Annotated in this window: 51 protein-coding genes and 1 pseudogene; 25 read left to right on the forward strand and 27 right to left on the reverse strand. The window is 63.1% G+C overall.

Annotated features, from left to right (window positions below; all coding sequences use genetic code 11):
* Positions 1-162 precede the first annotated feature (162 nt).
* A complete protein-coding gene (locus AWB67_RS25660) occupies positions 163-903 on the reverse strand; it encodes a response regulator (protein WP_087659026.1) in 741 nt (246 codons plus the stop codon).
* 259 nt (positions 904-1,162) lie between these two features.
* Between AWB67_RS25660 and AWB67_RS25665 the strand changes: the two genes are divergently transcribed.
* The 3 genes from AWB67_RS25665 to AWB67_RS25675 are packed head-to-tail and all read left to right on the forward strand — an operon-like array spanning position 1,163 to position 4,121.
* On the forward strand, positions 1,163-1,900 hold the full coding sequence (locus AWB67_RS25665; protein WP_087659027.1) for a response regulator: 738 nt from the start codon (positions 1,163-1,165) through the stop codon (positions 1,898-1,900).
* Positions 1,897-3,225, forward strand: coding sequence for an ATP-binding protein (locus AWB67_RS25670; RefSeq protein ID WP_235025314.1), 1,329 nt, complete (start codon positions 1,897-1,899; stop codon positions 3,223-3,225). The genes AWB67_RS25665 and AWB67_RS25670 overlap by 4 nt, the downstream gene beginning before the upstream one ends.
* Entirely contained in the window at positions 3,222-4,121 is a 900-nt protein-coding gene (locus tag AWB67_RS25675) for a tyrosine-protein phosphatase (protein ID WP_087659028.1), read from the forward strand. The genes AWB67_RS25670 and AWB67_RS25675 overlap by 4 nt, the downstream gene beginning before the upstream one ends.
* A gap of 137 nt (positions 4,122-4,258) precedes the next feature.
* Here the strand turns inward: AWB67_RS25675 and AWB67_RS25680 are convergent, their stop codons facing one another.
* Positions 4,259-4,789, reverse strand: coding sequence for a hypothetical protein (locus AWB67_RS25680; RefSeq protein WP_087659029.1), 531 nt, complete (start codon positions 4,787-4,789; stop codon positions 4,259-4,261).
* Between the two features lie 10 nt (positions 4,790-4,799).
* Positions 4,800-5,252: a hypothetical protein gene (locus AWB67_RS25685; protein WP_087659030.1), complete on the reverse strand. Its 453-nt coding sequence runs from the start codon at positions 5,250-5,252 to the stop codon at positions 4,800-4,802.
* Positions 5,253-5,432: 180 nt separating this feature from the next.
* On the opposite strand from AWB67_RS25685, the gene AWB67_RS25690 reads away from it, so the two are divergent.
* Complete coding sequence (locus AWB67_RS25690) at positions 5,433-5,654, forward strand: FmdB family zinc ribbon protein (protein WP_087659031.1); 222 nt, start codon at positions 5,433-5,435, stop codon at positions 5,652-5,654.
* An 8-nt stretch (positions 5,655-5,662) separates the two neighbouring features.
* On the opposite strand, the gene AWB67_RS25695 is transcribed toward AWB67_RS25690, so the two are convergent.
* The 4 genes from AWB67_RS25695 to AWB67_RS25710 form a co-directional block, all read right to left on the reverse strand.
* A complete protein-coding gene (locus tag AWB67_RS25695) occupies positions 5,663-6,568 on the reverse strand; it encodes an ABC transporter permease (protein ID WP_087659032.1) in 906 nt (301 codons plus the stop codon).
* A 1-nt stretch (position 6,569) separates the two neighbouring features.
* Positions 6,570-7,484, reverse strand: coding sequence for an ABC transporter permease (locus tag AWB67_RS25700; protein WP_087659033.1), 915 nt, complete (start codon positions 7,482-7,484; stop codon positions 6,570-6,572).
* A 68-nt stretch (positions 7,485-7,552) separates the two neighbouring features.
* Positions 7,553-8,851: an ABC transporter substrate-binding protein gene (locus AWB67_RS25705; RefSeq protein ID WP_087659034.1), complete on the reverse strand. Its 1,299-nt coding sequence runs from the start codon at positions 8,849-8,851 to the stop codon at positions 7,553-7,555.
* Between the two features lie 40 nt (positions 8,852-8,891).
* Positions 8,892-9,950, reverse strand: a complete 1,059-nt coding sequence (locus tag AWB67_RS25710; protein ID WP_087659035.1) for an ABC transporter ATP-binding protein — start codon at positions 9,948-9,950, stop codon at positions 8,892-8,894.
* 283 nt (positions 9,951-10,233) lie between these two features.
* On the opposite strand from AWB67_RS25710, the gene AWB67_RS25715 reads away from it, so the two are divergent.
* From AWB67_RS25715 to AWB67_RS25725, 3 genes are read left to right on the forward strand one after another with little or no spacing between them, the layout of a single operon-like run.
* Positions 10,234-11,187: a polysaccharide deacetylase family protein gene (locus tag AWB67_RS25715; protein WP_087659036.1), complete on the forward strand. Its 954-nt coding sequence runs from the start codon at positions 10,234-10,236 to the stop codon at positions 11,185-11,187.
* Positions 11,184-11,879 (forward strand): GntR family transcriptional regulator, encoded by a 696-nt coding sequence (locus AWB67_RS25720; protein ID WP_087659037.1) that lies wholly within the window; start codon positions 11,184-11,186, stop codon positions 11,877-11,879. Before AWB67_RS25715 ends, AWB67_RS25720 begins: the two co-directional genes overlap by 4 nt.
* Before the next feature lie 8 nt (positions 11,880-11,887).
* A complete protein-coding gene (locus AWB67_RS25725; protein WP_087659038.1) occupies positions 11,888-12,478 on the forward strand; it encodes a flavin reductase family protein in 591 nt (196 codons plus the stop codon).
* A gap of 38 nt (positions 12,479-12,516) precedes the next feature.
* On the opposite strand, the gene AWB67_RS25730 is transcribed toward AWB67_RS25725, so the two are convergent.
* The 6 genes from AWB67_RS25730 to AWB67_RS25760 form a co-directional block, all read right to left on the reverse strand.
* Positions 12,517-13,236: a hypothetical protein gene (locus AWB67_RS25730; protein WP_087659039.1), complete on the reverse strand. Its 720-nt coding sequence runs from the start codon at positions 13,234-13,236 to the stop codon at positions 12,517-12,519.
* Between the two features lie 427 nt (positions 13,237-13,663).
* Positions 13,664-15,040, reverse strand: coding sequence for a sensor domain-containing diguanylate cyclase (locus AWB67_RS25740; RefSeq protein ID WP_235025316.1), 1,377 nt, complete (start codon positions 15,038-15,040; stop codon positions 13,664-13,666).
* 235 nt (positions 15,041-15,275) lie between these two features.
* Positions 15,276-15,479 carry a cold-shock protein gene (locus AWB67_RS25745; RefSeq protein ID WP_087659040.1) on the reverse strand — a complete coding sequence of 68 codons (204 nt, stop codon included), beginning with the start codon at positions 15,477-15,479 and terminating at the stop codon, positions 15,276-15,278.
* Between the two features lie 94 nt (positions 15,480-15,573).
* Positions 15,574-15,840, reverse strand: coding sequence for a DUF1488 family protein (locus AWB67_RS25750; protein ID WP_087659041.1), 267 nt, complete (start codon positions 15,838-15,840; stop codon positions 15,574-15,576).
* The gene (locus AWB67_RS25755) at positions 15,841-16,032 is read right to left on the reverse strand and encodes a hypothetical protein (protein ID WP_087659042.1); all 192 of its coding nucleotides are present in this window, start codon (positions 16,030-16,032) and stop codon (positions 15,841-15,843) included.
* 235 nt (positions 16,033-16,267) lie between these two features.
* Positions 16,268-17,308, reverse strand: a complete 1,041-nt coding sequence (locus AWB67_RS25760) for a zinc-dependent alcohol dehydrogenase family protein (protein ID WP_087659043.1) — start codon at positions 17,306-17,308, stop codon at positions 16,268-16,270.
* Positions 17,309-17,846: 538 nt separating this feature from the next.
* Here AWB67_RS25760 and AWB67_RS25765 point away from each other — a divergent pair.
* The 5 genes from AWB67_RS25765 (at position 17,847) to AWB67_RS25785 (ending at position 23,036) form a co-directional block, all read left to right on the forward strand.
* Positions 17,847-19,148, forward strand: coding sequence for a gallate dioxygenase (locus AWB67_RS25765; protein ID WP_087659044.1), 1,302 nt, complete (start codon positions 17,847-17,849; stop codon positions 19,146-19,148).
* A gap of 48 nt (positions 19,149-19,196) precedes the next feature.
* Complete coding sequence (locus AWB67_RS25770) at positions 19,197-20,546, forward strand: MFS transporter (RefSeq protein ID WP_087659045.1); 1,350 nt, start codon at positions 19,197-19,199, stop codon at positions 20,544-20,546.
* Between the two features lie 67 nt (positions 20,547-20,613).
* Positions 20,614-21,639 (forward strand): amidohydrolase family protein, encoded by a 1,026-nt coding sequence (locus tag AWB67_RS25775; protein WP_087659046.1) that lies wholly within the window; start codon positions 20,614-20,616, stop codon positions 21,637-21,639.
* 2 nt (positions 21,640-21,641) lie between these two features.
* Positions 21,642-22,325, forward strand: coding sequence for a 4-carboxy-4-hydroxy-2-oxoadipate aldolase/oxaloacetate decarboxylase (gene ligK, locus AWB67_RS25780; RefSeq protein WP_087659075.1), 684 nt, complete (start codon positions 21,642-21,644; stop codon positions 22,323-22,325).
* A gap of 21 nt (positions 22,326-22,346) precedes the next feature.
* On the forward strand, positions 22,347-23,036 hold the full coding sequence (locus AWB67_RS25785) for a substrate-binding domain-containing protein (protein WP_087659047.1): 690 nt from the start codon (positions 22,347-22,349) through the stop codon (positions 23,034-23,036).
* A 13-nt stretch (positions 23,037-23,049) separates the two neighbouring features.
* On the opposite strand, the gene AWB67_RS25790 is transcribed toward AWB67_RS25785, so the two are convergent.
* Positions 23,050-23,901 carry a shikimate dehydrogenase family protein gene (locus AWB67_RS25790; RefSeq protein WP_087659048.1) on the reverse strand — a complete coding sequence of 284 codons (852 nt, stop codon included), beginning with the start codon at positions 23,899-23,901 and terminating at the stop codon, positions 23,050-23,052.
* A gap of 148 nt (positions 23,902-24,049) precedes the next feature.
* Here AWB67_RS25790 and AWB67_RS25795 point away from each other — a divergent pair, with 148 nt between their 5' ends.
* Together AWB67_RS25795 and AWB67_RS25800 are read left to right on the forward strand one after the other, a co-directional pair.
* Complete coding sequence (locus AWB67_RS25795; RefSeq protein ID WP_087659049.1) at positions 24,050-24,757, forward strand: PadR family transcriptional regulator; 708 nt, start codon at positions 24,050-24,052, stop codon at positions 24,755-24,757.
* A 7-nt stretch (positions 24,758-24,764) separates the two neighbouring features.
* A complete protein-coding gene (locus tag AWB67_RS25800) occupies positions 24,765-25,598 on the forward strand; it encodes a siderophore-interacting protein (RefSeq protein ID WP_087659050.1) in 834 nt (277 codons plus the stop codon).
* A 66-nt stretch (positions 25,599-25,664) separates the two neighbouring features.
* On the opposite strand, the gene AWB67_RS25805 is transcribed toward AWB67_RS25800, so the two are convergent.
* From AWB67_RS25805 to AWB67_RS25820, 4 genes are all read right to left on the reverse strand, one after another.
* A complete protein-coding gene (locus AWB67_RS25805) occupies positions 25,665-25,925 on the reverse strand; it encodes a hypothetical protein (RefSeq protein WP_087659051.1) in 261 nt (86 codons plus the stop codon).
* A 2-nt stretch (positions 25,926-25,927) separates the two neighbouring features.
* Positions 25,928-26,170, reverse strand: coding sequence for a hypothetical protein (locus AWB67_RS25810; RefSeq protein WP_087659052.1), 243 nt, complete (start codon positions 26,168-26,170; stop codon positions 25,928-25,930).
* Between the two features lie 115 nt (positions 26,171-26,285).
* A complete protein-coding gene (locus AWB67_RS25815; RefSeq protein ID WP_087659053.1) occupies positions 26,286-26,540 on the reverse strand; it encodes a hypothetical protein in 255 nt (84 codons plus the stop codon).
* Between the two features lie 201 nt (positions 26,541-26,741).
* A complete protein-coding gene (locus AWB67_RS25820) occupies positions 26,742-27,764 on the reverse strand; it encodes a Crp/Fnr family transcriptional regulator (RefSeq protein ID WP_087659054.1) in 1,023 nt (340 codons plus the stop codon).
* 178 nt (positions 27,765-27,942) lie between these two features.
* On the opposite strand from AWB67_RS25820, the gene AWB67_RS39690 reads away from it, so the two are divergent.
* The 4 genes from AWB67_RS39690 to AWB67_RS25840 all read left to right on the forward strand — a co-directional run bounded on the left by AWB67_RS39690 (position 27,943) and on the right by AWB67_RS25840 (position 30,172).
* Entirely contained in the window at positions 27,943-28,281 is a 339-nt protein-coding gene (locus tag AWB67_RS39690; RefSeq protein ID WP_125477668.1) for a hypothetical protein, read from the forward strand.
* A 294-nt stretch (positions 28,282-28,575) separates the two neighbouring features.
* Positions 28,576-29,463, forward strand: coding sequence for an NmrA family NAD(P)-binding protein (locus tag AWB67_RS25830; RefSeq protein ID WP_087659056.1), 888 nt, complete (start codon positions 28,576-28,578; stop codon positions 29,461-29,463).
* An 18-nt stretch (positions 29,464-29,481) separates the two neighbouring features.
* On the forward strand, positions 29,482-29,769 hold the full coding sequence (locus AWB67_RS25835; RefSeq protein WP_087659057.1) for a hypothetical protein: 288 nt from the start codon (positions 29,482-29,484) through the stop codon (positions 29,767-29,769).
* A 187-nt stretch (positions 29,770-29,956) separates the two neighbouring features.
* Positions 29,957-30,172 (forward strand): hypothetical protein, encoded by a 216-nt coding sequence (locus AWB67_RS25840; protein WP_087659058.1) that lies wholly within the window; start codon positions 29,957-29,959, stop codon positions 30,170-30,172.
* A gap of 4 nt (positions 30,173-30,176) precedes the next feature.
* Here AWB67_RS25840 and AWB67_RS25845 read toward each other — a convergent pair whose 3' ends face one another.
* Entirely contained in the window at positions 30,177-31,307 is a 1,131-nt protein-coding gene (locus AWB67_RS25845) for a zinc-dependent alcohol dehydrogenase family protein (protein ID WP_087659059.1), read from the reverse strand.
* 403 nt (positions 31,308-31,710) lie between these two features.
* On the opposite strand from AWB67_RS25845, the gene AWB67_RS25850 reads away from it, so the two are divergent.
* Both AWB67_RS25850 and AWB67_RS25855 read left to right on the forward strand, forming a co-directional pair.
* Positions 31,711-32,517 carry a transglutaminase-like domain-containing protein gene (locus AWB67_RS25850; RefSeq protein ID WP_087659060.1) on the forward strand — a complete coding sequence of 269 codons (807 nt, stop codon included), beginning with the start codon at positions 31,711-31,713 and terminating at the stop codon, positions 32,515-32,517.
* A gap of 13 nt (positions 32,518-32,530) precedes the next feature.
* Positions 32,531-33,586 (forward strand): zinc-binding metallopeptidase family protein, encoded by a 1,056-nt coding sequence (locus AWB67_RS25855; RefSeq protein ID WP_087659061.1) that lies wholly within the window; start codon positions 32,531-32,533, stop codon positions 33,584-33,586.
* 13 nt (positions 33,587-33,599) lie between these two features.
* Here AWB67_RS25855 and AWB67_RS25860 read toward each other — a convergent pair.
* From AWB67_RS25860 to AWB67_RS25870, 3 genes and pseudogenes are all read right to left on the reverse strand, one after another.
* Positions 33,600-33,965: pseudogene (locus AWB67_RS25860) on the reverse strand (malic enzyme-like NAD(P)-binding protein); the annotation flags it as partial.
* A 19-nt stretch (positions 33,966-33,984) separates the two neighbouring features.
* Complete coding sequence (gene dctA, locus AWB67_RS25865) at positions 33,985-35,343, reverse strand: C4-dicarboxylate transporter DctA (RefSeq protein WP_087659062.1); 1,359 nt, start codon at positions 35,341-35,343, stop codon at positions 33,985-33,987.
* A gap of 160 nt (positions 35,344-35,503) precedes the next feature.
* On the reverse strand, positions 35,504-36,670 hold the full coding sequence (locus AWB67_RS25870; RefSeq protein WP_087659063.1) for a mandelate racemase/muconate lactonizing enzyme family protein: 1,167 nt from the start codon (positions 36,668-36,670) through the stop codon (positions 35,504-35,506).
* Between the two features lie 82 nt (positions 36,671-36,752).
* On the opposite strand from AWB67_RS25870, the gene AWB67_RS25875 reads away from it, so the two are divergent.
* The gene (locus AWB67_RS25875; protein WP_087659064.1) at positions 36,753-37,793 is read left to right on the forward strand and encodes a LysR family transcriptional regulator; all 1,041 of its coding nucleotides are present in this window, start codon (positions 36,753-36,755) and stop codon (positions 37,791-37,793) included.
* Here the strand turns inward: AWB67_RS25875 and AWB67_RS25880 are convergent.
* Positions 37,744-38,646 (reverse strand): LysR family transcriptional regulator, encoded by a 903-nt coding sequence (locus tag AWB67_RS25880; RefSeq protein ID WP_087659065.1) that lies wholly within the window; start codon positions 38,644-38,646, stop codon positions 37,744-37,746. The genes AWB67_RS25875 and AWB67_RS25880 overlap by 50 nt on opposite strands.
* A 117-nt stretch (positions 38,647-38,763) precedes the next feature.
* On the opposite strand from AWB67_RS25880, the gene leuC reads away from it, so the two are divergent.
* From leuC to AWB67_RS25895, 3 genes are all read left to right on the forward strand, one after another.
* A complete protein-coding gene (gene leuC, locus AWB67_RS25885; RefSeq protein ID WP_087659066.1) occupies positions 38,764-40,176 on the forward strand; it encodes a 3-isopropylmalate dehydratase large subunit in 1,413 nt (470 codons plus the stop codon).
* Positions 40,169-40,807, forward strand: coding sequence for a 3-isopropylmalate dehydratase small subunit (leuD, locus tag AWB67_RS25890; protein WP_087659067.1), 639 nt, complete (start codon positions 40,169-40,171; stop codon positions 40,805-40,807). The genes leuC and leuD overlap by 8 nt, the downstream gene beginning before the upstream one ends.
* A gap of 71 nt (positions 40,808-40,878) precedes the next feature.
* The gene (locus tag AWB67_RS25895) at positions 40,879-42,201 is read left to right on the forward strand and encodes a 2-hydroxycarboxylate transporter family protein (protein WP_087659068.1); all 1,323 of its coding nucleotides are present in this window, start codon (positions 40,879-40,881) and stop codon (positions 42,199-42,201) included.
* Between the two features lie 73 nt (positions 42,202-42,274).
* On the opposite strand, the gene AWB67_RS25900 is transcribed toward AWB67_RS25895, so the two are convergent.
* The 4 genes from AWB67_RS25900 to AWB67_RS25915 all read right to left on the reverse strand — a co-directional run bounded on the left by AWB67_RS25900 (position 42,275) and on the right by AWB67_RS25915 (position 45,349).
* Positions 42,275-42,592, reverse strand: coding sequence for a YciI family protein (locus AWB67_RS25900; protein WP_087659069.1), 318 nt, complete (start codon positions 42,590-42,592; stop codon positions 42,275-42,277).
* A 213-nt stretch (positions 42,593-42,805) separates the two neighbouring features.
* Positions 42,806-43,711: a LysR family transcriptional regulator gene (locus AWB67_RS25905; RefSeq protein ID WP_087659070.1), complete on the reverse strand. Its 906-nt coding sequence runs from the start codon at positions 43,709-43,711 to the stop codon at positions 42,806-42,808.
* Between the two features lie 87 nt (positions 43,712-43,798).
* Positions 43,799-44,548, reverse strand: coding sequence for an SDR family NAD(P)-dependent oxidoreductase (locus AWB67_RS25910; protein WP_087659071.1), 750 nt, complete (start codon positions 44,546-44,548; stop codon positions 43,799-43,801).
* Positions 44,549-44,827: 279 nt separating this feature from the next.
* Positions 44,828-45,349: a hypothetical protein gene (locus tag AWB67_RS25915; RefSeq protein WP_125477669.1), complete on the reverse strand. Its 522-nt coding sequence runs from the start codon at positions 45,347-45,349 to the stop codon at positions 44,828-44,830.
* A 171-nt stretch (positions 45,350-45,520) separates the two neighbouring features.
* Between AWB67_RS25915 and AWB67_RS25920 the strand changes: the two genes are divergently transcribed.
* Positions 45,521-46,180 carry a YceI family protein gene (locus AWB67_RS25920; RefSeq protein WP_087659072.1) on the forward strand — a complete coding sequence of 220 codons (660 nt, stop codon included), beginning with the start codon at positions 45,521-45,523 and terminating at the stop codon, positions 46,178-46,180.
* The last annotated feature ends 157 nt before the right edge of the window (positions 46,181-46,337 follow it).

The following is a 46,337-nucleotide window of genomic DNA, read 5'->3' on the forward strand; positions in this document are numbered from 1 at the left end:
GGTTAAAAGCTGCTTTCTTTGCTTACTTTCTTTGCAGCAGCAAAGAAAGTGAGTCCCGCCCCGGACAGGGGCAGAGCTAATAGACCAAAAAGAAAACAAGTTCCATGGGAGCACAGGCGCATCAAACGGTTGAAACACCAACCCCACCCCACAGCGCCAGCATCAAAACCCCCGCCGCATCGCCCGCTCAGCGGCTCCCGTCTCCCCACGCGGCACGAAGATATAACCCTGCCCCCACACGGTCTGCACATAGCGCGGCTCGGAGGGATCGGTTTCGAGCAGCCGCCGCAAGCGCCAGATCGATACATCGAGGCTGCGGTCGCGATACGAGCCCGCCTGCCCGCGCAGCTTCTCGTTCAACTGCGAGCGCGTCATCACGACCATCTCGTTCTTCACGAAGATCTTGAGCGTTGCGAATTCGCCGGAACGCAGCGGCACGCGCTCACCGTCGCGTCGCAATTCGCGCGCAGCGAAATCCACTTCGAACGGGCCGAAGCGATACGGCGGCCGATTCTCGGGCGCACCCGGCGCCGCAGCATGACGGCGCCTCAGCACCGAGCGGATGCGTGCAAGCAGTTCGCGCGGATCGAACGGCTTCGCGAGGTAATCGTCGGCGCCGAGTTCGAGGCCGATCACGCGATCGATCACGTCGGCGCGTGCCGTCAGGAACACCACCGGAATGTCCTCGCCGCCGTCGCGCAATTCGCGCAGCGCGCTGATGCCGTCCTTCTCGGGCATCATCACGTCGAGCAGCACGATCGATGGCCGCTCAGCCTCGATACGCCGCTTCAGGCTCGCGCCGTCATGCAGCACAGAGACCGCGAAGCCGTGGGATTGAAGGTATTCGCGAACGAGGTCGCGCACGACGGGGTCGTCATCGACGACGAGTACTTGTTGAGTCATGCGATCAATTTTAAGACGCACGGCACTATTTTTGCGACAGTGCACTGCTTTCCGTTTCTTACCGTTTGATGCAGTCATACAACGCGGCAACGCCACGCCCGCATGCCCCGTCCATATTGAAATCGGGCATTCCAGCCCCTTAAACAAGGCCTTTTGGAAACATCCGAAATGCGGCCTTTACAACACACCGTAAGATTCCGTAATGGGGCCGCAATCGCAAAACAACGTTATTTTCGGGATGCGGTAATAAAATTTCAGGATGACTACATCGGTTTTGATCGTCGACGACGACCCCGTGGTGCGCGACCTGCTGTGCCGCTTCCTGAGAGCGCGCGGACTCGACGTGTCCGTGCTGCACGACGGCAGCGGCCTGCGCAGGCGGCTGGATCTCGAACGCCCGTCGATCGTGGTGCTCGACATCATGATGCCCAATACCGATGGCCTGCAGGCGCTGCGCCAGCTACGCGCCGGCGGCGACGACATCCCCGTGATCTTCGTGACCGCGTGCGGCAGCGTGACCGATAAAGTGGCGGGGCTCGAATCCGGCGCCGACGATTACCTCGCGAAACCCTTCGATCCACGCGAACTGCTGGCGCGAATCGAAACGGTGCTGCGGCGGCGCGCGCCAGTAGCGAGCAAGCCAGAACCGCGTGCGCGCGAACGCTTCGGCCGCTTCGAAGTCGATTTCGTCACGCGCTCGCTCGTCGCGGACGATGAGCGCGTGCCGCTGCGCGACAGCGAGTTCGCGCTGCTGAAAGTGTTCATCCGGCATCCGTACAAGGTGCTCTCGCGCGTGCTGATTCACGATCTGGTACACAGCGACGACCTCGCGTTTCGCGACCGAGGCCTCGACGTGCCGATCTGGCGCCTGCGCCGCATCATCGAGGACGATCCCGCAAGCCCGCGCCACATTCAGACGGTGCGCGGACAAGGCTACGTCTTCGTGCCCGATGCTGACGGCGCGCGCTTCACCCTCGAAGAAGCCCGCTCCCCATGACGCTGCGCAAGTCCGTCTTCCGCCCGTTCAATTCGCTGTTCGGGCGAATGGCGCTGATCTCGATTGCGGTGCTCGTCGTCGTGCAGGCGGGCTGGTTCACGATCCTCACGGTCCAGCGTCCGCGCCACGATGCCGACGGCTACGCGCGCGGCCTCCTGCTCGTCATCGAAGCAGCGAACAGCGACGCGACGCTCGGCGGGCGCCTCTCGCGTGCGATGCGCGTGCATCTCGTGCCGGTCTGGAACATGCCGGCAACCGTTGTTCTGAGCGATCCCGCCAAGACGCGGATCGCGCGTCTCGCGCGGCAACTCGCGGAAGTGCTGCCGCCCGGAACGCAACTCGCGGTAGACACGCGCGACGAGCGCGCGCCGCACCTCTGGGTGCGCTATCCGACGAGCAGCAACTGGATCGTCACGCCGATCGACCTGCCGCCGCCTCCGCCGTTCCTAAAGGAGACGATCGGGATGCTGCTCGGCGCCGTGATCCTGTCGCTCTTCGCCACGTGGCAGTTGCAGCGGCCGATCTCGCGCGTCTCGCAGGCGGCGCGGCGCTTCGGCGCGGGCGAGCGGCCCGTGCCCCTGGACATTCACGGCCCGCGTGAATTGCGCGACCTGATCGGCGCGTTCAACCAGATGATGCGCAGGATCACCGATGCCGATGACGACAAGGCCGTGATGCTCGCCGGCATCGCGCACGACCTGAAGGCGCCGCTCACGCGCCTTAAGCTGCGCGCGAGCATGCTCGTAGACGATGAAGCCGAGCGCAGCCACTTCATGCGCGACATCGATTCGCTCACCCGTATCGTGCAGCAGTTTCTGGAGTTCGCGGCGCGCTCGCCGTCGCAAGGTCCGGAAGTCTCCGTCGATGCCTTTCTCGCCGAGCAGTTTCCGCTGCCCGAAGACGGCGACGCCGCGCTCTTCGCGCTGTCGCTCGAAGCGGGCGATGCGTTCCGCCTGCCGCGCACGTTCATCGACCGGCTGATGACGAATCTCGTCGACAATGCGCTCGAACATGGCGAGCCACCGGTCGAGATCGCGACGGCGCGGCGCGCGGGCGAGTGGATCATCGACGTGCGCGATCACGGCCCGGGCATTCCGGCCGATCGTATCGAAGATGCGCTGAAGCCCTTCGTGCGCCTCGATCCGGCCCGAAGCGGCGATGGTCATTGCGGATTGGGGCTCTCGATCGTCGAACGGCTCGCGGGCGAATGCGGCGGCCGCTGCGAAGTGCGCAACGCGGAGGACGGGGGCCTCGTCGTATGTATCGCGATACCGGTGGACCGTCGCGTTCACGCGCAGGCGCTCACCACAAGATCAACGACATGATGCCTTTCCCGATTCCTCGCGGCGCAACGCTCACGCGCCGCGCTTTCCTGCATGGCGGCACACGTGCCGCGCTGATGTCGGTCGCCGTACCGGGCTTAGGCGCGAGCCTGCTGTCCGCATGCGGCGGCGCTAGCGACAACACGCAAGTGACCGATACGCCGCGCCTCGCATCCGTCGAAAATTTCCGCGACGTGAGCGGCAGCGGCGATGGTTACCCAACCGCCGACGGCAGAAGATTGCGACGCGGCGTGTTCTATCGCTCGGGCGCGCTGACGTCCGACGCAAACGATGCCGCCACGCTCGACCGCTTGCAGCTTCGCGTCGTACACGACCTGCGCACGGTGAACGAAGCATCGCTCGCGCCGGACCGCGTGCCTTCGGGCGCGACGCGCGAACCTGTCGATATCGCCCCGCTGAACGCGCAAGCGACGGTGCCCACGAGCGAAGCCGCCGCGCGCGCCTGGATGATCGACGCGCAACGCCGCCTCGTCACCGATGCCACCGCGCGCGCGCATTTCGGCGCGCTTCTCACGCGACTCGCGAACACGCCGGGGCCGCAGATCATTCACGGCGCAACGGGCAAGGATCGCACCGGCTGGGCGGCAGCGCTGCTGCTGGCAATAGCGGGCTCGCCGCTCGATGTGATCGTGCAGGACTATCTGCTGACCAATAGCGTTGCGGCATCGGCGATTGCGGCGCGCATCGAAGCGCACGCCGCGCGCGCAAACGTGAGCGGGGCCTTTGTCGCGCCGCTTTATCGTGCGGAGAGCGCAACGCTCGAAGCCGCGTTCGATCAAATGCAGCAGAGCTTCGGCACGCTGAATGACTATCTGCTCAAAGGGCTGAACGTCGCGCAGGCCGACGTCGGAATGCTGCGCGCGAAGCTCGTGCTGTAACGCGCCATCGCGGAAGAAAAAACGGCCCGCCCTGGAACAACAGGCGAGCCGAAGAGGGATGATTGCTGCGTAACGTTGCGGAGATTAGCATCGCGATCGCGTCGAATAACGCCAAGGTAAGGCAAGGAAAGGAACACTCATTCCATTTGTACGACTACCATCCGGTCGACGAGCGCATCGAGCTTCTGGCTCGCGCTCGCGAAGCGGTCGACGTTCAGGCCGCGCGTCTCGTAGCGCGCCGTCACGAGGATGTGGCCGCGCTGCACGAGCGTCAGATCGATGGCTGAAAGATATGCCGATGGCTGGTCATTGAACGCGCGGCGGTCCCAGTCGGTCGTCGCGGCATAGACGAGCATCGCCTCGCAGCCGGGCGGCGACGTGCCCGGGTTATAGACCATCGAGTTCACGCCGCGACGCTGCAACGCCAGTTGCAGCGTCGGCACGAAGTCGCCGGCCGCGACGGTCTGGTTCAACTCGATGCACACCGTACGCAGCGACGCGGGCTTGCCGGTGACGTAAGACGGCGACGAATAATTCGACGCCACTGTGAAGCCCGCCTGCACGAGCGAACCGGCGGCATCGGCGGCAGAGATCAACGTCCAAGCGCATCCCGTCAGCAGGTTCGCGCAGGCTATCGCCACGCAGGGTCCGGCAAGCCGCGCAAGCATCGCTCAGCTCTCAGCGCACGACGCGAAGACGCAACGCGCTTGGGCCGTCGGTACTTGCCGTCACGGCGACGCGGCGCGGCGCATCCTTTACGTCGCTGCGGATCACGAAGTGCTGGCGCGTCGCGGTGTTGACGTCGTGCACGACGTTTGGAAAGCATGCGGCGATGTCGGCGCCGAGTTCCTGCAACGGATCGGCGACGACGCCATCCGCGCCCCAATGCGCCTTCCAGCGGCAATCGTAGGCGTGGCTGCTCGCGTGGCAAGTGCCTTGACCGGGAGCGCCGGCGGGCATCAGCGGACGGGCCTGATCGAGCGTCGTGAAGGACTTCGCCGCGACGATCTCCTTGAGCGCCGAACAGACGTCGGGAAGATCTTCCGCCGATGCGTGCATCGGCGCGGCGAAAGCAAAGAGCGCGCAGACGAGCGCGCGGGCGGGCAGTGAAAAGACGGAACGTGCTTGCATGGGTTTCGATCGATGGGTGGCTTACATGGCGCATCGGGGTAACGCGCATCGTCATGTTCAGCCAGCCCGTCGAACCGCAAAGCGGCAATCAAGGTTCCTATTCGCGAAGTCCTTTCCAGATGTTATCGATGCGAATGCGATACTCTCGATACGCCGTGTCCTTTCCTGATTTCGAATGCCATGCCCGTCTACGACTATGAATGCGCCGAATGCGGCTTCTTCGAAGCCACCCGCCGCATCGCCGAACGCGACTATCCCGCCATCTGTCCGAATTGTCACGGCGCAGCGGCGCGTGTCGTCGTGGGTGCGCCTTCTTTGGGCGGCTCGGCGACGTCAGCATCTTCGGATGATTCCGCCGGCTCGTACGGTATGAAGCATCGGGGGTCGTGTTCGTGCTGCTAGCCGCAGCGTTACTTCAACCCCGCTGCCAGCCGACGCCGCGCAAGCCACCGCACCGCTAGCAAACACCCCACCATCACTGTCAGCGATAGCACCGTCGTCATCGTGCCGAGCGCGTAGATCACGGGCGTCGTGACCGAGGTCGTCAGTCCCTGCAATTCGAGCGGCAGCGTGTTCTGCTCGCCGATCGCCTGCGACGTGCGCGCGATCTCGTCCCACGAAAGCGTGAAGCCGAACATCCCGACGCCGATCACCGAAGGTCCGATGATCGGCAGCACCACGTGGCTGAAGCTCTGCCACGGCGTCGCGCCGAGATCGCGCGACGCCTCCTCGTAAGCCGGATTGAAGCGGTTGAACACCGCGAACATCACGAGCAAGCCGAACGGCAGCGTCCACGTCAGATGCGCGCCGAGCGCCGACGTGAAGAGGCCCATCGAGGTCGTGTAGCTGTCGGCAAACGACTCGAAACCCCACACATTCGCGAGATACTTCACGCCGTTGTCGAGCAGGCGGAACGTGAGCCCGATGCCGAGCGATACGATGATCGAAGGCATGATGAGACTCGACACCGACACGTAGAACACCGCCGTATCGCCGCGAAAACGCCGCCTGAACGCAAGTCCGGCCGCCACGGAGAACAGCACCGTCAGCACCGTGACTGCCAGCGCGAGCCGTACGGAACGCCAGAATGCACCCCAGATGTCGATATCGCCGACTCCGCCGCGAAGCGCCTCGAACCAGTGCAGCGAAACGCCGCGCATCGGAAACGTCAGGCCGCCTTCGGGACCCTGGAACGACAGGATGAAAATCGTGATGACCGGTCCGTAGAGGAACAGGACGAAAAGTCCGAACAGCAACGCGAGCCAGTAGAAGCTCGCCGGACGGTGCTCGCGATGCTTGAGTCCACGCGCCGCCATGTCAAAGCTCCTTTCTGATATCGACCACGCGCGTCAGTCCCCACACGATCATCAGCACGACCGCGAGCAGCACGACCGCATTCGCCGCCGCCGCCGGAAACTGGAGATAACCCGTCTGCACCTGAATGATCTTCCCGACCGATGCGATCTGCTGCCCGCCCATCACGCCGACCGTGAGGAAGTCGCCCATGACGATCGTGATCACGAAGATCGAGCCGATCACGATGCCGGTCTTCGAGAGCGGCAGCACCACGTCGCGAATCACCTGCCAGCCGCTTGCGCCCGCATCGCGCGCGGCTTCGAGCAGCGACCGGTCGATGCGCATCATCGCGTTGAAGATCGGCACGATCATGAAGAACGTGTAGAGATGCACGAACGCGAGCACGACGGAGAAGTTCGAGTACAGCAGCCATTCGAGCGGCTGGTCGATCACATGCGCGCCGATCAGCGCCTGATTGACGAGACCATTGCGCCCGAGCAGCGGAATCCACGAAATCATGCGGATCACGTTCGACGTCCAGAACGGAATCGTGCAAACGAGGAATAGCACGGTCTGCATGCCCGTCGAGCGCACGTGGAACGACAGGAAATACGCGATCGCGAATCCGAGCAGCAGCGTGACCGCCCAGACGATCGCGCAGAACTTGATCGTCGACCAGTAGGTCTTGAATGTGACGCAGACGTCCGTCATCGACGAGCAGCCGTCGAAGATCGCCGCGTAGTTCTTTAGCGTGAACGCGGGGATGATCTGGTATTCGTTGAAGTCCCAGAAGCTCACGATCAACGTGATCACGAGCGGCACGATGAAAAAGAGCGCGAAGGTCAGCGTGAGCGGCGTCGCCTGCAACCATGCGCTCACGCGGCGATGGCGCACGGGTTCTTCCTGCGCGGGAGTGAGAAGCTCGATTGAAGCCATTGAGTGAACCCGTTGAAAAGCAGCGGCCGGCGCATTACCGGCCGCGTTTCATAAACAAACGCGCCCTATCAAGCCGCGATGAACTCGTTCCATTTCTGCACCATGTAGATGTTCTCGTCCATCACCGCGTTCCAGCAGGCGATCGCACCCATGCGCTGCGTGTACGACCCGCCGTCGCGCACGGTGCCAGCTTTCTCCAGCAACTGGCCGTCGGGCGCCTTGATGTCCTGCGCCGCGGCCTTGCCTTCGATCCAGTAGTCCCACTCGTAGGGCTGCATGTGCGTCTTCGCGGTTTCGAGCACGCCCGAATAGTAGCCTTGCCGCATCAGGTACGCGCCGGCCCAGCCGTCCTGGAACCAGTTGACGAACTCATACGCCGCATCGAGTTTCTTGCCTTGCAGCGAGCGCGGAAAGCCGAAGCCCGCCGCCCACGAGCGATAGCCCTCCTTCAACGGCTGGAACGTGCATGCGACGCCCATAGTGCGCACCTTCGTGACCGCCGGCGACCACATCGACTGGATCACCACTTCGCCCGATGCCATCAGGTTCACGCTCTCGTTGAAGTCCTTCCAGAACGCGCGAAACTGGCCCGCGCGCTTCGCTTCGATCAGGATCTTGATCGTCTGGTCGATCTCGGCCTTCGTCATGTTGCCCTTGTCGCCGTACTTGACCTGGCCCATCGCCTCGATCGCCATCGCCGAATCCATGATGCCGATCGCGGGAATGTTCAGGAGCGCCGCCTTGCCCTTGAACTGCGGATTGAGCAGGTCGGCCCACGTCGATACCGGGCGCTTGATGAGGTCGGGGCGAATGCCGAGCGTGTCGGCGTTGTAGGTCGTGGGGATCAGCGTCATCCACTCGGTCGGCGTCGAGGAAAACTCGGTCGAGCGCGCGCCCTTCAGGAACATGACCTTCTTCGGCGCCGTGCCCTGATCGCCGATCTTCTTGCCGTTGACTTCGCCCTTGGTCAGGACCGGCGTGATTTTGTCGGCAAGCTTGATGCGCTTCACGTCCATGCCCGCGAGCGTGCCCGACGGAATCAGCTTCTTGAGCGAGAAGTACTCGGTATCGACGATATCGAACGAGTTCGGCTGCGTGATGATGCGCTTGGCGACGTCGTCGGTAGTGACAGGGATGTACTGGATGTCGATGCCCGTGTCCTCCTTGAATTTCTTCGCGATGTCCGAGCTCTGGTTCACCGCCGTGCCGAGATAGCGCAACACGATTTTTTCCTGCGCGTGCACGTACGGAAAGCCCGCGATGCCCGCCGCTGCGACCGCGCCCTTGATGAACGTGCGGCGCGACAGGCCCGTCTCCTTCGCGCCGGTTTCGGGCGCTGCCGCCGGGCTCTCGTTCGATTCGCTCATTGCCATTCTCCTCGGTTGAATTTGTCGTTCGACTGTGAGTTCATGCCGCTAAAGGATGCGCGTCCTGCTCGTCCCACCAGACGGTCACGCGTGCCTCGGGACCAAAGCGCTGCGGGTCGTACTCGGCGTCGCTCATCATCGAAATGAGTTCAGGCGAGCCGTCGAGCGGTGCGAGCGTCATGCGCAGATGAGTGCCCTGGTACTCGGCCTCGCGCACCGTGCACGCGACGCCGCCGATACGGCTCATGCCACTCCCACCCGATGCGGCCTGCACCGGCGTTACGCCATGCGGCGCGATGCGCAGATGATCGGCGCGCACGGTGAAGAGGCGTCCGCTCGTGCCGAGCACGTTGTGCCCGCCGAGAAAGCGCGCGACAAATTCCGTGCGCGGCCGGTTGAAGACTTCGTGCGGCGTGCCGCTCTGTTCGATATGACCATGGCTCATTACGACGACGAGATCCGCAAGCGCCATCGCTTCTTCCTGCGAGTGCGTGACGTGTACGAACGTGATGCCGAGTTCCTTCTGCCAGCGCTTGAGTTCGGCGCGCATCTGCACGCGCAGGAACGGATCGAGTGCAGAGAGCGGTTCGTCGAGCAAGAGACAGCGCGGCTGATTGAGCAACGCGCGCGCGAGCGCGACGCGCTGCTGCTGTCCGCCCGACAATTGCGCGGGCTTCCTTTCCGCGAACGCCGACATCGCGACGAGTTCCAGCAGTTCGCCCGCGCGCTTGCGCCGCGCGTCCTTCGCGACGCCGCGCATCTTCAGGCTAAACGCTACGTTGTCGAGCGCGCTCAGGTGCGGGAAGAGCGCGTAGCTCTGGAAGACCATCGCCGTGCCGCGCGACGCCGGTTCCTCGCGCGTCACGTTGCGCCCGCCGATCAGCACGTCGCCATCGGAGACCGATTCGTGGCCCGCGATCATGCGCAGCGTCGAGGTCTTGCCGCATCCCGACGGCCCGAGCAGGCAGCAATACGCGCCACCGGGAATGCGCAGGTCGATGGCGTCGACGGCGAGCGCGTCGCCGTATTGCTTGGAGACGTGGACGAGTTCGATATCGGCGGCCGATGTCTTTACCACTGTCGAAGCCGGTTGAACCATGAAGACATGTCCTTGGTGGAACAACGATGGGCAAGCGTGCGGTCGCAAGTGTTTGCAAGAGGTGTGCCATTCCGAAGCGCCTGAGACGCCACGGTGTCTTTAGCCAAGGCCGATCGCGCGTCTACGAACTGGCGCGCAACTTGCACACGATCCGTAAGCCTGATCGTCGGCAATCTGGAGCGGCGCTCGTGTGCGATTGCGGTGCGGACCGCGTTCCGCCGTGGGGCACGTTTTGGCCAAACCGGTTCATTCAGATCAACAACAGTCACCGGCTCATTCGAAGATGAACGACTCGAGCAACGCGCATTTGGCCATCCACAACGAGTTCGGCCCCCTCGCCACGCACGGGCGCTTTCCCTATCGTCCCATCGTGGATTCCGATGGATATCGCTGGCCCAACGGCAGCGGCCTCGCGGTGTATCTCGGCTTCAACCTCGAGCACTTCGCGTTCGGCGAAGGACTGGGCGCCGCGCTCGGGCCACTGTCGCCGCAGCCAGACGTGCTCAACTTCAGCTGGCGCGAATACGGCAATCGCGTGGGCGCGTGGCGCTGCATCGAACTGTTCGACGATCTCGATTTGCCCTCGGGTACGCTGATCAACACCTCGCTCTATGACCACTGTCCGCAGTTGATCGAAGCCTGTGTCGCGCGCGGCGACGAGCTGATCGCACACGGACACACCAACGCGCAGCGTCAGAGCAACCTCGACGAAGACGGCGAACGCGCGCTGCTCCTGCACTGCCGCAGGCGGATCGCGCAGCAATCGGGCGTGGCGCCAGCGGGCTGGCTTTCGCCGTGGATATCGGAATCGCATCTCACGCCCGATCTGCTCGCGCAAACAGGCTACCGCTACACACTGAACTGGTGCCACGACGACCGCCCCGTGCGCATGACGACACGCGATGGTGCGTTATGGTCGATCCCGTATCCGCAGGAATTGAACGACTTGCCGATGATCATCGGCCGGCAGATGGACGGTGGCGCCTTCGCCAACATGATCATCGACCAGTTCGACGAGATGCTTGCGCAAGCGAACCGGGGCCACGCGCCGCAAGCGCTCGTGATGGGGATCGCACTGCATCCGTACATCGTCGGGCAACCGTATCGGTTGCGGCATTTGCGGCGCGCGCTTTCGCACATCGCGGCCGCGCGCAACGACGGCGACGTCTGGATGACGACACCCGGCGCAATCGCGAGCTTCATGGACGAAGCCATGCCCGTGCATCGCGCGGCATGATCGATCAGGCGAGGAGCCAAGTGGACGTCGACGCCCGCATCTATCAATCGATCTTCGATGGCGTGCTAAACCGCCGGCTCGCGCCGGGCACCAAATTGCCCGAGCCGGAGCTGTGCCAGTTATTTGGCGTCGGGCGCGCGGTCGTGCGGCGCGTACTCGAAAAGCTGGCGTATGACGGCATCGTCGTGTTGCGGCCGAACAAGGGCGCGGTAATCGCGCAGCCGACGCGCGAAGAAACGCGCGAGATTTTCGAGGCGCGCCGCTCGGTGGAACGCGCGCTCGTCGAGCTTGCGGTGCCGCGTGCGAGCGCCGCCGATATCGCCGCGCTGCGCGAGCAGCTCGCCGCCGAGCACGACGCGATGCATCGCTTCGACCAGCCTTCGTGGGCGCGTCTCGCGAGCAGCTTTCATCTGCGTATCGGCGCGCTTGCGGGCAACACGATCCTGCAGAACTACCTGACGGAACTCGTGCCGCGCTGCTCGCTGATCGTCGGCGTCTACGAGCCGACCGGCAACGCGCCGTGCGAACACGACGAGCACGGCGCGATCCTCGATTGCATGGAAGCGCGCGACGCCGCTGGCGCGGTCGCGCACATGGACGCGCACCTTCGCGGGCTGGAAGCGCGCATCGAAACGTCGCGCATGCCGGGCGAGAAAAGCCTCCGCGCATTGCTCGGCATCACCGGGACATAGGCGCCTCAATGGAAATCGACTTCGAAACGATCACCGAGTATCAGCGCTACAAGCTGATGGCGAGTCTCATCGTGCCGCGTCCAATCGCGCTCGTCACCACGCTCGGCGCGGACGGCACCGTCAACGCCGCGCCGTTCTCGATGTTCAACATGCTCGGCGAGGAACCGCCGATCGTGATGATCAGCGTGAACCGGGTTGCCGACGGCACGCTGAAGGACACGGCAGTGAACATCGTGCGGACGGGGGAGTTCGTCGTGCATCTGTCGGACGAGGCGATCGCCGCGAAGATGCATCGCTGCGGCGAACGCTTGCCGCCGAACGTCAGCGAACTCGCGGAGGTCGGGCTCACGTCGGTCGCGAGCACGCGCGTCGCGCCGCCGCGAATCGCGGAGGCGCCGGTCGCGTTCGAATGCACGCTGTGGGAGACGCTGGAGACTACGAGCCGGCAGATTTTCATCGGCCGTGTGCACATGCTGCACGCACGCGATGAACTGATCGATACCGAAACCTGGCGCGTGCGGCTTCAGCACTACTTCCCCGTGGGACGCTTCGGCGCGAGCGATTACGTGACGACGCGCGACCGGTTCACGCTGGGGTGAGGAAATACGGGAGGCGAGCGCCTCCCGATGCGGCAAAGTTACTTCGTGCCGATGAACACCACGCCGGCCTTCGACGGCGTTTGCGCGAGCGCGTGGATCTGGCTGCCGTTCAACACGCCGATGCCGCTCGCCGTCGTGTTCGGATACGCGCAGCCGGTGCCCGCGCCGAAGGTGAGACTCACGTCGTACACGTTGCCCTTCGCGTGCGGCTTGATCGTGCCGGTGAACGGGCAGTTCGTGCCGTTTCCGGCGATGTTGCCGGCCGCATCGACGGTGATCGTGACGCTGTCGATGCCGACCGTCGTCCCGATGTTCGTCGCGCTGCTGCCCGTGAATTTGCCCGCGACGGCGGCTTGCGTCGGTGTCGCGTCGTAGCTTGCATCGTAGTTGCCGCTGAAGTCCGAGCGTGCGCCGTTCGCGTACGAGACCGACGCCTTGAGCCATTGCTTCGCCGAATACGAGCCGCTCACCACGACGGAATTCACGCCCTGGCCCTCGTAGTTGTAGTCGATGCCCGATCCGTTCGACAGATTGCCGTTCAGCGACGAAACCGAGCCCGCGACGACGCCGGCGATCACGTTCGTCGAGTTCGGCGACGCGTATTCGGTGTAGACGCGGCCGTCGTCCAAAATCAGTACCGACGCCTGGCGGCCGCTTACCGTCCCCGTGTACTGCCCCGCCGCCGTCGGGCTGGCGGCGTCTAGCGCACCGCCGCCGTCGTCACCGCCGCCGCCGCACGCGGCCAGAATTACGCTCATGCCAACTGCTGCAACAATTCCCGTCTTCACCTTGCTCCTCTCCGTAGTGCCATCTCAAAATCAATCGGCGAGAATTGTAAGTATCTGTAACACAATTGTGAAGGGTGGATTTACAACAGGGGTACGCGCAGGCGTCGCCAGTGGCGGCGGCGGTGCAGTTGAGCGGACTGCCGGAGCGCTCGTTCAAGCGGCGTGTTCAGCAGGGGACAGGGATGTCGCCCGTGGGCTACGTGCACACGTCGCGGCTGGGAGAAGCCAACAGATGCTCGAATCCGATCATCAGCCGATCGAGGCGATCGCCAATGAAGTGGGTTACGAGAATACGGGGTTTTTCAGCCGGTTCTTTCGACGGAACGTGAGTTTGACACCGGCGCACAGTATCGAAGGAGATTCGGGACGATGCGGGCGGCGTTGGCGGGTTGCTGACTCAAACGGAAGCGCTCGCTTCCTCAACCCGATTCCGGCCAAGCGCCTTCGCCCGATAAAGCGCCGCATCGGCAAGCGCGACCAACGCCGCGGGATCATTTGTCCCGCCCGACACCGACGATGCATACCCGATCGAAATAGTCACACGCTGCACATCACCCGACGGCCCGCGCATCTCGAGCTGATCGATCGCCTTGCGAGACGTCTCCGCAATCGCGAGTCCAGCACGCCGATCGCAGCCCGGCAGCACCACGACGAATTCCTCGCCGCCATACCGCGCAACGAAATCGCCCTGACGCCGCAAACACGCTTCGAGCGCACGCGCAACCCGCCGCAAGCACTCATCGCCGGCCTGATGCCCGAACGTATCGTTGAAGCGTTTGAAATGATCGACGTCGAGCAGCAGCAGCGAAAGCGGCTGGCCCGACACCGCAGCCGCCGCCATCTCACGCGGATAGCGTTCATCGAAGGAAGCGCGGTTGAAGATGCCCGTCAGCCCGTCGTGTGCCGCCGACTCCTTCAGCGCCAGATGCGCCGCGCTCAGCTTGCGATAGAGACCGCTCGTCTCGTACACGAGCATGCCGAGCACCGCGCTCGCGGCGAACATCGAAGCGACGCGCGCCGCGTACCAGCCGACGCTGTAGCGCGCACTCGCGTTGAGCGTCAGCGCGACGTCGGCAAGGCCGGCGAGCAGCGCGATCGCGAGCCAGAGGTCCATCAACGTCCGAAGGCGCGTCGTGGATACGTGCAAGGCCAGCGCTGCCACACAGAGCGCTACGACCAGCACGGCAACCGGATTACTCGACAGTTGCGTGTACGACGTCCCCGAGATCAGGCTCGGCAGCAATAAGCCTTGGTACACCGACAAGGCGCAGAGCGCGGCACTGAGCGCAATGGCGCCGGCAATCACCGCACGGCCGATGCGATGCCGCGCGACGGAATCGTCGATGGCGGGGCGGTGCGCTGCACGCACCGCGAGCGCGACCATCACGAGCGTCGGAAAGCCGCCATGCCAGAAGACCCAGATCCAGATCGCGCTTTGCGGTCCGGCACCGAGCAGGCCGCGAGCCGAGAACACGCCGGGGAATACGAACAATTGAATCGCAGTGGTGACGCTGACGAACGCATAAGCGCCCGCGAGTGTCGCGAGGAAGAGGCGGCCTGATATGCGGTACTGCGTCCACAGCAGGAACGCGGTGAGGCCTTCAGTCAACGTGACCCAGGTGGCGAAGATCGGGAGGAACGGAGGGACGACGGGAGCCGCGGTTTTGGCATGCGGCCACACGAGCACGACAGCGAGGAACATCGCAGCCGCGGTGCAGGCGGCTGCGATGCGGTGGCTCTTCGTCGTGCGGATGTGGCTGAGCGTCGCTTCCATGAACCCGATGAGATGGCGCGTGGCGCCGTTTCAAATGAACGCCACGCGAAGCGCCGCGAACGCCTCTTTGCTGAACCAGATAACGGGACGGGAGGCGATCTACAGGCGGGGCAGGAAACCTAGTTTAGCAGCGGCTGCGGGTTGAAGCGAAGGCACGGCGCTGACGTGGAGCCTCATGGCAAAATGGCCCGCACGAGGCGGGCCATTTCCTTTACAACTCGCGCGAACGCGTCGCTTACACAGGCTGGATATTCGATGCCTGCAGACCCTTCGGTCCTTTCTTCGCTTCGAAGGTCACCTTCTGGTTTTCCTGCAGGCTCTTGAAGCCCTCCGAACGGATCTCCGAGAAGTGCGCGAACAGATCGTCGCCACCTTCATCCGGCGTGATGAAACCAAAACCCTTTGCATCGTTGAACCATTTGACCGTACCTGTTGCCATTTTCATTCCAGTAATGTGATGTGTCATATCGATGCCAAAGATCGGCGCACCGCCGAAGCATCGTGTTTGAAGCGGTGCGTTTCTCGTACTTTGGTCAGGAAATCGTATATCGGTTCTGCGGACCGCCGGTGTACAGATTCTTCGCCAGCCCGAGAATCCGCTCGCGGTTGCGATCGAACGCGGCGAGGAGCGCCGGTTCGCCCGTGCCCGCGTCGGGGTTCAGCTTCGTCAGCATCGCATCGTCGACGAGAAAGGAAATCTCGCGCGAATTGTCATAGCCCCAGAAGCACACGCAGTGCCTCGAAGGGTCGTAGCTGCGGCTGGGGTTGGGGAAGGTCAGTGCCACGGCGCTCTTCTTCATCTAGGCGCCCAGGCACACGTAGCGCCACTTGCTCGCGTTGACATCGAGCCGTGCGTCGTTGTCGAGGCGCTTTTGGGCGCGCTCGGCGTCCGCGCGCTCGAATGCCGTCGCGCGCGCACGCTGGGCAACCGCGTGTTCGCTTTGCTTCGGCTGCACAGGCGCTGCGGGGACCACTTTGACTTGCGATGTCATGTTCGTTCCGTTTCGAGGGTGAAGAGGTGAGGCGCAGTCGATACGGCTGGCCTGAAGCAGCGGGGAGTGCGGCGCCTTGGGACATCAGGCGGCAGAAAAAGCTGCGGATAATCGATGGAGGGATGGCTGTGGCGCGCAGGCGCGCGCACCGGACCCCCTGAGAATGCACTGATAACCGACACTACGCAAGCGCTATCTCAAATCATTTCGGATAGCGCGTGCAACGCCGGGAACACTACGACGCCTCGATGATGACCTTCAGCGCATGCGTATCGGCGGCGTGGCCGAAGGTCTCGTACGCGTTCATGATGTCGTCGAGGCGAAAGCGGTGGGTAATCAGCTTGTTGGGCTCGAGCCGGCCCGACCGCACGGTCTTGAGCAGCATCGGCGTGCTGACCGTATCGACGAGACGCGTCGTGATCGTGATGTTGCGGTCCCAGAGCGCTTCGAGATGCAGGTCCGCCTTGACCCCGTGCACGCCGACGTTCGCAATCGTCCCGCCTGCCGCGACGATCGACTGGCACAGCTCGAACGTCTCCGGCACGCCCACGGCCTCGATCGCGCAATCGACGCCCGCGCCATCGGTCAGCTTCATGATCTCCGCGACGGCCTCCGCGCGCCCGATATCGATACACGCCGTCGCGCCGAACGTGCGCGCGATCTCGAGCCGGTTCGCGTCGCGGTCGATCATCACGATCTGCGCGGGCGAATAGAACTGCGCCGTCAAGAGCGAGGCGAGCCCGATCGGTCCCGCGCCGACGATCGCCACCGTCGAGCCGGGCTGCACCTTACCGTTCAGCACGCCGCATTCGAAGCCGGTCGGCAGGATGTCTGAGAGCATCACGAGCGCTTCTTCATCGGCGCCGGCCGGAATCGGATACAGGCTCGTTTCGGCATGAGGAATGCGCACGTATTCGGCTTGCGTGCCGTCGATCTTGTTGCCGAGTATCCAGCCGCCCGTCGTGCAGTGCGAGTACATGCCGCGCCGACAGAACTCGCATTTTCCGCACGACGAGATGCAGGAGATCAGCACGTGATCGCCAGTTTTGAATGACGATACCGCCGCGCCCACGCGCTCGATCACGCCGACGCCCTCATGTCCGAGGATGCGGCCCGGCTCGCACGTCGGGACGTCGCCCTTGAGGATGTGCAGGTCGGTGCCGCAGATCGTCGTGCGTGTGACCCGGACGATGGCGTCGGTCGGAGCGGCGAGTTCGGGCATGGGCCGCTCGTCGAGCGACTTCGTGCCGGGTCCGTGGTAGACGAGTGCCTTCATCGAAAGACTCCTTCGCATGGGTGTCGTGATGCGTGCGACTCACTCTATTCGCATGCGTTTCGCAGCGATTGACGAAGGTCAACGAACCACGCGCTTCATTGATGTGAACAATCCCGCCAGCCCTCACTTTGCGACTTCATTCTTGCCCCATCTGATTTGCTTATCGGACGCTGTCGTAGGGGGTTGTTGCCAAAAATTTTCTCCAAAATTCGGTGGACAACGCCATCGCCTGTCCTGACATGCGTTTCACCGATCTTCATTCGCGCAGCCCGGTCCCTAAAACGCCCGAAAAGCCATCGCCATAGTCATTCCATCTGGTTAACCCGCCCATTCACGGCAGGCCGCTGCATGGCTATCTTTCACCTCAGACGGCAATTCGAATCAATTCCGCTTTTCCTGATCGCAAACGGAACGTGGATATGGCCACCGCCCGAAACGCCGCCCCGATAAACAGGTCAGATGCCCCCGCATGGCACGTCGCGTCGCCGCTTCGCAGCGGGACCGCCGTCACGGTGCATCGGTATGAAGGAGTAAAGGTATGGCACGGATCATCGGAGGCATCGCCGCCTCGCACACCCCCACCATCGGCTTCGCGTTCGACAAGAACAAGCGCGACGATCCCGTCTGGGCGCCGATCTTCGAGAACTTCGCGCCGCTCGCCGACTGGATCGCCGAGAAAAAGCCCGACGTGATTCTCACGATCTACAACGACCACGTCACGTCGTTCTTCTTCGACCACTACTCCGCGTTCACGCTGGGCGTCGGCCCGGAATGGCACGTCGCGGACGAAGGCGGCGGCGCACGCGATCTGCCGCCGATCAAGGGACATCCGGAGCTGGCCGCGCACATCGGCACGTCGCTGATGACCGACGAATTCGACATGTCGTTCTTCCAGAACAAGGCGCTCGATCACGGCTGCTTTTCGCCGCTCTCGATGCTCTGCCCGCACAAGCCCGAATGGCCTGTGAAGATCGTGCCGCTGCAGATGGGCGTGCTTCAGTTACCCGTGCCGAGCGCGCGCCGCTTCTACAAGCTCGGCCAGGCGCTGCGGCGTGCGATCGAAAGCTATCCGGAGGACATCAAGGTCGCGATTCTCGCAACGGGCGGTCTGTCGCATCAGGTGCACGGCGAGCGCGCCGGTTTCAACAACACGGAATGGGACCACCGGTTCCTCGATCTCTTCGAGCGCGATCCCGAGCAGCTCGCCGACATGACGATCGCCGAATACGCGGCGCTCGGCGGCTACGAAGGCTCCGAAGTGATCATGTGGCTGACGATGCGCGGCGCGCTGTCGGCGACCGTGGTCTGCAAGCATCGCAGCTACTACCTGCCGTCGATGGCAGGCATCGCGACCGCGATCTACGAAGGCGAGGACGGTGAGACGAACCCGGCGGTCATCGAACGGCATCGGCAGAAGATGGCGGTCCAGCTCAAGGATGTCGAGAAGCTCGAAGGCACTTATCCGTTCTCGATCGAGCTTGCGGTGAGGGCTTACAGGATCAACGACTACCTGCATCGGATGGTCGAGCCAGCGCATCGCGAGGCTTTCCTGAGCGATCCCGAGGCGAGCTTCGAGGCGGCCGGATTGTCCGATGAAGAGCGCAACCTGATCCGCCAGCGCGACTGGCGCGGACTGCTGCACTACGGCGTCATCTTTTTCATGCTCGAAAAGCTCGGCGCCGTGACCGGTGTTTCGAACCTGCATATCTATGCCGCGATGCGAGGGCAGACGCTCGAAGACTTCCAGCGCACGCGTAACGCGCCCGGCGCGTTGTACTCGGTGGCGGGAAAGAGCGCTGGGAAGCTGGATTGGGAAGGCACCGAAAAAGGCAAGAACTGAGACGCGGCAACTCCCCAGGAGACAGGAGACAGGAGACAGGAGAAACGTATGACAAGCGGCAAAACAATCGACATCAAATCATTCATCGACTCGCGGCCCATCGCGCCCTACCAGTGGCTACTGGTGGCGCTGTGCTTCCTCGTGGTCGCGGCGGACGGCATGGACGTCGCCATCATGGGCTTCGTCGCGCCTTCGATCATCGCGGACTGGGGCATTTCGCGCCCCGCGTTCGGCCTCGTGATGAGCGCGGCGCCGATCGGTCTCGTGATAGGTGCTCTGGCGGCCGGCCCCGCTTCGGACAAGATCGGGCGCAAGTGGGTGCTGATCACATCGGTGTTCCTGTTCGGCGTCTTCACGATCGCGACGGCCTTCACGCACTCGCCCACTTCGATGGCGATCCTGCGGTTGCTCACCGGCATCGGCCTCGGCGCCGCGATGCCCAACACGACGACGCTGCTCTCCGAGTACGCGCCGCAGCGCAAGCGCTCGCTGATGATCACGATCATGTTCACCGGCTTCAACCTGGGCTCGGCGCTGATCGGCTTCGTCGCCGGCTGGCTGATTCCGGTGCACGGCTGGCGAGCGGTGCTGCTCGTCGGCGGCGCCCTGCCGCTCGCGCTGATCCCGCTGCAAATCTGGCTGCTGCCCGAATCGGCGCGCCTGCTGGCAGTGCGCGGCGCGACTTCGAAGCGCATCGGCGCCGTGCTCGGGCGCGTCTGCGGCGAGCGCTTTGCCGGCGACGAAGTCTTCGTCTCGAACGAGCCGCCGCTGCCCACGCGCAAGCCGATCGGCGTACTGTTCTCACAGGGCTACGGCGTGATGACGGCGGCGCTCTGGGTCACGTATTTCATGGGCCTGCTCGTGATCTACCTGCTGACCGGCTGGCTGCCCACGCTGATGAAGGACGCCGGACTGACGGTCACGGCCGCCGCGAACGTCACGGCGATGTTTCAGATCGGCGGGACGATCGGCGCGATCTGCGTCGGCTGGATGATGGACAAAGTCCGCCCCGCGCCCGTGATCAGCGCCGCGTACCTCGGCGGCGGCCTGTGCGTGCTCGGGCTCGGCTGGATCGGCGCGATGTCGTCGTCGCTGACGTTGCTCGTGTTCGCTGCGGGCTTCTGCATGAGCGGCGCGCAGACTGGCCTGAACGCCTTCGCGCCGGGACGCTATCCGACGGTCGCGCGTGCCACCGGCGTGAGCTGGATGCTGGGCGTGGGCCGCTTCGGCAGCATCTTCGGGTCCGCGATCGGCGGAGCGCTGCTCGGCCTAGGCTGGCAATTCGGCGCGATCCTCGCGATGCTGGCCGTCCCTGCGACGCTCGCTGCCATCGCTATCCTGCTGGCCCAGCGCGTGAAGGCCGGCGACCCGGTCGCGCAGCCGACCGTGGCACATTGAGAAAGCCGGCGCGCGGGCGCTGCGTTTTCCGCGCGCTGGCAAAACGAATATGCATTGAGGAAGAACGATGATCATCGATATTCACGGCCACTACACCACCGCGCCCAAGGCGCTGGAAGCGTGGCGCAACCGTCAGATCGCAGGCATCAAGACCCCATCGGAGAGGCCGAAGGTCTCCGAGCTGCACATCAGCGACGACGAACTGCGCGAGTCGATCGAAGCGAATCAACTGAAGCTGATGCGGGAGCGCGGCCTCGACCTCACGATCTTCAGCCCGCGCGCGAGCTTCATGGCGCATCACGTCGGCGACTTCGAGGTGTCGAGCACGTGGGCGGCGATCTGCAACGAGCTGTGCTTTCGCGTGGCACAGCTCTTTCCCGACCACTTCATCCCCGCCGCGATGCTGCCGCAAAGCCCGGGCGTCGATACCGCAACCTGTATCCCCGAACTCGTGAAGTGCGTCGAGCAGTACGGCAACGTGGCGATCAACCTGAACCCCGATCCGTCGGGCGGCCACTGGACCAGCCCGCCGCTCTCCGACCGCTACTGGTATCCGATCTACGAGAAGATGGTCGAGTACGACATCCCCGCGATGATCCACGTCAGCACGAGCTGCAACGCGTGCTTCCACACGACCGGGGCGCACTATCTCAACGCCGATACGACCGCGTTCATGCAGTGCCTCACCTCCGACCTGTTCCGCGATTTCCCGTCGCTGCGTTTCGTGATCCCGCATGGCGGCGGCGCCGTGCCCTATCACTGGGGACGCTTTCGCGGCCTGGCGCAGGAGATGAAGAAGCCGCTGCTCAAGGACCATCTGCTGAACAACGTCTTCTTCGATACCTGCGTCTATCACCAGCCGGGCATCGACCTGCTGACGCGCGTGATCCCTGTCGACAACATCCTCTTCGCGAGCGAGATGATCGGCGCGGTGCGCGGCATCGATCCGGAGACGGGCAACTATTTCGACGATACGAAGCGCTATATCGACGCCGCGCACATCGATGCCGATGAGCGCTACAAGATCTACGAAGGCAACGCGCGGCGCGTCTATCCGCGCCTCGATGCGGCGCTCAAAACGAAAGGACTGTGATCATGTTTGAACTGGGAGTGGTGTATCGCAACATCCATCGCGCCGACGGTGACGTCGCCACGAAGCTCGGTGCGTTCGGTTCGGCGACGGTTCACGAGGCGATGGGCCGCGTCGGCCTGATGAAGCCCTACATGCGCCCGATCTACGCGGGTGCGCAGACGAGCGGCACGGCGGTCACCGTCCTGCTGCAACCGGGCGACAACTGGATGCTGCACGTCGCGGCCGAGCAGATCCGGCCAGGCGATATCGTGGTCGCGGCGGTCACGACGGAATCCACCGACGGCTTCTTCGGCGACCTCCTCGCGACGAGCTTCCAGGCGCGCGGCGCGCGGGCGCTCGTGATCGACGGCGGCGTGCGCGACGTGCGCGTTTTGGCCGAGATGAACTTCCCGGTGTGGAGCCGCGCGATTTCGTCGAAGGGCACGGTCAAGGCGACGCTCGGCTCGGTGAACGTGCCGGTCGTGTGCGCGGGCGCGCTCGTGACCCCGGGCGATGTCGTCGTCGCCGATGACGACGGCGTGGTCATCGTGCCATCGGCGATGGCGCAGAAGGTGCTCGACAAAGCGGCCGCGCGCGAAGCGTTCGAAGGCGAGAAGCGCGCGAAGCTGGCCTCGGGCGTGCTTGGCCTCGATATGTACGACATGCGCGAGCCGCTGCGACAGGCGGGGCTGCGCTACATCGATTGATCGATAAAGGGTTCGGAAAACATGAGTGAGCACATTACCGGCATCTCGTCGATGGCGACGCGCCAGATGCTGTCCGAACTCGTCGCCGACTACGCGCGGCTGTCGGGGCGGACGGTGGTCGTCGAATCGGTCGGCGGCGTGGCGGCTGCAAGGCGCGTCGCGGACGGCGAGCCGTTCGACATCGTCGTGCTTGCCGCCGATGCTATCGACCGGCTTGTTGGCGACGGCCTCGTCGATCCGCAAAGCTGCGTCGGTCTCGCGCGATCGGGCGTGGCGATCGCGGTCGCGGCGGGTGCGCCGGCGCCGGATATCGCGACCGAAGCGGCCGTGCGCGAGGCGGTGCTGGCCGCGCGCTCGATCGGCTATTCGACGGGGCCGAGCGGCGTTCACCTCAGCCTTTTGTTCGAACGATGGGGCATCGCGGACACCATCGCGCCGCGCATCGTGCAGGCGCCGCCCGGCGTGCCGGTCGGATCGCTCGTCGCGAGCGGGCAGGTCGAACTGGGCTTCCAGCAACTGAGCGAGATGATGCACTTGCCGGGGATCGAAGTGATCGGCGCTCTGCCGCCGGAAATTCAGGTCGTCACCGTGTTTTCGGCCGCCGTGTGCACGGCTTCTCGGCAAAAAGAAGCCGCGAAGGAACTCATCGCTTTTCTGGCATCCGCGCAGGCCGGCTCCGCCAAGCTTCGGCATGGGATGGAGCCGGCCTGACCAAGCCCCCGCGTTACTTCGGATAGAGCAAAGTACGCACTTCCGACGTGTCGTCCTGCAGCGTCCGCGCAAGCTCGGGCATGCCGAAGAAGCTCAGATACTCGGGAATCTGCTGCACCAGCATCTCGAATCCCGCGTGAGCCGAAATGCCGAGTTCCGCGCATGCCTTGAGCAAGGGCGTAGGCTCGCGCGTCATGATGATGTCCTCGACCGCAGCGCCCGCATCGACGCGCTTCGGATCGAAGGGCAGCGGGTCGTCCTGCTTCAGTCCCTGCGACGTGCAGTTGACGATCAGGTTGTAGCCCGCCGGATCGGGGCTCGCCGCGACCCTCGTCACGCCACCCGATGCCGCCGCCAGTCGCGCGCACAGGTCGGCCGCGCGATCCGTGCTCCGGTTGTAGATCGCCAGTTCGCCGACGCCGCGCAACGCCAGCGCCGCCGCGACCGCCTGCCCTCCTCCTCCGGCACCGATCACCAGTACGCGACGGCCTTCCAGCGGAATGCCGAAATGGTCCAGCCCTTTCACGAAGCCGATGCCGTCGAACAGCGCGCCTTCGATCGCGCCGTCGTCAGCGCGGCGCACCGCGTTGACAGCGCCCGCGAGTTGCGCGACGGGGTCGCAGCGGTCCATCAGGGCCATCATCGCGGCCTTGTGCGGGATCGTCACCCACATCCCGTTGACGTTCTCCGCGCTGAACGCGTTGCGCACGAAATCGGCGAGACGCGCGGGCGGGACTTTCACCGGCACGAGGACCGCATCGATGCCGTGCCGCTCGAAGAGGTGGTTGTAGATCTCGGGTGCGCGTACCTGCGCGACGGGGTCGCCTGCGATCATGAAAACGCGTGTCGTACCGGTGATGGGCATGGGGCTTGGGTCCGTGGTGGGCTTTTGAGATCGTAACGCGTCAGAGGCCAACCTCCGTAAAAAACCGAAACATCAAAGCTCCTTGACAGACACTCTTAAGATATATAACTTAAGATATGTTTTACGATATTCATTCTGGAGCGAATCGATGCGACGCCATTTCCTGCACCACTGCGGCGAAGCCTTTGCCGCGCATTTCGGCCGGCATGAGCTGGCTGAACGCTTTTCTCAACTCGCCATCGGCCGCCATCGCGGACACGGCGGCGGCGGACGCTTTTTCGATGGCCCCGGCAACCCCGGCGGCCGCGGTGAATTCGGCGGCGAAGGCGGCATGCCGCGCGCCCGCAAGTTCACCTCCGACGACCTGCAATTGCTGTTGCTCGCCCTGTTGGCCGACCAGCCGCGTCACGGCTACGAGCTCATCAAGGCACTGGCCGACCGCTCGAACGGCTTCTACGCGCCGAGTCCCGGCATGGTCTACCCCGCGCTCACGTATCTCGAAGAGCTCGGCCACACCACCGTCGAACTGGAGGGCAACCGCAAGCGCTACGCCCTCTCCGACGCCGGGCGCGAGTATCTGGCCGCGAACCGCGAACGCGTCGACCTGATGCTCGCCAAGCTGACGCACTTCGCCCGCAAGATGGATTCGGTGCGCCGCGCGTTCGCTGGCGAGGAAGCCGACGACAGCGCCAGCGAAGGCGGCTGGGTCCCCGAGCTGACCACGGCGCGTCGTGCGCTGAAGCGCGCCCTGCTCTTGCGCACCGATGCCCCGCACGACGAGCAGCAACGCATCGCCGCGATCCTCGCGCGCGCGACCGCCGAAATCGAACAGGGCATAGCCCGCGACAAGGAATAAACCGACGATGAACGACAACATTCTGCAGACCAGACCCGACCTCGAAATCACGCGCGTGCGTCACGCGCTCAAGTTCCGCCTGCTCGAAGTGAAGCGCGTGCAGTCACTCACGCCGAACTTCGTGCGGATCACGCTTACCGGCGACGCCTTGGAAGATTTCGAATCCGCCTCGTTCGACGATCATGTGAAGGTGTTTTTGCCCGAGCCGGGCGAGCTCAAGCCCACGGTTCCGGTCGCAGGCCCCGATGGTCCCGTGTTCGATCCCGCTAAGCCGCGCCCCGTCGCGCGCGATTTCACGCCGCGCCGTTTCGATCGCGACGCGCGCGAGCTCGACATCGAATTCGCGCTGCACGAAGCCGGCCCCGCGACCGCGTGGGCGGCACAGGCCGCGCCCGGTCAATATCTCGGCATTGGCGGGCCGCGCGGGTCGTTCGTGATTCCGGCGCATTTCGACTGGCATCTGTTCATCGGCGACGAAACCGCGCTGCCCGCCATCGCGCGGCGTCTGGAGGAACTGCCGGCCGGCACACGCGCAGCGACGCTGATCGAAGTCGCCGACGTGTCGGCGCGCATCGAATTCGATACGCGCGCCGATCTTTACGCGGAGTGGCGTTATCGCGATGACGCGGTGCATCCGGACGGCGGAGCGCTGCTGCTGGCGTTAAGGGAAATCTATCTGCCGGACGGCGAGGGATATATCTGGGCCGCCGGCGAAGCAACGCTCATGCGCGCGGTGCGTCAGTTGCTTTGCGTCGAGCGAGGGATCGACAAGCGGCGGATTCGCGCGTCGGCTTACTGGAAGCGGGGCGCGCAGGCGGTGCATGAGACGCTGGAAGGATGAGGCGCTCGCGATCGATGCGTTAGCGTGAATGACAAGCGAAGCGGACCTGACACGCCGAACAGGAGGTCACGCCCGTCGAGAGAGGCAGCGTGGCGCCGGGCGTCCGCTATACGTGAAGCCCGTGCAGAACGCAGGCGACGAATAGTACGCGCACGACGTTTCCATCGCGTCGATGACCTTGCGCAACAGCCGATGCCGCTCGCGGGGACGGCGCGGCGTTTGCAGCGTCCGGCGGTGTATCGAACGCGGCGGCGGCAGCGGCGCATGCGCCGCGCGGCCGGACGCGATGGCCTGCGAGCGCTGTCGAATGTGTGCGGAATTCTTCATGTTCAAGTTGTCTGGAAGCGCACGTCGGACAAGAGCCTCTGCAGGTCGATCGCCTCGGGCTGCGTGCCCTGGTCGCTGGCGGTCGCCACCGACGCGATGGCGATCCACGAATCGGGCGGATCGAGCTCGCGAATCGTCACGCCATCGACCGATATGCGCAAATTGCCGCTTTCGACTTCATATTCGGCGACGTGCTGCGCATCGCCGAACCATTGCGTCGCGCGGACGAGCAGTTGTCTCCGCATGGGCATCTCCTTATGCAGCGGCCCGATGGCGGCCGGACGTGCCAAAGATCCCCGAGCCATGCGTTGAAGCCGCTGTGTCGCTTTTGGGGCGACACGCACGAACAAAACGTGAGCATTACTCGACCGATGCCTTGGAATAGCTGAAGCTCGGCAGGCTTGAAAGCGGCGGATAAACACGCCACGAGCCGTCCTTGTGCCGGAAGAAGAACATCCCGAGCGGCGTGCCGATGCCCGGGCAAGCAACATACACGTATCGGCTTCGGGTGAACCGGGTGCGGCCAAACCTGGCGATATGCCAGTTACCGGTCCCGCGATCGACTACCCATTTGTGGATCTGTTCCCGCAAAGACTGCTCACCGTTACGCTTCATGTCCTTCCTTGTTGCATCCGATCGGGTCCGCCGAAAACGGCAACGAACGGCATTACATCGACATTGAACCCATAGACTCACATGAATCGTCGATTTTCTCTGTACGGTACCGGGCTGCTCGGGGGTAAACGTGGGCGTCGCGCGTTCGATCTGCGATCGATGTGGGGAAAGCAGGAGGGCGCAAGCTGCGTACTCGTGGCCTCACCGCATGCGAAAAAGCCGCTCTTCTTCGCTTTTGACGACGTGGTAGCACTCGCAGACCTGATCTTCGACCGCACGCCGGTTCACGACCGAGATGAGGCCGCGGTTATACCGGATCGCGCCTATCCGCTGCAACTCCCTGGCAGCTTCGGTCACGCCGGCGCGCCGCACGCCGAGCATGTTCGCGATGAGTTCCTGCGTCATCCGGATGTCGTTGGATTCGAGACGATCGAGACTCAGCAGCAGCCATCGGCAGAACTGCTGTCCGATCGAATGATGACGATTGCACACGGCGGTCTGCGCCATCTGCGTGATGAGCGCCTGGATATAGCGCAGGAAGAGATGCTGGATCGCGCCGCCGCGCGCGAATTCTTCCTTCACCACGTTGCTGGCGAGACGCAGGGCTTCGCCCTCGCTTTGCACGAGCGCGCGATTCGGCACGGTTTCGCCGCCCGTGAACAACGCGACGCCGAGGAGGCCTTCCTTGCCGACCATCGCAATTTCCGCCGATGCACCGTTCTCCATTACATAGAGCATCGAGATGATGGCGGTGGTCGGCAGATAGACGTGGCTCAAGCGGTCGCCAGGTTCGTAGAGCACTTTGCCGAGCGGCAGCGAGACGGTCGAGAGATGCGGCGTGATCCGCTCACGCACCGTTACGGGAAGCCGCGCGAGAAGCAGGTTGGCCGAGGGGGCATCGCTGGGTGCGTCGCTGGGTCCATCGGTCGCGTGCTCGCTGACGATCTCTTTGGTGCTGACGCGGGCCACGAGCGTTCTATGCAACTCGATGGCCTCGTCGCGTCCCTGTTCAGGAAAGAGGCTCGCCATCATCGAACGGACGCTGTCTTGACCAAGGGCGTCAAGGATCTTGACCTTGGTAAGCGTGCCGAGCTTGGTCTTGCCGCAGCGCCAGGCGGAGACCTGTGCCCGAGTCAGGCCCAGATAATGCGCCAGTTGTGCATCGCTTCGAAAGCGGCCCAGCGCTTTCAGTTCGTCGAAGAGTGCGTCCCAGTTCTGTTCCATGATCTAACACCATCGGGCGTCAAATCGATTTGACATCCGAATCGCTCCACAGCAGGATGTAAACACTTGGGTATCTGTCTTTTTGTTGTGTCGCTAATAGCATACGCTATCGCAATTGCGATTGCGGGCTGTGACCATTCGCATCGGCGGCGCTCGTTGCTACACGGAGAACCGCCGCATGAACGCTTTTCGAACCCATATTCAGATTCCCATTGGGCCGCTCGGTAAAGCGACATTGCCCGCGCTTACCGAACCTGTATCCGACGCCGAGTTTCTATTGCGGCAGCGCGACTTCATTCAGCAGGTCTTTGGGCATAGCAGTTATCTGCATGCGCGCGCTCGCGTGATGCCGACTTCCGATGCGTTTCTTGGCGTGCTCGTCAACCTCATCGACGTCCTCGATGCCAATTCGCCCGACGAGGCACGGCATTGCGTTCAGCAACTGGTTCATGTACTCAAGACTGTTTCGCCGCAGTTGCTGGACGGGCCTCTGGATGGGGCTTCTGCCAAGCCTTGAAGTTGCTTTGACCGTTTGATGGGCTTCATCGCGCTTCAAAACTGGAAAGCCAGAAGCCCCGTTCATCCTCTCCTTCTCAACGTCAGCGCGCGCAGATCCTGCGCGCCTTCTCATTGATGCTGGCCCGGCATAGAAGTTAGCGAAATCCAATGGCTACCGCGGCTCTGCGATCGGCCTCATTCTTCATTCACCGCAGCGATGTGCTCTCTCACACAGGCACCTCACGGTTCGCCTCACATGCGAAGCAGCTGATTCGAAATGCAAGCAACCCTCTCACTTTCAAGGATAATCATCATGAGCCGCAAAGTACTGATTACCGGCGCAACGGGCGACACCGGCCGCGCCGCCGTCAAGGAATCCATCGAAGCCGGACTGCAAGTGCGCGCCCTCGTGCGCCGCATCGACGGCCGGTCGGACTCGCTGCAAAAGCTCGGCGCCGAAATCGTCGTGGGTGATCTGCAGAACGTCGACGAGATTCGCGCCGCGATGGAAGGCGTCGATGCCGCATACCTCGTCTATCCCGTCGCGCCCGGCCTCATCACCGCAACCGCCTACTTCGCCCAGGCCGCGCGGGAAGCCGGCGTCGAAACCATCGTCAACCTGTCGCAGCGTTCGGCGAGCCGCACATCGAAGAGTCCGTCGTCGAAGGATCACTATGTTGCTGAGCAGCTGCTCAGCGCGTCGGGACTCAACGTCATCCATCTGCGTCCGACCTATTTCCTCGAATGGCTCTTCTACCCGTGGCAACTGCCGACCTTCCTCGATAAAGGCGTCCTCCGCCTGCCGGTCGGCAAAGGCCGCCATGCCGCGATCGGCGCGGAAGATCAGGGCCGCGTCATTGCCGCGCTGCTGAAAGACCCGAGCGGACATATCGGGCAGACCTATCCGCTCTTCGGGCCGGTCGAAATGGACCACGAGCAGATGGCGTCGGAGTTGAGCGAGGCGCTCGGCCGCGAGATCGTCTTCGAAGACATCTCGATCGATGAATACCGCCAATCGATGGAATCAGTGGGCGTGCCCGCGTACATCGTCGAGCACCTCGTCGCGGCGATGGACGACTACCAGCGCGGCGTGATGTCAGGCATGAACGACAACGTCGAGCGGATTACAGGCAAGAAACCGATGAGCGTCAAGGAGTTCGCGCGCGCCCATGCGGACCGGTTGAATCCGCAAGCCGTCTAACTCATCCAAGGAAAAATCATGAAAGTCATGGCCGTTGGATCGCTGATTCCGCTCACGCAGGAACAGCTCGCGCACTACATGCCCACTGAAGTCCCCGCCACCCTGCAGTTGTACCTCGACGGCAAGATGGAACAGTTCTGGATGCGGGAAAACGGAGTCGGCGTGATCTTTCTGATGAGCGTCGATTCCGTCGACGAAGCAGATCGTCTGCTCAAGGCGCTGCCGCTCGGTGTCGATAAGCTGCTGACCTTCGAGCTCTATCCGATCGTTCCGCTCGCGCCGCTCGGCACGTTGATCGGACATTGACCGCGGTAGCAGGAACGGTGGCCTCGGGCCACCGTTTCGCACGCTTTGAAGCCGTCACCTCATGTCGTACTGGTCCCGCTTCTGATTTGCTTAGCCCAATCCATTGGTTCAAGTTGCGCACTCGACGCACTAGCCTGAAACGCAGCGGGCAATTTCGCTCGCAAGCAGCATTTCAGGTCATAAGCACATGCGATATAAAGGATACGAAGTCGAGCCGTCAGCGCAGCCGTTGCCGAGCGGGTTGTATGCCGCCAACCTGACCATCGTGAACGGGACGTCGCCGCATGGTCGTTCCTATACGTTCGACGACCTCGACTACTTCTTCGACCCCGATCATGCGATTGCCTACGCGTCCAGATGGGCGCGTCTGTGGATCGACGATCGGTCCAGGCGGGCGGCTTGACGGTTTAATCGAAAACCACCACCTGCCGGATCGCCTTGCCTTCGTGCAGCAGGTCGAACCCGCGATTGATTTCGTCGAGCTTGAGGCGTCCCGTCAGCAGCTTGTTCACCGGCAACCGGCCCTGCGCGTACAGATCAACATAGCGCGGGATGTCCCGCGACGGCACGCACGTACCGATATAACTCCCCTTCACCGTGCGCTCTTCCGCGACGAGACTCACCGCGGGCAACGGCCAGAGCGCTGTTGAAGGCGGCAGACCCGCCGTGACGGTCATCCCGCCGCGACGCGTAATGCGATACGCCAGATCCAGCGCGCGGATCGAGCCAGCAAACTCGAACGCGAACTCGACGCCGCCCGCGCTCAGCGCGCGAATCTGCTCGAACGCATCGTCCTGACCCGCGTTGACCGTGTGCGTCGCGCCGAGCGCGCGGGCCTGCTCCAGCTTGTCGTCGGCGAGATCGATCGCGATGATCTGCCGCGCGCCCGCCGCATGCGCGCCGATCAGCGCCGCCAGCCCGACGCCGCCCAGCCCGATCACCGCCACCGATGCGCCTGCGCGCACCTGCGCTGTATTGACGACCGCGCCGACGCCGGTCAGCACGGCACAGCCGAAGAGCGCGGCTTCGTCGAGCGGAACGTCGCGACTGATCTTCACGACCGAACGGCGCGAGACGGTCGCGTACTCGGCGAACACGGAGCAACCGAGGTGATGGTTCAACGCCTCGCCGCCGCCGCGTGTGAGACGCCGTGCGCCGGAGAGCAGCGTCCCGGCACCGTTCGCCGCCGCGCCTGGTTCGCACAACGCCGGCCGCCCTTCGGCACACGGCGCACAGTGTCCGCAGCTCGGCACGAACACGACGACGACGTGATCGCCGACCTGAAGATCGGTGACACCCTCGCCTAGTTGCTCGACGACGCCCGACGCCTCGTGTCCGAGCGCCATCGGCAACGGACGGGGCCGGTCGCCGTTGATGACGGACAAATCTGAATGACAGAGACCGGCCGCCGCGATCTTGATCAACACTTCGTCGCGGCCTGGCGGCGCCAGTTCGAGCTCTTCGATATGCAAGGGGCGTGTATCGGCATAGGGCGTCGCTGCCCCCATTTCGTGCAGAACTGCTGCCTTGATCTTCATGGCACTGTCTCCGTATTGAGTTTTGGGGTTCCTCGACGCCGAGGACATCGGCATGCAGAAAGGATACCCGCTCAGCGATTGCGGGCGTCTGGGCAACGAAGCGCAACTTTGACTGGTAGCGAGGCAGCCGCCGAAAAAGCGACTCGCGCCGAGGTGCTTTTCGCCCACGCTGCTCCGCCTGAAGGCAGTTGGCTCTTATTTTGCTTCACAGTCGTGCTGGAAGCGTGCCCATTGCGCTTTTTTGGGCGAGCGCGATCTCACCAGGAACAACGGTTGCGGCATTAGCATGCCGACAGGCGCGATTGTGAGCCTCCCTCCGCGCACCACTTACCCGTAGAACCGCCGCCTCGCGCAATGTCTGTGAGGCGAAATTTATCGATTATCCAAGTAAGGCGCAGGTCAAATGAAACTCCGTGTTGGCTTCGAATTGACCTACACATGTCCGCACGCGACGCCTGCGGTTCTCATGCTGAACACGCACCCGTCGATGGTGGACAGCGTGATCGTTCCCGACCGCATCGTCTTCGATCCGCCCGTGCCGCTCACGCAGTATTACGATGGGTTCGGCAACTTGTGCACGCGCATCGTGACACCGTCGTACGGATCGTTGTCGGTATCGGCCGAAGGCGTGCTCGAAGTGCCCGACACGCACGAAACCTTCCCGGCCGACGATCGTCAGCACGCCGTCGAAGAGCTTCCCTCCGATTGCCTTCAGTTTCTGCTGGGCAGCCGCTACTGTGAGACGGACCTTCTCTCCGACGTAGCATGGCAAATGTTCGGCGGTCTGCCTTCCGGACGCACGCGCGTGCAGGCGATCTGCGACTACGCGCACTCGCACATCAAGTTCGACTACAAGACGGCGCGCCCCACGCGAACCGCTTACGGGGCGCACCAGGAAGCGATCGGCGTGTGCCGGGATTACGCTCATCTGGCGGTCGCGCTTTGCCGCGCGATGAACATTCCCGCGCGCTATTGCACCGGCTACATCAGCGACGTCAATCTGCCGCCGCCGTATGCATCGCAGGACTTCTGCGCGTGGTTCGAGGCGTATCTCGGCGGCACGTGGCAGACCTTCGATCCGCGCAACAACGCACCGCGCACCGGCCGCATATTGATGGCGCGCGGCCGCGATGCAACCGACGTTCCCATCAGCATGACCTTCGGACCGGCGGCGCTGTCCGGATTCGCCGTGATCTGCGAGCCTGTCTGATGCGGCGTCCGGCATGAAGACGTTTCACTGCACGAGCTGCGGGCATCTGGTTTTCTTCGAGAACGTTCGATGCGAACGCTGCGGCATCGCGCTCGGGTTCATTCCGGAAACGTCGGACATGAGCGCATTCGAGAAGGCGAAGGACGGATCGTGGGAAATGAAACCCGCCGCGAGCGACGTCCGCTACAAGCCTTGTCATAACTACGCCGTCGAGAAGATATGCAACTGGATGGTGCCGGCCAGTTCAGCCGACCCGCTTTGCCATTCGTGCCGTCTGACGGCGGTGATTCCGAACCTCAAGGCGCGTCGGAGGCGCTATTACTGGTTCAGGATGGAGGCGGCGAAGCGGCGGCTGCTCTACACGCTCGCGGCGCTGGGATTGCGCGTCGATACGCGTGAAGAGGACCCGAATGCCGGGCTGCAGTTCGAATTTCTGGAGAATCGTCGCGGCAACAAGGTGCTGACAGGCCACGACAACGGCCTGATCACGATGAATATCGCGGAGGCGAACGACGTCCGTCGCGAGCGCGTGCGTGTCGCGATGGGCGAGCCGTATCGGACGCTGCTCGGGCACTTCAGGCACGAGATCGGACACTATTACTTCGATCGGCTCGTCGCCGGTACGCCGCATCTAAGGACCTTCCGGACGCTGTTCGGCGATGAGCGCGTCAGCTACAGCGAGGCGCTCGAGCGTCACTATCGGATGGGCGCGCCGGCGGATTGGGGCGCCACGCACGTGAGCGCCTACGCGACGATGCATCCGTGGGAAGACTGGGCGGAAACGTGGGCGCACTACCTGCATATCGTCGATACGATCGATACCGCGCAGGCGTGCGGGATCGGCATGACGCCCGCGAATCCCCGCGACCCGAAGTTCGCGGCTCAGGCGCTCGCGGGTCCGCCGAGCTTCGATAGCCTGATGAAGCAGTGGTATCCCCTCACCTACGCGATGAACAGCCTGAATCGAAGTCTCGGGATGCCCGACCCGTATCCGTTCGCTCTCGCTCCCGCTGCGGTGAAGAAGCTGAGGTTCGTGCATCGGGTTATCGAGGCGAAGGTGTCGCGGTAGGGTCGGCTAACCCGTACGCTTCCATGTCCTCGATCGGACGCGTCGCGACGCCGGAATCCATCGCGGCTTTCGCCACGGCCGGCGCAATCTTGACGATCAGACGCGGATCGAAAGGCTTCGGAATCAGATATTCCGGACCGAACGACAAATCCTGAATACCATAAACCGTCGCGACGATATCGCTCTGTTCCTGGCGCGCGAGTTCCGCGACCGCGTTCACGGCAGCGATTTCCATCTCGCGCGTGACCGTGGTCGCACCTGCATCGAGCGTGCCGCGGAAAATGAACGGGAAGCAGAGGACGTTGTTGACCTGATTCGGATAGTCCGTGCGGCCGGTGGCGAGCACGGCGTCCGGGCGCACTTCGAGCGCGGGTTCCGGCCCGCCGCCGGGTAAAGCCTCAGTGAACGTTGGAGCGGGCGATCGGTTCCTGTACTGCGGCTAGCTGGCCCGCGGGCTCGCCGATCGGCTCCAGGGCGTCGATACTCGTGTCGCCTGTACGGTCGAGCATCGCGCGCGCCGTGTTCATGTCGAGTTCGCCTTCCCACCGCGCCACGACGATGGTCGCCACACCGTTGCCGATCAGGTTGGTCACCGCGCGAGCCTCGTTCAGGAACCGGTCGACGCCGAGCAGCAGCACCAGCCCTTCCACCGGAATCTTGTGCATCGTGGCGAGCGTCGCAGCCAGCGCCACGAAGCCGGCTCCAGCCACGCCCGCCGATCCCTTCGATGTCAGCAAGAGCACGCCGAGCACGAGCAACTGATCCCAGAGCGTGAGCTGAACGTTCATCGCCTGCGCGATGAACATCGCCGCCATCGTCAGATAGATCGCGGTTCCGTCTGCGTTGAAGGTATAGCCGGTCGGCAACACCATCCCGACGACAGGCCGCGAGCATCCCATCTTCTCCATCTTGATGAGCATCTGCGGGAGCACCGCTTCCGTCGATGCAGTGCCGAGCGTGATGAAGAGTTCGTCCTTGATGTAGCGGAGATACTTCCACAGCGACAATCCGCACATGCGCATGACGAAGCCCAGCACGACGACCACGAAGAAGATCGACGTCAGATACAGGCACAGCATCAACTGCCCGAACGACGCCAGCGTGCCGATGCCATACTTCGCGATCGTGAACGCCATGCCGCCGAACGCGCCGACCGGTGCGACGTACATCACGATCCGCACCACGCCGAACATGCCTTGCAGGAACATGTCGAGCATGTCCACGAACGGCGCGGTGCGCGGCCCCAGCTTGGCGAGCGCGATGGCGAGCAATACCGAGAAGAAGATGACCGGCAGAATCTCCCCGTTCGCGAACGCGCCGACGATGCTGTTCGGCACGATGCTCATGAAGAAATCGAGCATCCCGTGTTGCTTCGCCGCCTGCGTGTAGGTGGCGATGGCCGAACTGTCGATATGCGCGGGGTCGATGTTCATGCCTGCGCCAGGCTTGACCAGATTCACGACCACCAGACCGACCACCAGTGCAATCGTCGATGCAATTTCGAAGTACAGCACAGCCTTCATGCCGACGCGGCCCGCCTCATGAAGATTGCTCATGCGGGCAATGCCGACCACGACGGACGCGAAGATGATCGGCGCGAGCAGCATCCGGATCAGTTTGATGAAGAGATCCCCGAGCGGCTTCAACTGCGAGCCGATATCGGGGTAGAAGTGCCCAAGCAAAATGCCCGCGATGATGCCGATGAGAACCTGAACGTAGAGCTTCGAAAGCGATGTCCTGATCTTTGATACCAGCATGACTGTCTCCTATGCCTGGCGTCTTTCAATGAAATCCGGACGAGCGCCCACGGCGGGGTAGTCCGCTGTGGTACGCACGAAGGGAATTCGCCTGCGTTCTTTTGTCTTTTTGTGAACGCTGCGCCGACGGTGTGCGCCGGCGCTTTTGCCGTCTGGAGGCTTATACGGAGAGCTTTTGCATCTCGGCGAAGAGATCGGCTTTGCCTTCGAAGCCGATGCCGGGCAGGTCCGGCATGGTGATGTAGCCGCCGTCAACTTTCACGCCATCGGGGAAGCCGCCGTAGGGCTGGAACAGGTCCGGATACGATTCGTTGCCGCCGAGGCCGAGCCCAGCCGCGATGTTCAGCGACATCTGATGCCCGCCGTGCGGAATGCAGCGTTTCGGCGACCAGCCGTGCTCATGCAGCATGTCGAGCGTGCGCAGATATTCGACAAGGCCGTAGCTCAGCGCGCAATCGAATTGCAGCCAGTCGCGATCGGGGCGCATGCCGCCGTAGCGGATCAGGTTGCGCGCGTCCTGCATCGAAAACAAGTCTTCGCCGGTCGCCATCGGCTTGTCGTAGTAGTTGCGCAGCGTGGCCTGCAGTTCGTAGTCGAGCGGGTCGCCCGGTTCCTCGTACCAGAACAGGTCGTATTGCGAGAGCGCTTTTGCGTACTGAATGGCGGTATCGAGATCGAAGCGGCCGTTGGCATCGACCGCGAGCTTCTGGCCGTCGCCGAGCACGCTCAGGATCGAATCGATGCGGCGCAGGTCTTCATCGAGCGAGGCGCCGCCGATCTTCTTCTTCACGACCGTATAGCCCCGGTCGATGTAGCTGCGCATTTCGTCCTTCAGCTTGCCGTGATCCTGGCCCGGATAGTAATAACCGCCTGCGGCATACACGAAGATTTTGCGGTCGGGCGTGCCATTGCCGTAGCGATCTGCAAGCAGTTGGAAGAGCGGCTTGCCTTCGATCTTCGCAACGGCATCCCACACGGCCATGTCGATCGTGCCGATCGCGACGGAACGCTCGCCGTGACCGCCGGGCTTTTCGTTCGTGAACATCGTCGCCCAGATTTTGTGCGGGTCGAGGTTGTCGCCGGCATCGTTGACGAGCGAGGCGGGATCGGCTTCGAGCAGACGCGGGATGAAGCGCTCGCGCATCAGCTTGCCCTGGCCGTAGCGGCCGTTCGAATTGAAGCCGTAGCCGATGACCGGCTTGCCGTCGCGGATCACGTCGGTGACGACCGCGACGAGACTCAGCGTCATCTTGCTGAAGTCGATATAGGCATTGCGGATCGGGGAACTGATCGGAACGGTCTTTTCGCGGATTTCAACGATTCTCATGGCTGTCTCCAGAGTGATGCCCGCTGGTCGGTATCGGTGTCGGGCTGTAGGAGTCGCTAGGTTATGCGCGAAAAGTGGCGCTATGATTCACTTGTTTTCATTTCATTCTTCACTCAAAGTGAATAACGACTCCGCAACCGACTTCGAATTCTTCATCTTGCTCGCGAAGCTGAAGAGCATGTCCGGGGCGGCGCGCGCACTCGATCTGACGCCGCCCGCCGCGACGAAGCGGCTCGGCATCATCGAGAAAAGGCTAGGCGCACGGCTCGTCAACAGGACGACGCGCAGCGTCAGTCTGACGCCCGAGGGCGAAACGTACTTGCGTTACGCGACGCAGATCGTCGGGCAGGTGCGCGAGATGGAAGAAGCGATCTCCGGCGCGAGGAGCGATCCGCAAGGTCTGTTGCGCGTGAACGCGACGCTCGGATTCGGCCGGACGACGATCGCGCCGCTCGTGTCCGAGTTCGCCAAGCGCTTCCCTCACGTCGAGATTCAGTTCGAGGTCACGGACCGACCCGTCGACCTGGTGGAAGGTGCATTCGACATGGCGATACGATTCGGTGAACTGCCCGACAGCCGCCTCAGTGCACGGCGGATCATGAGCAATCGCCGGTTTCTTTGCGCTTCGCCGAAGTATCTCGAACGGTTCGGCACGCCTGAGCGCGTCGAGGACTTACTGCAGCACCGCTGCATCATTCATCGGCAAAACGATGATGCATACGGCGTGTGGCGCTACATCGTGAACGACCACATCGAGGCGCTGAAGGTGAAAGGCGCCCTCTCGAGCAACGATGGCGACATCGTCCTGCGATGGGCGCTCGATGGACACGGGATCCTGATCCGGTCGGAGTGGGATCTTGCGAAGTATCTGCAGAGCGGACGGCTCAAACTCGTGCTGCCGAACACGGTGATTCCTTCGGCCGACCTCTTTGTCTACTATCCGCGGCAGCGCAATCAAACGGCTCGCGCGCGAGCGTTCATCGATTTTCTGGTCGATCACTTTCAGGCGCCCTTCATTCCCGTCGACGTCAACGAGCATGTTGCCGAGCGGAGGAAACGAGTCAGCCGGAAGGTCACGCACGTTGGGAAAGACGCTGCAAATACTGATCCAGAAACTCGATGAAAATGCGCACCTTCGCCGACAGATTCAGCCGCTCCGGGTAAATGGCGTAGATATCGGCCGCTGGCAGCGACCAGTCGGGAAGCACGCGCGTGAGCGTGCCCGCATCGATGAAGGATTGCGCGTCCCACTCCGAACGCACGAGCACGCCGTGCCCGTCGAGCGCCCAGCGCAGCGTCGCTTCGCCGTCGTTGCTGCTCATCGTCCCCTGCACTTTCACAAGCTCGTGCCGCTTGCCCTTGGTGAAATGCCACGTGCCGTAGGCAGTATCGTTTTCTCGCAGCACGATGCATCGGTGGGTTCGCAAATCGTCGGGGACTTTCGGTATGCCGTGCTGCTCCAGATACCCCGGCGATGCGCAAACAAAGCGCCGGTTCGTCGTGAGCTTTCTTCCCACGACGCGCTGATCCGGCAGATCGCCAAAGCGTATGCCGACATCGAACGCGAACTCGGCCAGATTCACCGGGCGATCGGTCAGATCCAGTTGCACCTCCACATCCGGATACTGCCGCCGAAACTCCGAAAGCGCCGGGACGATGTGTCGACGCCCGAAGCCGAACGTCGCGTTCACCTTCAACAAGCCGCGCGGCAACTCGCGGCTGCTGGAGACCATTCGCTCCAGTTCCTGCACCTGTTCGAGCAGCTTCGAACCCGTCCCGAGATAAAGCTCGCCTTCCTGCGTCATGGCGAGCCGGCGCGTCGTGCGGTTCAACAGCTTCACGCCCAAGCGCCGTTCCAGTTGACTCAATCGCGCGCTGATCGCGGGCGGCGTGACGCCCAAGTCCCGCGCCAGCGCCGAGAGGCTGCCCTGTGTCACCAGCCGCGCGAAAAACTCCAGGTCGGCGATCGAGTCCATTGTTAAATTAAACTGAAGAGTAGGTTAAGAGAGTCTGCATTTTATCATCCATGCTTCCGAATTAAACTCGCTTTCAACGGTCGGGAAGCGATCGTTCAAACGAGTTTGGAGAGAGACATGGGACAGACGCTTTACCAAAAGATCGTGGCAAGCCACACGGTTTTTCGAGTCGATGAGCAGCACGTCGCGCTGTATGCCGACCTGCACATCATGAACGAATACACGAGCCCGCAGGCGTTCGCTGGGCTCGCCGAGAAGAACCTGCCCGTGCGCTGCCCGGAGAAGCAGATGGGCGTCGTCGATCACGTGATTCCGACGCATCCGGTCGCGGTCGACAAGCGCACGATCATGATCGATGCGGCCGCGCATCAAGCCAGCAACTTCACGCGCAATTGCCGGAAGCACGGCATCCACCTGTTCGATGTGAAGGACCGCGAGCAAGGGATCGAACACGTCGTCGCGCCGGAAATCGGGCTGATTCGCCCCGGCATGGTGGTTCTGTGCGGCGACAGCCACACGACGACCTACGGCGCGTTGGGCGCGCTGGGTTTCGGCATCGGCACATCGGAAGTCGAACATGTGCTGGCTACGCAGACGCTGATTTACCGCGTGGCGCGAGACATGCGCATTCACGTCGACGGAAGGCTTCCGGAAGGCACAACGTCGAAGGATCTCGTCCTCTACATCATCTCGAAGATCGGCGCGCAGGGCGCACGTGGATTCGCGGTCGAATACAGCGGGGCGGCGATCGCGGCGTTGTCGGCGGAAGCGCGCATGACGTTGTGCAACATGACTGTCGAAGCCGGCGCGCGCGGCGCACTGATCGCGCCGGACGACACCACGGTCAACTACGTGACCGAGCGGATCAAGGACCTGTCGCCGCGCGATATCGCCGCAGCCGCCGAGCAATGGAAGCAGCTCAAGTCCGACGCCGATGCCACGTTCGACGTCACGCACCGCTTCGACGCGAACGTCGTCGCGCCCTTCGTGACGTGGGGCACGAGCCCGGACCAGGCGATATCGATCGCCGATCACATCCCTGAACTGTCGGCGGAACCGCTAGAACGCCACAACGCGTCGAAGGCGTTGACCTACATGGGACTCGACGCGGGCCAGGCGATCGCTGGTCTCTCCATCGACCACGTCTTCATCGGCTCGTGCACGAACGCGCGCATCGAAGACTTGCGCGCGGTGGCCGACGTCGTGCGCGGGCGCAAGGTCGCGCCGTCGGTGCGCGCGATGGTCGTCCCCGGTTCGGGCATGGTCCGCGAGCAGGCGGAACGCGAAGGCATCGCGAACACGCTGATCGAAGCGGGCTTCGAGTGGCGCCAACCCGGCTGCTCGATGTGTCTCGCGATGAACGACGACATCCTCGAACCCGGCCAGCGCTGCGCATCCACGACCAACCGCAATTTCGAAGGCCGCCAGGGTCGCGGCGCACGAACCCACCTGATGAGCCCGGCGATGGCCGCAGCCGCCGCGCTCGCCGGACGCATCGTCGACGTACGCAAGGAGTTCAATCATGTCTAAGCACGAAACGGTAGCCGGGATCGCCGCACCCCTGCCCCTCAACAACCTCGACACCGACCAGATCATGCCGAAGCAATTCCTCTTCGGCATCGACAAGTCGGGGTTGGCGCGCGGCGTCCTGTACGACCTTCGCACTGACGCCTCCGGCGCCCCGAAAGAAGAGTTCGTGCTCAACAAGGCTGAATATCGCGACGCCCGGATTCTCGTCACCGGCGCGAACTTCGGCTGCGGCTCCAGTCGCGAACACGCCGTCTGGGGCTTGCAGCAAGCCGGTTTCGAAGCGGTGATCGCGCCCAGCTTCGGCGAGATCTTTTATTTCAACGCGCTTAACAATCGCCTGCTGCTCGTGATGCTCGATCCGTCGACGATGGCGAAGTTGATGGAACTCGTCAGCGACCCCGCGAAAAGCCAATTGACGATCGACGTCCAGCGCCAGCGCGTCATTACCGCTGACGGCGCCGAATATCCCTTCGAACTGCCCGCCCGCCAGAAGCACATGTTCATCGAAGGACTCGACATGATCGGCATGACGCTGAGCGACGCCAAAGCGATCGACGCATTCGAAGCCCGTCATTACGCGGATCACCCGTGGATGAAGATCGACCTTCCGAAGCAACAACGCACAGCCTGAGAACTTAAAGCCAGCGAAGACTGGCTGGGCCACCGCAGAGCAGTAAATCAATTCCTGTCAGGAGACGTGAAATGGAAAGTACCTCGACGCACGCAAGCGTACCGGCGCTCGGCCGGCGAGCGACATGGTCAACACTGACGATCGGCGGAATGCCCGTGCCGATGTTCATCGCGGTGGCTGTCATCACCGTCCTCGCCATCGTCACGAAAAAGCTCCCCAACGACATGATCGGCGGCTTTGCCGTGCTGATGTTGTCCGGACTGCTGCTGGGTGAAGTCGGCAAGCGGATTCCGCTCTTCAGGCATATCGGCGGGCCCGCGATTCTTTGCCTCTTCGTGCCCTCCGCCCTGCTCGGCTACAAGCTGATGGACGAGACGACGCTCAAGGCCATCACCACGACGATGAAGACCGCGAACCTTCAGTATCTGTACATCGCGTGTCTCGTCGCAGGCAGCATTCTCGGGATGAACCGGAAGATCCTGATCCAGGGCTTTCTCAAGATGTTCGTTCCCCTTCTGGTGGGAACGGTGACGGCGATCGCGGCGGGCATTCTAGTGGGATTGTTGTTCGGCTACGACCCGAAGCACGTGTTTTTCTACATCGTCATTCCGATCCTCGGCGGCGGCATCGGCGAAGGCATCTTGCCGCTCTCCATCGGCTATGCGGAGATCACGGGGACGGCGCAGGGTCACCTGATCGCGATGATGGTTCCGGCAGCGCTGATCGGCAACGTCATCGCGATTCTGGCAAGCGGCATTCTCAAGCGATTCGGCGAGAAGCACCCCGCGTATAGCGGCGAAGGCGTCCTCGTGCGCACCGGCGAGGATCAGGAGTTGCTCAAGGCGCAAAAGGCCGAGTCCGCACTCGACTTGCGGCTGATGGGATTTGGACTGCTGCTCGCCTGCACGCTGTTCATCCTCGGTGCGCTGCTTGCACCGGTCACCGGCATCCCTGGTCCGGTGCTCATGATCGTCGCGGCTGCGCTGCTGAAGCTTGCCCACGCGATTCCTGAATCGATGGAAATCGGCGCGTACCAGATGTACAGGTTCATGTCGACGAACCTGACGTTTGCGATTCTCGTCGGACTGGGCACGCTGTTCGTTTCGTGGGACAAGCTGGTCGGCGCGTTCTCGCCGGCTTACTTCGTGATCTGCGCATCGACCGTGATCGCGATGATCATTTCGGGCTTCTTCGTGGGCATGTGGCTGAAGATGTATCCGGTCGAGTCGGCGATCATCACGGCTTGCCATAGCGGCCTGGGCGGCACGGGCGATGTCGCGATCCTGTCGTCGTCGAACCGAATGGGGCTGATGCCGTTTGCCCAGATTTCGACGCGGATCGGAGGCGCGGGGATGATCGTCTTCGCTACGTTGATGATGAAGTGGTTTCACTGACGGGCGCGCCACGTAGAAGCATCGGCATGCTGCGCTCCTTCGATGCCGGAACGCAGCATGCACCTTCCCGCGCCTAGTGGTGGAACGGTACCCACCACGGCTTCACAGTCACGTTGAGCAAACCGGACTTGACCGTCGGATCCTCGGTTCCGAGTTCGATGGCGGTCTTCAAGTCGGTGCTCTTGAAGATCGCCATGCCGCCGGCTGCCATGCCGCCGGAAGGCTCCATGAACGGGCCGCTCAGGACGATCGAGCCCTTCTCGAACCAGTCGTCGATATATTTGACGTGGTCGTAAAAACCCGGCTGCTCGTTGTAGGGTTTATCGGAGACCCACTTGGGACCGGGGCTGTGGAATACGACGAAATAGGTAGGTCCATTTTGATCAACCATTTTCAACTCCTTCGAAGACGTTCAAAAAGGCGGCTCACACTTCAGTGTCTTTAGACAGTGTGCGCAGGGGCAGAAAGCGTCGGCCCCGCTCGGTGCCTGTGCGCCGGAGGTTTATTCCCCGGCGCCTTGAAGACAAAGATAGACTCCGATCGCGTCGTCCGGTAGACAGCGCGGCCGCATAGGACGTATGCCGTCATCGAATAGCTACGCTCGCTAGCGGATGGCAAGCAGAGGATCGGCGGCAAAGAGTGCCGCCAGAAATTCGATGAACACGCGCGTCTTGCCCGGCAACCGGCGACTTCCCGGCCAGACGGCATTGATAGGAAACGTCGCGGGCCTGAACTCCTCCAGGATCGGCACAAGCCGGCCTTCGTCGATGTCCCGTGAATACAGCCAGCCCGCGTTATGCCCGATCCCCATCCCGGCGATCACCGCGGCGCGGACATATTCGGCGTCGTTGCTGCGCACGGGTCCCTGCGGCACGTGCTCAACCGGACCTTCGGGCCCGAGGAACGGCCATGTCCGTGGCGCGTCGCGTGACATGAGGGCGATGCAGTCGTGATCGGCGAGATCATCCAGCGCGTGGGGCACGCCCGCACGCTCCAGATACATCGGTGACGCTACCGTGGCGTATTGATTGCTGCCGATGCGACGCGCGATCAGCGTGGAGTCGGTGAGTGGACCGATGCGTATGGCCACATCGACCCCTTCCTCGATCAGATTGATGTAGCGCTGCGCGACGATGAACTCCACGCGGACCTCCGGATACTGCGCAAGGAACGGCGTCATGTGCGGAATGATCTGCATGCGACCGAAAGCCGGCGACAGGGCAACGCGCACCACGCCGGAAGGCGATGCTTCGCCCCGTCCGACGCGGGATTCGACGTTGTCCACGCTCTCGACGATCTCGACTGCGCCTTCGTAGAAGCTCTGGCCGGCATCGGTGAGCGTGAGGCCGCGCGAGCTGCGGCGCAGCAGTTGCGCGCCGAGCCGTGCTTCGAGGCTGGCGACCGTTTTGCTCGCCGTCGGCTGGCTGATGCCTGCTGCACGCGCCGCCTTTGAAAAATTGCCGGTGTCCGCAACCCGGATGAAAAGCCGCATGACGTCGATTCGGTCCATCGCTAACTTTCCTCCGGCAAGACGCCAGGCAATGAGGCATGCGGCGAAGTGAAGCGTCGAGCAGGCGTGCGCGCCGCCCTGCCCAGTTTATAGCTGCGTAATCCCTCCGTCCGCGACCAGGTCGATGCCCGTGCTGTAGCTGCTCTCATCCGAGGCGAGGAACAATGCCGCGGCGGCCATCTCATCGGCGCGGCCAATTCGGCCGAGTGGCGTGATCTGTTTGAACATCGCCCGTGCACCGTCGGCTTCTTCCTTCGAACTGAACTGGCCGTCGATGATCGGCGTCTCGATCAGTCCCGGACTCAGCGTATTCACGCGAATGCCGCGGTCTTTGAATTCCGCCGCCCACGTTCGGGTAAAGGAGCGGATTGCTGCCTTCGTGGCCGCATAGACGCCATACGCCGGAAAGCCCTTGATATGCATACCGGACGATACCAGCACGATCGAGCCGCCGTCGCGCAGCAGCGGCAATGCCTTTTGCACAGTGAAGAACGTGCCGCGTGCGTTGATGTCGAAGGTGGTGTCGAAGTGCTCCGGCGTCACCGATTCCGTGGGCAACACCTCGACGTACCCCGCACTCGCGACGATGATATCCAGCCCGCCTTTCTCGCGTTTCACCGTCTCATAAAGCCGGTCGAGATCCTCCAGACGGGCAATGTCGCCCTGAACCGCCGTGACATTCGAGCCGATGACGGCCACCGCTTTATCGAGTTCGGCCTGACGGCGTCCCGTGATGAAGACATGCGCACCTTCCGCGACGAACCTCGCGGCGGTCGCCAGTCCGATGCCGCTGCTGCCGCCGGTGATTACCGCGACCTTGCCTTTGAGCTTACCCATGCTGTTTCTCCGTTTGAACATGAAGTGTGTCCGCCGCGATATCGCTTTCGATTGAGAGCGTCGGCGAGCCAGGGGGAGAAGGATGGGGGCAGCGAGAAGGGCTGAACAGCGGGCGCTATGGCATAGCAGGTATGCCACTTTCGGAGGCCGCTTTGCGCGGGAGAGGGGTGCGCTTAAGGCAAGGGTGCAGATCGGGGCGTCGCGAGCGTGCAGAGAGATTGTCGTGCGAGCGTCTATCAACCTCTCATGTGCCGCTTGTGTATGGGCACGGCGCGTCCCTCAAAACCGCACTTTCACCTGAAAGCCGATCGTGAACGGCAGATCGGCCGACGGGATCGGCGGAATCAGAATGACGTTCGCGCCGACGCGCCGATATTCCATCATGACGAGCGGCGCGATGACCGGCCCGATCGTGTGATCGTGTCCGAACCCCCAACCGCCGTACGGATACCCCGAGATGAGCCCGCCCATCGCGGCGATCCGGATGAAGCCCCAGTGCGCGAATTCCGGCGCCCAGACGCCGCCGCCGTACAGCGACGGCTTCGACAGCGAATTGCGAAAATACCCCGCCGTCAGCGCCCATTCCGGCGCGATCCAGCATTCCACGCCGATGCCCGGATTGAACTCCTGGAAATCCTTGTCCGGATTGATGTGATGCGAGCCGATCATCGCATCGACCCACAGGCCGTTGCCGCACCAGTCGCCAGCCCGCGCATTCGATGCGACGGCCAGCGTCGCGCAAAGTGCGAGCAATATCGCCTTGGCGCGCGGTGCGCGAAATCGGGTGAGCCATGAACGCATAGGTATTCCGCCGTTTTCCGCTGTTTTCGGTCGCGGCATGCCTGCAGCGACGCTTTTTTCGAGACAAGATGGAGCGGAACTCTACCCGAAGGCGCGTGTATCGTGTGGAGCGTGACCCGGTCGCAACGTGCCGTCGCGACTGTCCTTCAATCGTCATTCGGGTGAAACACGATGAGCCGTCGAAAGTTTCTGCATCACGCGCGCGTCTGGATGGCGGGCGCGGCGCTGCTTGCCGTCGTGGGCTGCACGCCCTTGCAGGTGGTGACGCACCGGGTGTCCGCGAACGAGACGAGCGTCCCGGCCGGGCGCTATCAGCTCGACCCGTATCACTGGAACGTGAGTTTCGACGTCGATCATTTCCATTATTCGCGATTCGTGATCCGCTTCGACAAGGTCTCGGGCGAACTCGACTGGAATAGCGGTGGGATGGAGCAAAGCACGGTCTCGGTGGCGATCGATGCGGCCAGCGTCAATACGCATGTGCCGCTGCTTGACCGTTTGGTCAAGGGCCCGGACATGTTCGACGCGGAGCGCTATCCGACGATTCGCTTCGTGAGCACGCGTTTCGTGCGCACCGGGGACGACAAGGGCACGTTGATCGGCGATCTGACGATTCATGGCACGACGCGGCCGGTGACGCTGAACGTGACGTTCAACGGCCATGCGGCCAATCCGCTGACGAAGCAGGAGACGCTCGGCTTTTCCGCCGACGGGCATTTCAGTCGCGCGCAGTTTGGGTTATCGAAGTGGTATCCGGCTGTTGGCGATGAGGTGCATGTCGCGATTCAGGCGGAGTTTGTCAAGGCGGTGGAGGGCGTGGCGGGGCAATAGGAATGTTTCGGGCGGTTTGGGGGCCCGGGCGCGCGAATGGCTGACCGCTGTTGCCTTCCGTTGTTTGTGCCTTCCGTTGTTTGTGCCTTCGGGTTGCTTGTGCCTTCGGGTTGCTTGTGCCTTCGGGTTGCTTGTGCCTTCGGGTTGCTTGTGCCTT

Source organism: Caballeronia terrestris (assembly GCF_001544515.1).
In the GTDB taxonomy this organism is placed as follows: domain Bacteria; phylum Pseudomonadota; class Gammaproteobacteria; order Burkholderiales; family Burkholderiaceae; genus Caballeronia; species Caballeronia terrestris.

Excerpts from the sequence above, each read along its gene's own strand:
- AWB67_RS25660 (WP_087659026.1), bottom strand. The coding sequence starts at position 903 with ATGACTCAACAAGTACTCGTCGTCGATGACGACCCCGTCGTGCGCGAC.
- AWB67_RS25665 (WP_087659027.1), top strand. The coding sequence starts at position 1,163 with ATGACTACATCGGTTTTGATCGTCGACGACGACCCCGTGGTGCGCGAC.
- AWB67_RS25670 (WP_235025314.1), top strand. The coding sequence starts at position 1,897 with ATGACGCTGCGCAAGTCCGTCTTCCGCCCGTTCAATTCGCTGTTCGGG.
- AWB67_RS25675 (WP_087659028.1), top strand. The coding sequence starts at position 3,222 with ATGATGCCTTTCCCGATTCCTCGCGGCGCAACGCTCACGCGCCGCGCT.
- AWB67_RS25680 (WP_087659029.1), bottom strand. The coding sequence starts at position 4,789 with ATGCTTGCGCGGCTTGCCGGACCCTGCGTGGCGATAGCCTGCGCGAAC.
- AWB67_RS25685 (WP_087659030.1), bottom strand. The coding sequence starts at position 5,252 with ATGCAAGCACGTTCCGTCTTTTCACTGCCCGCCCGCGCGCTCGTCTGC.
- AWB67_RS25690 (WP_087659031.1), top strand. The coding sequence starts at position 5,433 with ATGCCCGTCTACGACTATGAATGCGCCGAATGCGGCTTCTTCGAAGCC.
- AWB67_RS25695 (WP_087659032.1), bottom strand. The coding sequence starts at position 6,568 with ATGGCGGCGCGTGGACTCAAGCATCGCGAGCACCGTCCGGCGAGCTTC.
- AWB67_RS25700 (WP_087659033.1), bottom strand. The coding sequence starts at position 7,484 with ATGGCTTCAATCGAGCTTCTCACTCCCGCGCAGGAAGAACCCGTGCGC.
- AWB67_RS25705 (WP_087659034.1), bottom strand. The coding sequence starts at position 8,851 with ATGAGCGAATCGAACGAGAGCCCGGCGGCAGCGCCCGAAACCGGCGCG.
- AWB67_RS25710 (WP_087659035.1), bottom strand. The coding sequence starts at position 9,950 with ATGGTTCAACCGGCTTCGACAGTGGTAAAGACATCGGCCGCCGATATC.
- AWB67_RS25715 (WP_087659036.1), top strand. The coding sequence starts at position 10,234 with ATGAACGACTCGAGCAACGCGCATTTGGCCATCCACAACGAGTTCGGC.
- AWB67_RS25720 (WP_087659037.1), top strand. The coding sequence starts at position 11,184 with ATGATCGATCAGGCGAGGAGCCAAGTGGACGTCGACGCCCGCATCTAT.
- AWB67_RS25725 (WP_087659038.1), top strand. The coding sequence starts at position 11,888 with ATGGAAATCGACTTCGAAACGATCACCGAGTATCAGCGCTACAAGCTG.
- AWB67_RS25730 (WP_087659039.1), bottom strand. The coding sequence starts at position 13,236 with ATGAGCGTAATTCTGGCCGCGTGCGGCGGCGGCGGTGACGACGGCGGC.
- AWB67_RS25740 (WP_235025316.1), bottom strand. The coding sequence starts at position 15,040 with ATGGAAGCGACGCTCAGCCACATCCGCACGACGAAGAGCCACCGCATC.
- AWB67_RS25745 (WP_087659040.1), bottom strand. The coding sequence starts at position 15,479 with ATGGCAACAGGTACGGTCAAATGGTTCAACGATGCAAAGGGTTTTGGT.
- AWB67_RS25750 (WP_087659041.1), bottom strand. The coding sequence starts at position 15,840 with ATGAAGAAGAGCGCCGTGGCACTGACCTTCCCCAACCCCAGCCGCAGC.
- AWB67_RS25755 (WP_087659042.1), bottom strand. The coding sequence starts at position 16,032 with ATGACATCGCAAGTCAAAGTGGTCCCCGCAGCGCCTGTGCAGCCGAAG.
- AWB67_RS25760 (WP_087659043.1), bottom strand. The coding sequence starts at position 17,308 with ATGAAGGCACTCGTCTACCACGGACCCGGCACGAAGTCGCTCGACGAG.
- AWB67_RS25765 (WP_087659044.1), top strand. The coding sequence starts at position 17,847 with ATGGCACGGATCATCGGAGGCATCGCCGCCTCGCACACCCCCACCATC.
- AWB67_RS25770 (WP_087659045.1), top strand. The coding sequence starts at position 19,197 with ATGACAAGCGGCAAAACAATCGACATCAAATCATTCATCGACTCGCGG.
- AWB67_RS25775 (WP_087659046.1), top strand. The coding sequence starts at position 20,614 with ATGATCATCGATATTCACGGCCACTACACCACCGCGCCCAAGGCGCTG.
- ligK (WP_087659075.1), top strand. The coding sequence starts at position 21,642 with ATGTTTGAACTGGGAGTGGTGTATCGCAACATCCATCGCGCCGACGGT.
- AWB67_RS25785 (WP_087659047.1), top strand. The coding sequence starts at position 22,347 with ATGAGTGAGCACATTACCGGCATCTCGTCGATGGCGACGCGCCAGATG.
- AWB67_RS25790 (WP_087659048.1), bottom strand. The coding sequence starts at position 23,901 with ATGCCCATCACCGGTACGACACGCGTTTTCATGATCGCAGGCGACCCC.
- AWB67_RS25795 (WP_087659049.1), top strand. The coding sequence starts at position 24,050 with ATGCGACGCCATTTCCTGCACCACTGCGGCGAAGCCTTTGCCGCGCAT.
- AWB67_RS25800 (WP_087659050.1), top strand. The coding sequence starts at position 24,765 with ATGAACGACAACATTCTGCAGACCAGACCCGACCTCGAAATCACGCGC.
- AWB67_RS25805 (WP_087659051.1), bottom strand. The coding sequence starts at position 25,925 with ATGAAGAATTCCGCACACATTCGACAGCGCTCGCAGGCCATCGCGTCC.
- AWB67_RS25810 (WP_087659052.1), bottom strand. The coding sequence starts at position 26,170 with ATGCGGAGACAACTGCTCGTCCGCGCGACGCAATGGTTCGGCGATGCG.
- AWB67_RS25815 (WP_087659053.1), bottom strand. The coding sequence starts at position 26,540 with ATGAAGCGTAACGGTGAGCAGTCTTTGCGGGAACAGATCCACAAATGG.
- AWB67_RS25820 (WP_087659054.1), bottom strand. The coding sequence starts at position 27,764 with ATGGAACAGAACTGGGACGCACTCTTCGACGAACTGAAAGCGCTGGGC.
- AWB67_RS39690 (WP_125477668.1), top strand. The coding sequence starts at position 27,943 with ATGAACGCTTTTCGAACCCATATTCAGATTCCCATTGGGCCGCTCGGT.
- AWB67_RS25830 (WP_087659056.1), top strand. The coding sequence starts at position 28,576 with ATGAGCCGCAAAGTACTGATTACCGGCGCAACGGGCGACACCGGCCGC.
- AWB67_RS25835 (WP_087659057.1), top strand. The coding sequence starts at position 29,482 with ATGAAAGTCATGGCCGTTGGATCGCTGATTCCGCTCACGCAGGAACAG.
- AWB67_RS25840 (WP_087659058.1), top strand. The coding sequence starts at position 29,957 with ATGCGATATAAAGGATACGAAGTCGAGCCGTCAGCGCAGCCGTTGCCG.
- AWB67_RS25845 (WP_087659059.1), bottom strand. The coding sequence starts at position 31,307 with ATGAAGATCAAGGCAGCAGTTCTGCACGAAATGGGGGCAGCGACGCCC.
- AWB67_RS25850 (WP_087659060.1), top strand. The coding sequence starts at position 31,711 with ATGAAACTCCGTGTTGGCTTCGAATTGACCTACACATGTCCGCACGCG.
- AWB67_RS25855 (WP_087659061.1), top strand. The coding sequence starts at position 32,531 with ATGAAGACGTTTCACTGCACGAGCTGCGGGCATCTGGTTTTCTTCGAG.
- dctA (WP_087659062.1), bottom strand. The coding sequence starts at position 35,343 with ATGCTGGTATCAAAGATCAGGACATCGCTTTCGAAGCTCTACGTTCAG.
- AWB67_RS25870 (WP_087659063.1), bottom strand. The coding sequence starts at position 36,670 with ATGAGAATCGTTGAAATCCGCGAAAAGACCGTTCCGATCAGTTCCCCG.
- AWB67_RS25875 (WP_087659064.1), top strand. The coding sequence starts at position 36,753 with ATGATTCACTTGTTTTCATTTCATTCTTCACTCAAAGTGAATAACGAC.
- AWB67_RS25880 (WP_087659065.1), bottom strand. The coding sequence starts at position 38,646 with ATGGACTCGATCGCCGACCTGGAGTTTTTCGCGCGGCTGGTGACACAG.
- leuC (WP_087659066.1), top strand. The coding sequence starts at position 38,764 with ATGGGACAGACGCTTTACCAAAAGATCGTGGCAAGCCACACGGTTTTT.
- leuD (WP_087659067.1), top strand. The coding sequence starts at position 40,169 with ATGTCTAAGCACGAAACGGTAGCCGGGATCGCCGCACCCCTGCCCCTC.
- AWB67_RS25895 (WP_087659068.1), top strand. The coding sequence starts at position 40,879 with ATGGAAAGTACCTCGACGCACGCAAGCGTACCGGCGCTCGGCCGGCGA.
- AWB67_RS25900 (WP_087659069.1), bottom strand. The coding sequence starts at position 42,592 with ATGGTTGATCAAAATGGACCTACCTATTTCGTCGTATTCCACAGCCCC.
- AWB67_RS25905 (WP_087659070.1), bottom strand. The coding sequence starts at position 43,711 with ATGGACCGAATCGACGTCATGCGGCTTTTCATCCGGGTTGCGGACACC.
- AWB67_RS25910 (WP_087659071.1), bottom strand. The coding sequence starts at position 44,548 with ATGGGTAAGCTCAAAGGCAAGGTCGCGGTAATCACCGGCGGCAGCAGC.
- AWB67_RS25915 (WP_125477669.1), bottom strand. The coding sequence starts at position 45,349 with ATGCGTTCATGGCTCACCCGATTTCGCGCACCGCGCGCCAAGGCGATA.
- AWB67_RS25920 (WP_087659072.1), top strand. The coding sequence starts at position 45,521 with ATGAGCCGTCGAAAGTTTCTGCATCACGCGCGCGTCTGGATGGCGGGC.